At 66.8% G+C, this 56,974-nt stretch carries 50 protein-coding genes and 1 pseudogene (2 of these 51 running past the window's edge); 42 read left to right on the forward strand and 9 right to left on the reverse strand.

The annotated features are described in order from the left end of the window. The 3 genes from AC5P9P_RS15605 to AC5P9P_RS15615 all read left to right on the forward strand — a co-directional run. Positions 1–314, forward strand: the final stretch of a protein-coding gene (locus AC5P9P_RS15605) for a P-loop ATPase, Sll1717 family (protein ID WP_495232940.1). 1,252 nt of this gene lie to the left of the window's left edge; 314 of the gene's 1,566 nt are visible here — the last part of the coding sequence; the start codon falls outside the window, past its left edge; it ends in the stop codon at positions 312–314. A gap of 861 nt (positions 315–1,175) precedes the next feature. After that, the gene (locus AC5P9P_RS15610; protein ID WP_005409399.1) at positions 1,176–1,658 is read left to right on the forward strand and encodes a hypothetical protein; all 483 of its coding nucleotides are present in this window, start codon (positions 1,176–1,178) and stop codon (positions 1,656–1,658) included. A 173-nt stretch (positions 1,659–1,831) separates the two neighbouring features. Continuing rightward, positions 1,832–2,296: a GNAT family N-acetyltransferase gene (locus tag AC5P9P_RS15615; protein ID WP_231522748.1), complete on the forward strand. Its 465-nt coding sequence runs from the start codon at positions 1,832–1,834 to the stop codon at positions 2,294–2,296. 7 nt (positions 2,297–2,303) lie between these two features. On the opposite strand, the gene AC5P9P_RS15620 is transcribed toward AC5P9P_RS15615, so the two are convergent. Then, positions 2,304–2,864, reverse strand: coding sequence for a GNAT family N-acetyltransferase (locus AC5P9P_RS15620; protein WP_495232941.1), 561 nt, complete (start codon positions 2,862–2,864; stop codon positions 2,304–2,306). A 157-nt stretch (positions 2,865–3,021) separates the two neighbouring features. On the opposite strand from AC5P9P_RS15620, the gene AC5P9P_RS15625 reads away from it, so the two are divergent. Beyond that, positions 3,022–3,915: an AraC family transcriptional regulator gene (locus tag AC5P9P_RS15625; protein WP_288469604.1), complete on the forward strand. Its 894-nt coding sequence runs from the start codon at positions 3,022–3,024 to the stop codon at positions 3,913–3,915. On the opposite strand, the gene AC5P9P_RS15630 is transcribed toward AC5P9P_RS15625, so the two are convergent. Continuing rightward, the gene (locus AC5P9P_RS15630; protein WP_164227371.1) at positions 3,863–4,693 is read right to left on the reverse strand and encodes a universal stress protein; all 831 of its coding nucleotides are present in this window, start codon (positions 4,691–4,693) and stop codon (positions 3,863–3,865) included. The two genes, AC5P9P_RS15625 and AC5P9P_RS15630, sit on opposite strands and share 53 nt — an antisense overlap. 172 nt (positions 4,694–4,865) lie before the next feature. On the opposite strand from AC5P9P_RS15630, the gene AC5P9P_RS15635 reads away from it, so the two are divergent. Next, positions 4,866–5,432 carry a TetR/AcrR family transcriptional regulator gene (locus tag AC5P9P_RS15635; RefSeq protein ID WP_495232942.1) on the forward strand — a complete coding sequence of 189 codons (567 nt, stop codon included), beginning with the start codon at positions 4,866–4,868 and terminating at the stop codon, positions 5,430–5,432. A gap of 31 nt (positions 5,433–5,463) precedes the next feature. On the opposite strand, the gene AC5P9P_RS15640 is transcribed toward AC5P9P_RS15635, so the two are convergent. Together AC5P9P_RS15640 and AC5P9P_RS15645 are read right to left on the reverse strand one after the other, a co-directional pair. After that, on the reverse strand, positions 5,464–5,823 hold the full coding sequence (locus AC5P9P_RS15640) for a response regulator (RefSeq protein ID WP_005409405.1): 360 nt from the start codon (positions 5,821–5,823) through the stop codon (positions 5,464–5,466). Further along, positions 5,813–6,976, reverse strand: a complete 1,164-nt coding sequence (locus AC5P9P_RS15645; protein WP_414490927.1) for a two-component system sensor histidine kinase NtrB — start codon at positions 6,974–6,976, stop codon at positions 5,813–5,815. Before AC5P9P_RS15645 ends, AC5P9P_RS15640 begins: the two co-directional genes overlap by 11 nt. Before the next feature lie 152 nt (positions 6,977–7,128). On the opposite strand from AC5P9P_RS15645, the gene AC5P9P_RS15650 reads away from it, so the two are divergent. The 5 genes from AC5P9P_RS15650 (at position 7,129) to AC5P9P_RS15670 (ending at position 13,262) form a co-directional block, all read left to right on the forward strand. Next, positions 7,129–10,230 (forward strand): hybrid sensor histidine kinase/response regulator, encoded by a 3,102-nt coding sequence (locus AC5P9P_RS15650; RefSeq protein WP_495232943.1) that lies wholly within the window; start codon positions 7,129–7,131, stop codon positions 10,228–10,230. Beyond that, positions 10,227–11,051, forward strand: coding sequence for a CheR family methyltransferase (locus AC5P9P_RS15655; RefSeq protein WP_005409408.1), 825 nt, complete (start codon positions 10,227–10,229; stop codon positions 11,049–11,051). The genes AC5P9P_RS15650 and AC5P9P_RS15655 overlap by 4 nt, the downstream gene beginning before the upstream one ends. After that, positions 11,051–11,626, forward strand: a complete 576-nt coding sequence (locus tag AC5P9P_RS15660) for a chemotaxis protein CheB (RefSeq protein WP_005413150.1) — start codon at positions 11,051–11,053, stop codon at positions 11,624–11,626. The genes AC5P9P_RS15655 and AC5P9P_RS15660 overlap by 1 nt, the downstream gene beginning before the upstream one ends. After that, complete coding sequence (locus tag AC5P9P_RS15665; protein WP_005413151.1) at positions 11,623–12,756, forward strand: hybrid sensor histidine kinase/response regulator; 1,134 nt, start codon at positions 11,623–11,625, stop codon at positions 12,754–12,756. Before AC5P9P_RS15660 ends, AC5P9P_RS15665 begins: the two co-directional genes overlap by 4 nt. A 251-nt stretch (positions 12,757–13,007) precedes the next feature. Continuing rightward, positions 13,008–13,262 (forward strand): BLUF domain-containing protein, encoded by a 255-nt coding sequence (locus AC5P9P_RS15670; protein WP_258391736.1) that lies wholly within the window; start codon positions 13,008–13,010, stop codon positions 13,260–13,262. Between the two features lie 15 nt (positions 13,263–13,277). Here the strand turns inward: AC5P9P_RS15670 and AC5P9P_RS15675 are convergent, their stop codons facing one another. Further along, a complete protein-coding gene (locus AC5P9P_RS15675) occupies positions 13,278–13,598 on the reverse strand; it encodes an ArsR/SmtB family transcription factor (protein ID WP_012480019.1) in 321 nt (106 codons plus the stop codon). A gap of 86 nt (positions 13,599–13,684) precedes the next feature. On the opposite strand from AC5P9P_RS15675, the gene AC5P9P_RS15680 reads away from it, so the two are divergent. The 3 genes from AC5P9P_RS15680 to AC5P9P_RS15690 all read left to right on the forward strand — a co-directional run bounded on the left by AC5P9P_RS15680 (position 13,685) and on the right by AC5P9P_RS15690 (position 15,654). Beyond that, entirely contained in the window at positions 13,685–14,122 is a 438-nt protein-coding gene (locus AC5P9P_RS15680; RefSeq protein ID WP_495232944.1) for a YeeE/YedE family protein, read from the forward strand. Further along, positions 14,119–14,532, forward strand: coding sequence for a DUF6691 family protein (locus tag AC5P9P_RS15685; protein ID WP_049403200.1), 414 nt, complete (start codon positions 14,119–14,121; stop codon positions 14,530–14,532). Before AC5P9P_RS15680 ends, AC5P9P_RS15685 begins: the two co-directional genes overlap by 4 nt. 69 nt (positions 14,533–14,601) lie before the next feature. Beyond that, complete coding sequence (locus AC5P9P_RS15690) at positions 14,602–15,654, forward strand: linear amide C-N hydrolase (RefSeq protein ID WP_231522742.1); 1,053 nt, start codon at positions 14,602–14,604, stop codon at positions 15,652–15,654. Here the strand turns inward: AC5P9P_RS15690 and AC5P9P_RS15695 are convergent. Then, entirely contained in the window at positions 15,651–16,430 is a 780-nt protein-coding gene (locus AC5P9P_RS15695; protein WP_049430833.1) for a DUF6491 family protein, read from the reverse strand. The genes AC5P9P_RS15690 and AC5P9P_RS15695 overlap by 4 nt on opposite strands. 81 nt (positions 16,431–16,511) lie before the next feature. Here AC5P9P_RS15695 and AC5P9P_RS15700 point away from each other — a divergent pair, with 81 nt between their 5' ends. From AC5P9P_RS15700 to thrC, 5 genes are all read left to right on the forward strand, one after another. Further along, a complete protein-coding gene (locus tag AC5P9P_RS15700; RefSeq protein ID WP_149500985.1) occupies positions 16,512–17,210 on the forward strand; it encodes a helix-turn-helix transcriptional regulator in 699 nt (232 codons plus the stop codon). A 116-nt stretch (positions 17,211–17,326) separates the two neighbouring features. Further along, positions 17,327–18,277, forward strand: coding sequence for a DMT family transporter (locus tag AC5P9P_RS15705; RefSeq protein WP_049430828.1), 951 nt, complete (start codon positions 17,327–17,329; stop codon positions 18,275–18,277). A 357-nt stretch (positions 18,278–18,634) separates the two neighbouring features. After that, on the forward strand, positions 18,635–21,139 hold the full coding sequence (thrA, locus tag AC5P9P_RS15710; RefSeq protein ID WP_164133502.1) for a bifunctional aspartate kinase/homoserine dehydrogenase I: 2,505 nt from the start codon (positions 18,635–18,637) through the stop codon (positions 21,137–21,139). Further along, positions 21,136–22,050 carry a homoserine kinase gene (locus AC5P9P_RS15715; protein WP_049403205.1) on the forward strand — a complete coding sequence of 305 codons (915 nt, stop codon included), beginning with the start codon at positions 21,136–21,138 and terminating at the stop codon, positions 22,048–22,050. Before thrA ends, AC5P9P_RS15715 begins: the two co-directional genes overlap by 4 nt. Positions 22,051–22,079: 29 nt before the next feature. Further along, entirely contained in the window at positions 22,080–23,366 is a 1,287-nt protein-coding gene (gene thrC, locus AC5P9P_RS15720) for a threonine synthase (RefSeq protein WP_111188629.1), read from the forward strand. A 15-nt stretch (positions 23,367–23,381) separates the two neighbouring features. On the opposite strand, the pseudogene AC5P9P_RS15725 reads toward thrC, so the two are convergent. Further along, positions 23,382–24,122: pseudogene (locus AC5P9P_RS15725) on the reverse strand (Crp/Fnr family transcriptional regulator); the annotation flags it as partial. Between the two features lie 126 nt (positions 24,123–24,248). Between AC5P9P_RS15725 and hisS the strand changes: the two are divergent. The 18 genes from hisS to cueR all read left to right on the forward strand — a co-directional run bounded on the left by hisS (position 24,249) and on the right by cueR (position 44,916). Further along, positions 24,249–25,643 carry a histidine--tRNA ligase gene (gene hisS / locus AC5P9P_RS15730; RefSeq protein WP_005413164.1) on the forward strand — a complete coding sequence of 465 codons (1,395 nt, stop codon included), beginning with the start codon at positions 24,249–24,251 and terminating at the stop codon, positions 25,641–25,643. A gap of 404 nt (positions 25,644–26,047) precedes the next feature. Continuing rightward, a complete protein-coding gene (locus AC5P9P_RS15735; protein WP_088025802.1) occupies positions 26,048–26,356 on the forward strand; it encodes a YerC/YecD family TrpR-related protein in 309 nt (102 codons plus the stop codon). 34 nt (positions 26,357–26,390) lie between these two features. Further along, positions 26,391–27,302 carry an ATP phosphoribosyltransferase gene (gene hisG, locus AC5P9P_RS15740; protein ID WP_033833294.1) on the forward strand — a complete coding sequence of 304 codons (912 nt, stop codon included), beginning with the start codon at positions 26,391–26,393 and terminating at the stop codon, positions 27,300–27,302. Then, entirely contained in the window at positions 27,299–28,594 is a 1,296-nt protein-coding gene (gene hisD, locus AC5P9P_RS15745; RefSeq protein WP_033833295.1) for a histidinol dehydrogenase, read from the forward strand. The genes hisG and hisD overlap by 4 nt, the downstream gene beginning before the upstream one ends. After that, positions 28,591–29,685: a histidinol-phosphate transaminase gene (hisC, locus tag AC5P9P_RS15750; protein ID WP_049433133.1), complete on the forward strand. Its 1,095-nt coding sequence runs from the start codon at positions 28,591–28,593 to the stop codon at positions 29,683–29,685. The genes hisD and hisC overlap by 4 nt, the downstream gene beginning before the upstream one ends. After that, positions 29,682–30,755 carry a bifunctional histidinol-phosphatase/imidazoleglycerol-phosphate dehydratase HisB gene (gene hisB, locus AC5P9P_RS15755; protein WP_033833297.1) on the forward strand — a complete coding sequence of 358 codons (1,074 nt, stop codon included), beginning with the start codon at positions 29,682–29,684 and terminating at the stop codon, positions 30,753–30,755. Before hisC ends, hisB begins: the two co-directional genes overlap by 4 nt. Beyond that, on the forward strand, positions 30,752–31,354 hold the full coding sequence (gene hisH / locus AC5P9P_RS15760) for an imidazole glycerol phosphate synthase subunit HisH (protein WP_049433132.1): 603 nt from the start codon (positions 30,752–30,754) through the stop codon (positions 31,352–31,354). Before hisB ends, hisH begins: the two co-directional genes overlap by 4 nt. Continuing rightward, entirely contained in the window at positions 31,351–32,085 is a 735-nt protein-coding gene (gene hisA / locus AC5P9P_RS15765) for a 1-(5-phosphoribosyl)-5-[(5-phosphoribosylamino)methylideneamino]imidazole-4-carboxamide isomerase (protein WP_049433131.1), read from the forward strand. The genes hisH and hisA overlap by 4 nt, the downstream gene beginning before the upstream one ends. Next, positions 32,079–32,855, forward strand: coding sequence for an imidazole glycerol phosphate synthase subunit HisF (gene hisF / locus AC5P9P_RS15770; protein ID WP_049402241.1), 777 nt, complete (start codon positions 32,079–32,081; stop codon positions 32,853–32,855). Before hisA ends, hisF begins: the two co-directional genes overlap by 7 nt. Further along, entirely contained in the window at positions 32,845–33,465 is a 621-nt protein-coding gene (gene hisIE, locus AC5P9P_RS15775) for a bifunctional phosphoribosyl-AMP cyclohydrolase/phosphoribosyl-ATP diphosphatase HisIE (RefSeq protein ID WP_033833300.1), read from the forward strand. Before hisF ends, hisIE begins: the two co-directional genes overlap by 11 nt. 154 nt (positions 33,466–33,619) lie before the next feature. Then, the gene (locus AC5P9P_RS15780) at positions 33,620–35,209 is read left to right on the forward strand and encodes a calcineurin-like phosphoesterase family protein (protein WP_322534967.1); all 1,590 of its coding nucleotides are present in this window, start codon (positions 33,620–33,622) and stop codon (positions 35,207–35,209) included. 36 nt (positions 35,210–35,245) lie between these two features. Next, a complete protein-coding gene (locus AC5P9P_RS15785) occupies positions 35,246–35,530 on the forward strand; it encodes a hypothetical protein (protein ID WP_005409434.1) in 285 nt (94 codons plus the stop codon). An 84-nt stretch (positions 35,531–35,614) separates the two neighbouring features. After that, positions 35,615–36,637: a glucokinase gene (locus AC5P9P_RS15790; RefSeq protein WP_033833302.1), complete on the forward strand. Its 1,023-nt coding sequence runs from the start codon at positions 35,615–35,617 to the stop codon at positions 36,635–36,637. 51 nt (positions 36,638–36,688) lie between these two features. Further along, positions 36,689–37,687: a glycosylasparaginase gene (locus tag AC5P9P_RS15795; protein WP_049395194.1), complete on the forward strand. Its 999-nt coding sequence runs from the start codon at positions 36,689–36,691 to the stop codon at positions 37,685–37,687. Further along, positions 37,684–38,415 (forward strand): copper homeostasis protein CutC, encoded by a 732-nt coding sequence (locus AC5P9P_RS15800; RefSeq protein ID WP_495232945.1) that lies wholly within the window; start codon positions 37,684–37,686, stop codon positions 38,413–38,415. The genes AC5P9P_RS15795 and AC5P9P_RS15800 overlap by 4 nt, the downstream gene beginning before the upstream one ends. Before the next feature lie 401 nt (positions 38,416–38,816). Further along, on the forward strand, positions 38,817–41,774 hold the full coding sequence (locus AC5P9P_RS15805) for a TonB-dependent receptor plug domain-containing protein (protein ID WP_111188677.1): 2,958 nt from the start codon (positions 38,817–38,819) through the stop codon (positions 41,772–41,774). 173 nt (positions 41,775–41,947) lie between these two features. Further along, positions 41,948–44,449, forward strand: a complete 2,502-nt coding sequence (locus AC5P9P_RS15810; RefSeq protein ID WP_288418763.1) for a heavy metal translocating P-type ATPase — start codon at positions 41,948–41,950, stop codon at positions 44,447–44,449. 11 nt (positions 44,450–44,460) lie between these two features. Then, entirely contained in the window at positions 44,461–44,916 is a 456-nt protein-coding gene (cueR, locus tag AC5P9P_RS15815) for a Cu(I)-responsive transcriptional regulator (RefSeq protein WP_049433126.1), read from the forward strand. 78 nt (positions 44,917–44,994) lie between these two features. On the opposite strand, the gene AC5P9P_RS15820 is transcribed toward cueR, so the two are convergent. Next, positions 44,995–45,189, reverse strand: a complete 195-nt coding sequence (locus AC5P9P_RS15820; RefSeq protein WP_005409441.1) for a heavy-metal-associated domain-containing protein — start codon at positions 45,187–45,189, stop codon at positions 44,995–44,997. Between the two features lie 201 nt (positions 45,190–45,390). Further along, a complete protein-coding gene (locus AC5P9P_RS15825; RefSeq protein ID WP_049433125.1) occupies positions 45,391–48,468 on the reverse strand; it encodes a TonB-dependent receptor in 3,078 nt (1,025 codons plus the stop codon). Between the two features lie 1,024 nt (positions 48,469–49,492). Between AC5P9P_RS15825 and AC5P9P_RS15830 the strand changes: the two genes are divergently transcribed. The 6 genes from AC5P9P_RS15830 to AC5P9P_RS15855 all read left to right on the forward strand — a co-directional run. Further along, entirely contained in the window at positions 49,493–51,958 is a 2,466-nt protein-coding gene (locus tag AC5P9P_RS15830; protein WP_049431829.1) for a GH92 family glycosyl hydrolase, read from the forward strand. A gap of 96 nt (positions 51,959–52,054) precedes the next feature. Then, the gene (locus AC5P9P_RS15835) at positions 52,055–53,104 is read left to right on the forward strand and encodes a LacI family DNA-binding transcriptional regulator (RefSeq protein WP_005413180.1); all 1,050 of its coding nucleotides are present in this window, start codon (positions 52,055–52,057) and stop codon (positions 53,102–53,104) included. Positions 53,105–53,164: 60 nt separating this feature from the next. Continuing rightward, on the forward strand, positions 53,165–54,478 hold the full coding sequence (gene fucP, locus AC5P9P_RS15840) for an L-fucose:H+ symporter permease (RefSeq protein WP_033833310.1): 1,314 nt from the start codon (positions 53,165–53,167) through the stop codon (positions 54,476–54,478). 7 nt (positions 54,479–54,485) lie between these two features. Further along, positions 54,486–55,481, forward strand: a complete 996-nt coding sequence (locus tag AC5P9P_RS15845; RefSeq protein ID WP_049404350.1) for a carbohydrate kinase family protein — start codon at positions 54,486–54,488, stop codon at positions 55,479–55,481. Then, on the forward strand, positions 55,478–56,704 hold the full coding sequence (locus AC5P9P_RS15850) for an AGE family epimerase/isomerase (protein WP_111172538.1): 1,227 nt from the start codon (positions 55,478–55,480) through the stop codon (positions 56,702–56,704). The genes AC5P9P_RS15845 and AC5P9P_RS15850 overlap by 4 nt, the downstream gene beginning before the upstream one ends. 91 nt (positions 56,705–56,795) lie before the next feature. Further along, positions 56,796–56,974, forward strand: the 5' end (the start) of a protein-coding gene (locus tag AC5P9P_RS15855; RefSeq protein ID WP_184013841.1) for a beta-mannosidase. It continues 2,440 nt past the right edge of the window; only the first 179 of its 2,619 coding nucleotides appear in the window; the start codon lies at positions 56,796–56,798; its stop codon lies beyond the right edge, outside the window.

The raw sequence follows: 56,974 nt of genomic DNA on the forward strand, positions 1-56,974 counted from the left end.
CCTCGGGCGTGAGGCTTTATGGGAGATCTCTCCGAAACAACATCGACGCCGATGTCTTTGAGCTCTGGCGGTTCCTGTACATGGTTGGCTACCTCCATGCGCGAGTTTCTGACACCCGTGAAAAGGATGGATACCGCCACCTTGATCCGGTTAAGGAGCCCAATTTCGTGAGTGTTCCTAACTGGAATCAGATGCAGACAGTGGTTTGGGAAATTTCGCCGGTCTATCGTGACTTTCTTATCACGCAGCAGAAAAACGCTGCTGCACAGATGGGATTGCCGCCACCTGGACGGCCATTTAAAGGCAAGCGGTAACGACTATGGCGTGCGTACTTCGAAAGAAGAGCGCACGCCAGCCTTAGCCTACTCTGAGCAATACTCCGCCCAAGCGTCCTTCAGAATTCTTCGCTTGGCTAGCATTTCGCCTCGCTTATAGGCCGCCTCGGCCCTGTCACGTATCCGGTGTGCAAGCGCATCTTCCTAGAGATCGTCGGGGAGATCCGTTGTCTCGCTCGCCCAGTCTTTGAAGGTAGACCTGAACCCGAAAACGGAGATGTGGCCAAGCCCATCCCTTCAGCAGCGCGAGCATCGCGTTCTCGCTCAGAGGCTCATTGATGACGTCGTTGGGGAACAGCAGACGGAATCCCGTGTCATCTTGGTCAAAATTGCTTCAGGCTGACGCGCGAGCCACTGCCGCAGGACGAGTTGGACCGACCCATGCTGATCATCGTAGGGTCGGATCGGCGCTAACCGAGGGACGCCCACAGGCCTGGGTGGGGCAGGCTACAGCAGCGGAGGCCGGGTCTTTGAGCGAAAATGGACCCACGCCGGTCCCATGCACTTCGTAAGTCGTTGATTGATCGGGCGACGAAATCCCCCTCCTAAGGGGAAGGTCGCCCGTTCGAATCGGGCCGGGGTCACCAGAATCAGTCACTTGCGACGATTGGTGATCGTGTGGCGCTCCTTATTCCACGGCACCTTCCAGTGCTTTGGTCGCAGTGGTCACAATGGCCAGTCAACAGGCGGCCCTCGCCATGAAGCCGTCCTCCCCTTCAGGCATCAGGTGCGCAGAAGGGCCCAGACTGTCGAGCCTGTCATATTTGCCCGTATACCTGCGGGGTAGACTCGCTTGGCACGCATGAGGCGTGCACTACGCCAATACCGAGGACGATAGTCATGTTGAAGGGATTGAAACCTCTCACCGCTGCCGCCGTGTGCCTGCTCGGCCTGTCCGCCTTTGCCCAGAGCGCTGCTGCGGCACAATGGGTAGACAGCGGCCGCACCGCGTACGTAAAGACCAGTTTCTTCGGCAGTTTCGCCTACCACACCTGCGACTCCAGCGGTGCGCAGATCCAGGGGTACCCGGGTAGCTGCGGCAGCGATGCCGGCAGTGGCTGGACGTCCAATTACACGGCCTCCAGTGACCTTGCCAACAGTCAGCTCATGGCCTGCAACCACAATCCGTTCCAGCTCGGCTCGGCCTGCTACGGCCTGGCGTATGCGATCAATGGCCAAGCGTACGCTGGCGGGCTGCCTGCCGCCTGCAATCTTGGCGCGCGCGCGGTGGTCACCGCGTCCAGCATGGAAACCGTCGAGATCCAATACGAAGAGCTCGACGTGGACACCATCGAATCGGCACGCGAGTACGTCTGCCGGTAAAGCGCCGACAGGTCGCCGCCGTCGAGTGCGGCGGCTTCCTGCAGGGGACATCCGTCTTACGCACTGTTACCGTAGCCCAGTTCGCGCAAGCACGTCCGCTGCAAGCGCCTGCTCATCACCCTCCAATCCAGGCAGCGGCCGCGGCAGGTTGACGGGACCACACAGGCTTCCATATGCCCGCACAGTTGCAACCGGTTCAACCTCGGCATTACCCGCGTATCGCTGGCTGGCTCGATTCGGTTGCAGCGACGCAACGCTGGGCTGGCCCGGGCGTTGCGTTTCCTCTGCTGCCTGAGGCATTCGCACAGGCTCTTGAACTGGCCGAGCGCCCGGGTTGGGTGCTGTTGGACGGGGAGGGTGCGTGCATGGGGTTCGGCCAGTACTGGTGGACCGCGCCCGGCACTGCCCACCTGGGCCGCATCATTGTCTCGCCGCAGGCGCGTGGGCGCGGCCTGGGCCGGGTGCTGATGCAGTTGTTGTGTGCCGAGGCCCTGCGGTCGCCGGATGTGCAGCGCCTGAGCCTGCGTGTCTATCGTGACAACGTCGCGGCGGTCGCGCTCTACCGCGATTTCGGCTTCCAGCCGGTGGAAGATGCCTCGACGCCGGAACTGTTGTTCATGCAGCGCAGCGAGGGCTGAGCCGTGATCATGTGGGTAGTGGTACGGTCTGCTGCGCCTGCCATTCACTGGCGGTGATGCGGCTGATGTGTTCGGTGCGGTAGTCGCCGAGGAAGCGGTTGAACTGATTGACCTCGGTGTGGTGATGGCGGAAACCGCATTTGGCCTGCGCGCTCATCGATTGCAGGTTGTCGGCGAAGTAGCCGCACCACAACGCATCCAGCTGCAGATCCAGGAAGGCATGCCGCATCACCTCACGTACAGCTTCGGGTACCAGGCCACGCCCCCAGTACGGTACGCCGATCCAGTAGGCGATCTCTCCCTCGCGCTCGCCCAAGTTGAAGTTGCTGTCTGCACCGATCAGGATGCCGACGCAACCGATGGCACGCCCGTTCTCGCGGCTCTGCAGGGCGTAGACCTCCGGTCGGTTGAACACGGTGCGGATGATGTCGGCACTCTCCTCTACGCTGGCATGCGGTGGCCAACCGGCGACGGGCCCCACGCGCGGGTCGCGGGCGTACTCGTACAGATCGGCGGCGTCACTGTCGCGCCAGGGGCGCAGGATCAAGCGTTGGGTGGCCAGTTGCATGGCGGGTCCGTCGGTGGAAAGAGAGTGCACAGGCTAGGTTTCGACGGGCGGGGAGCACAGGACGGGACCTTGATGGTTTCGGTACTTTTCACAACTTCTTCGTTCGGGCGGATATGCTCTGCCGCGATATCCCAGTGGAATCCCAGTGGATCGGCCCATGGATCGCATTCCCCAGCTTCTGGAACAGGACGAATCCATGCGTCTGGAAGTCAGTACGCTGGCTGAAGGCTTGGGTGTTCCGCTGTCGTTCGGGCACGCCTATCTGACGGTGCTGGTGTGCGTGTCCGGGCGTGCGCGGTTCGCACTGAACTTCCGCGAAGTGGCGGTGCAGCGGCACGACGTGGTGGTGCTGGCGGAGGATACGCTGGCGCTGCTGCGGCAGCGTTCGCGCGGCTTCCTTGCGGTGGCCTGCCTGGTGCCGAAAGCGCTGGCATCGGAGGTGGCCTATGTGCTGCCCAATGCACTGTTCAAGTTCCTGCACGAGCACCCCCATTGTGTACCGTCACCGCTGGAGGTGCCGCTGCTGCAGGGGTGGCTGCAGCAGTTGATGGATGCCCAGCACAACGGTGGCCGCCATCGGCACGTGATGCTGCGCAACCTGCTGCAGACCTTTTTCCTGAAGTTCGCCACACTGCTCCCGGCATACTACGAGGCGGCGCCGCAGGTCGGCCGGCGCGAGCGCCTGGCCTGGAGCTTCTGGGAGCTGGTCGGCCAGCGCAGCACGCGCCAACGCGACGTGCAGTCCTACGCCGAGGCGCTGTGCATTACCCCGTTCTATCTCTCGCAGGTGACCCGGGAATGCTTCGGCGAAACGCCGAAGGCGTTGATCGACCGCCAGGTAGTGCTGGAGATCAAGGCGCTGCTGAGCTACAGCGAACTGCCGATCGGACGCATCGCCGAACGCCTGTGTTTCGAGGACGCGTCCTACCTGTGCCGCTATTTCCGGCGGCACACCGGTCAATCGCTGACCGGCTACCGCCGGGCGGGGCAGGGCGGTATCAGTGCGATACGAACAAGGGCGCCGGTACTTCGGCGAGCAGATCCTCGGTGACCCCGCCGAGCACGCGCTCGACCACGCGACTGCGGCTGTAGGGCCCCAGCACCAGCAGATCGGCTTCGGCATCAAGTACATGCTGGCGAATGGTGGCAGCTACACCCCCTTGGCTGGAGCTGATCGCCTGTATCTCCACTTCAACGCCGTGCCGCGCCAGATGCTGGGCCATTTCAGCGCCGGGTGCCGCTTCAGCCTTGGGCGTGTCGACCATCAGCAGGTGCACGGCCTGCGCGCGGGCCAGCAGAGGCAGGGCATCTGCCACCGCACGACGGGCCTGCTTGCTGGCATTCCAGGCCACCACGATACGCCGGCCGACCTGCTCGCCCCTCCAGTGCGGCGGCACTAGCAGCATCGGTATCCCGGTCTGGCGCAGCGTGCCCAGTGGATGCCAGCCGGAGGGCGCGCCTGGTGTGTGCGGATAGCCGGCGATGATCAGGTCGCAGTACAGCGACTGCAGCGCCAGGTCAGCGCCACCCAGGTAGTCCGAGACGATGCGCAGTTCGGTGCTGATCTGCAGCGGCTCGGACACGGCACGCAGGTTCTGCATCAGCTGTGCGGTGCAGGCGGCATCCGCGCGGGCCTCGTGGTCCAGCGCGGCGGCGATGCCGGCACCGCGCGCGAAGCCGTTGGCGATGTCGGTGGGATGCAGGGCCGTGGAGACTGCGACCAGATGCGTCTGCTGGGCCTGCGCCAGGTCGGCGGCGATGTTGAGAACGCGGTGCCCGGTGTCGCTGGCGTCGAACAGCACGGCGATATCGCGTAGTGGGTGCAGCATGGCGTTGTCTCCCTCGATGCCTGTGACGCGTTCCCTGCCGTGCACCGACCCGGGTGCACCGGACGCGCCCCCGTTGTAGCGCATCCGTGATTCGGATGAATCATATTTGATTCAGTTTATTAATTGATGATTCATGCTAGCGTGAGGGCCAGCCCACACTCCCTCGCTTTTCATGCGACCTGCCGCAGCACGTACACGACGCGACCTGCCCCATGCGCTGGCGGCCACCCTGGTTAGCCATCCACGCTGCACCCTCAGCGAACTCGCGCGCGGGGCGGGCATCAGCCGCGCGACCCTGTACCGGTTTGCGCCTACCCGGGGGGCGATCGACGAGGCCCTGTTCGCGGCCGGTTTCGAGCGCGTGGAAGCGGCGGCGGCCTGGTTCGACCAGGGCGGTGATGCACGCCGCGTGCTGGAGCAGGTCACCGCCACGCTGCTGGCGGACTGGGAGCTGGTGACGCTGCTGTTCGCACGGATGATGGAAGAACAGCAGCGCCTAGGCGACCTGCACCTGCTGCCGGAGCGCTGGGCGCCGATCGGCGAGCGCTTCGAGGCCTTCTTCCTGCGGGGTCAGGCGGCCGGAGAGTTCAACGTCGGTTTCACCGCGGTATGGCTCGCGGACTTCTACTGGAGCTGCTTCTACGGCATCACCTGGTCACTGGCACGCGGTCGGCTGGCGCCGGCAGCGGCTGCCTCTACGCTGCTGGCGTCGTTCCAGCGGGGGGCGATGATGGGTTGACCGCAGGGGTTTCCTGCGGGGGCGCCGAGGTTTACGCCTGCCTGAGCAGCTGCACCAGCTGGCGCAGGCGATAGGGCTTGGGCAGGAACTCCACCTGCTCGGGCAGCGGCGGCAGCTGCGAACGGGCATAGCCGGACGACAGGATCATCCTTGCCTGCGGCTGTTCGCGTGCCACATGCTCGCTCAGCTCGATGCCGGACATGCCGTTGGGCATGCTGACGTCGCTGAACACCACGTCGAAACGTGCTTCGCCCTTGAGCAGTTCCGCCGCCTCGTGGCCATCGGCGGTCGTGGCCACATCGATGCCGAGGTCACGCAGGGCCAGGCCGATCATTTCACGCAGATCGGTCTGGTCTTCCACCATCAGTACGCGGATCGGGTCATCGGTCATCGGCAGGGTCCTCCATTGCGGGGAGCAGCAGGCTGACCGTGGTGCCGACACCGGGCGTGGTGGACACGTCGACGAAGCCGCCGCTCTGGGTAGTGAATCCGAACACCTGGCTCAGGCCCAGGCCGCTGCCTTTGCCGATGTCCTTGGTGGTGAAGAAGGGCTCGGTGGCCCGTTCGGCGATGTCGGCCGCCATCCCGTGGCCTTCATCGCAGACGCTGAGGGTGACATAGCCACGTTGCAGCGTGGAGTCCGCGTCCGGGTCGAGGCGATGCTCCAGCGCGGTACCGATCAGGATGCGGCCGCCTTCAAGGGTAGCATCGGCGGCATTGGCGACCAGATTGGCCAGCGCCGTCTGCAGCTGCAGCGCATCGGTGTTGACCGCAGGCAGGCCGGGTGCCAGCTGGGCATCCAGGATCACCGTGGGCGGGCAGGCGCGTTGCAGGTCCGGCAGCCACTGCTGTATCAACACGTTGATATCCAGTGGTTCGCGGATCAGGGTCTGGCCAGTGCTGAACGCCAGCAGCTGGCGGGTCAGCAGCGCACCACGATCGGTCGCGCTCTGCGCGGCATCGAGCAGCTCGGCGGCGCGCGCATCGTCACCGCCAACGCGCAGGGACAGCAGGTCCAGTGCGTTGCCGATGGTGGTCAGCAGGTTGTTGAACTCGTGCGACAGGCCGCGGCTGAGTCGTCCGACGGTCTCGAACTGTTGGGTATTGCGCAGCGCTCGTTGGGCATCACGCAGCAGGCGCTGTGCCTGCCACTGCTCGGTGATGTCGCGGGTGATCTTGACGAAGCCGAGCAGCTCGCCCGCCTCGACGACCGGCTCGATGACAACACTGGCACGGAATGACGAGCCATCGCGGCGTACCCGCCAGCCCTCACTGGCAACGTGGCCATGCTGCGCTGCATGGCGGAGCAGGCGTTGCGGTTCTCCTGCCTCGCGGTCGGCAGCCAGGTAGAAGCGACCAAAGTGGGTGCCCACCACTTCATCGGCTGAATAGCCCTTGATGCGCTCCGCCCCCGGGTTCCAGCTGCAGACGATGCCATCCGGATCAAGCAGGTACAGCGCATGGTCGCGCACGCTGTCGATCAGCAGTCGCAATTGGCGGGAAGGGTCCGTCAGCACGGACGTCGTAGAGGCGACAGCGTCCACGTAAAAATAAGTGTTACCCCTGTGAGGGACGTGAAGCTAGGCATTCAAGTGTGAAGGAGGCGTGGAGGCGGGACACGTGCCATTTGTCCTGTGCGGCTGAATACGACACGGAGTACCATCACCCACCCTTTTGTGTTCTGGAACCGACCTGCATGCGTCCTGGTGCGACTACGCGTGACCGCTGGATCTGGATGACCTCCGCCGTGCTGCTGGCTGCGACCATCGCATTGGAGCTGGTGGTACCGCTCGGTTATGCGGTATGGCTGGCGTATTTCCTGGCCGTGGGAGTCACGGTGTTCCAGCGCAGTGCACGCGCGCCGTTCATCGTGGCTGTGCTCGCCTGCGTCCTGCTGGTCATCGGTTTCAACATCGCCCCGGCCAGCTCGAACTCGGCGTTCTCGCTGGTCAACCGAAGCATCGGTGGTTGTGCGTTCATGATGATCGCGCTGATCGTTTCCCGCGCGATCCAGGCACGCCGGGATGCAATGCGGGCGTTGTGGCTGCAGGAGGCCGAAAACGCGGTGGCGATGAGCCTGCGCGGCGACCTCGGTCCCGAGCAGATCGCCGAGGCGGCAGCCACCAGCCTGGGCGCGCAACTGGAGGCCGACGTCGGTGCCGTATACCGGCTGGACGGAGGGAGGTTGCAGCTGACCGGTGGCCTGGCGCTGCCGTCCGGCATGCCGGCGTCGCTGGCATTGCAGGAGGGCGTGGCCGGGCAGGTGGCGCGGGACGGGCGGATCCGTCACCTGGAGGGCAGCGACGACGCTGTACTTGAACTGCAGACCGGCCTGGGACGCCTGTCGGTGCGCGAGCGCATCCTGGCGCCGATCAGCAGTGACGGCACCGTGGTAGGCATCGTCGAGCTGGGACGCGCCCGGGCGGGTGCGCAGCGCGACCTGGATCGCGAGCTGCTGGAGCGCTGCGCCGAGACCATCGGCATGGCGCTGCGTGCATCGCTGCTGCGCGCACAACTGGTGGTGCTGCTGGAGGAATCGCAGCGCCAGGGCGAGGAGCTGCAGGCCCAGCAGGAAGAGCTGCGCGTGGCCAATGAGGAACTGGAAGAGCAGAGCCGCAGCCTGCTGCAGTCGCAGAGCCACCTGGAAGAACAGCAGGCCGAGCTGGAGCAGAGCAACGTCCAGCTGGAAGAGCGGACCCACGAGCTGGAGGCGCAGAAGCAGGCACTGCTGGTCGCGCAGAGCCAGCTGGTGCGCAACAGCAACGAACTGGCCGCGACATCGCGCTACAAGTCCGAGTTCCTGGCCAACATGTCGCACGAACTGCGCACGCCGCTGAACAGCTCGCTGATCCTGGCCAAGCTGCTGGCCGACAACAAGGACGGCACGCTCACCGAAGAACAGGTGAAGTATGCGCGTGCGATCCTGTCGTCCAACAACGATCTGCTGGCGCTGATCAACGACATCCTGGACCTGTCGCGCATCGAGGCCGGCCACGTCGAGCTGGCCGATGAAGTGGTGGTGACCGACAGCGTGCTGCAGCGCCTGCGCGAGACTTTCGAGCCGATGGCGCGGCAGAAGGGCCTGGCCCTGCAGATCGAGGCCGATGCGCTGGCGCCGAGCCAGCTGGTGGTCGACAGCCAGCGCCTGCAGCAGATCCTGAAGAACCTGCTGGCCAATGCGGTGAAGTTCACCGAGCATGGAAAGGTCAGCCTGCACGTACGCGCGGCCGGCCAGGGGCGCATCCGGTTCGAGGTCTGCGACAGCGGTATCGGCATTGCCCGCGAGCAGCTGCAGGTCATCTTCGAAGCCTTCCGCCAGGCCGATGGCAGCACCCGTCGCCGCTACGGTGGCACCGGCCTGGGGCTGTCGATCTCGCGCGATCTGGCCGAGCGCATGGGCGGCAGCATCCAGGTCGACAGCGAACCGGGCCGTGGCAGCTGCTTCATTCTGGAACTGCCGTTGCAGGGCGCGCCCGCGTCGAACGCCGCGGACATCGCCGCAGCTCCCGTGGCTTCGCCGGTCGCGGCCGCTGTGCCGGCGATGCAGGTGCCAGCAAGGGCTCCGGTGGCGCCGACGACGACGGTGCCCAGCGTGGCCGACGACCGCGGTCGTCGCCAGCACCCGGGCCGCCTGATCCTGGCCGTCGAGGACGACGCCACGTTCGCCGAAGCGCTGGTGGCCCTGGCCCATGAACTGGATTTCGACTGCGTGGTGGCCGGGACGGCCGAAGAGGCGCTGGCCCTGGCCGGCGAACTGCGACCGAACGGCATCCTGCTCGATATCGGCCTGCCGGACGTGTCCGGCCTGAGCGTGCTGGAGCGCCTGAAGCGCAACCCCGATACCCGCCATATCCCGGTGCACGTGGTCTCGGCAACGGACCGCAGCCAGGTGGCGCGCGAGCTTGGCGCGATCGGGTTTGCGATCAAGCCGACCACGCGCGAGCGCCTGGTAAGCGCCATCGAGCAGCTGGAACAGACCAGCCAGCGCGACGTGCGGCGCCTGCTGATCGTCGAGGACGACAGCGAGCTGCGCCACAACCTGGAACTGCTGCTGGGCCGTGATCAGCTGCAGATCGTCGCCGTGGGAACGCTTGCTGGCGCGCTGGAGCAGCTCAGCACGGTCACCTTTGATTGCATGGTGATGGACCTGTCACTGCCTGACGGCAGCGGCTACGACCTGCTCGAACACATGGCCGGCAACGATGACGTCGGCTTCCCGCCGGTGATCGTCTATACCGGTCGCGCGCTCGGTCGCGAGGAAGAACAGCGCCTGCGCCGCTATTCTAAGAGCATCATCATCAAGGGCGCGCGTTCGCCCGAGCGCCTGCTGGATGAAGTCACCCTGTTCCTGCACAGCGTGGAAGCCAGCCTGCCCACCGACCAGCAGCGCCTGCTGCGCGAGGCGCGCCGTCGCGACACCGTGCTCGATGGACGCACCGTACTGCTGGCCGAGGACGACGTGCGCAACATCTTTGCGCTGTCCAGCGTGCTCGAGCCGCTGGGCGTGACGCTGGAGATCGCGCGCAATGGGCAGGAGGCAGTGGACCGCCTGGCCGAGCGCGAAGTCGACCTGGTGCTGATGGACATCATGATGCCGGAGAAGGATGGCCTGGCCGCGATGCGCGAGATCCGCGCGCAGCGTCACCTGCAGGACCTGCCGATCATCGCGCTGACTGCCAAGGCCATGCCTGACGACCGTGAGCGTTGCCTGCAGGCGGGCGCCAACGATTACATCGCCAAGCCCATCGACGTCGACAAGCTGGTCTCGCTGTGCCGGGTCTGGTGCTCGCGGCAATGAACGAACAGGCGCTGTTCGACCTCGAACTGAAGGTCCTGCTGGAGGCGCTGTACCAGCGCTACCACTACGATTTCCGCAGCTATGCGGTGTCGTCGCTGCGCCGACGCATGCGCCAGGCGATGCAGCGCTATGAGTGCGAGCGGCTGGTCGACCTGCAGTACCGGCTGCTGCACGAGCCGGACCTGTTCGCCCAGGCCATGCAGTTCTTCACCGTGCAGGTCTCGGAGATGTTCCGTGACCCTGCGTATTTCCGTGAGCTGCGCGAGCAGGTGGTGCCAGTGCTGCGTACCTATCCCTCGGTGAAGCTGTGGGTGGCCGGCTGCAGCACGGGCGAGGAAGTGTGGTCGCTGGCGATCCTGCTGCATGAGGAAGGCCTGCTCGAGCGCAGCATCGTCTATGCCACCGACATCAATCCGGCCGCACTGGCCACCGCCGAGGCGGGCGCCTATGGCATCGACCGGATGGCCCAGTTCAGCCGCAACTACCTGGCCGCCGGTGGCACCGCGTCGCTGTCGGACTACTACGCTACCGCCTACGATGGTGCGGTGTTCGACCGCCAACTGCGCCGCAACGTGGTGTTCGCCGACCACAGCCTGGCCACCGATACCGTGTTCTCCGAAGTGCACCTGGTGTCGTGCCGCAACGTGCTGATCTATTTCAACCGCGACCTGCAGGATCGTGCCGTCGGCCTGTTCCGCGAAGCGCTGGTGCACCGGGGCTTCCTTGGCCTGGGCAGCAAGGAGTCGCTGCAGTTCGGGTGCCACCATGATGCCTTCGAGGTCTGTTCGCGAGAGCACCGCCTGTACCGGAAGGTGGCCTGATGACGCTGCCGGTGCGTCCGGCCGTGCTGGTGATCGGCGCGTCCGCCGGTGGCGTGGCGGCCCTGCAGGCGGTGCTCGGTGCACTGCCGGCGAAGCTGCCGGTACCGGTACTGGCCGTGCTGCACCTGCCGCGTGACCGCACCAGCCGCATCGCCGAGGTGCTGGCGCCGTACTGCGCGTTGCCGGTGCGCGAAGCCGAAGACAAGCAGCCGTTGCAACCGGGCACGGTGACGTTCGCGCCGCCGGATTACCACCTGCTGGTGGAGGACGAGGGGGCGTTGGCGCTGTCGGTGGATGCACCGGTGCTGTTTTCCCGTCCGGCCATCGATCCGCTGTTCGATTCCGCTGCTGCGGTGTTCGGCGCGCAGGTATTGGCCCTGCTGCTGACCGGTGCCAGCAGTGATGGCAGCGAGGGCGTTGCCGCCGTGCGCCGTGCCGGTGGCCATGCCTGGCTGCAATGTCCCGAGGAAGCCGAGGCGTCGATGATGCCCGCTTCCGCCCTGCAGTACGCCGGCGCCGATGCCGTGCTGCCCCTTGAACTGATGTGTCGCCGCCTGAAGGAGTTGTTTGCATGAACCTGTTGCCACCGGAACCTGCGCAGTCGCAGACCCCGGTCAACCTGCTGATCGTCGATGACGTGCCGCAGAACCTGGTAGCCATGCAGGCCCTGCTGCAGCGCGAAGGGGTCAACCTGCTGCTGGCCGGCTCGGGCGCGCAGGCGTTGGAGCTGCTGCTCGAGCACGAGGTGGCATTGGCCCTGCTTGACGTGCACATGCCGGAGATCGATGGCTTCACCCTGGCCGAACTGATGCGCGGTTCGCATCGCAGCCGCGACGTGCCGATCATCTTCCTGACCGCCTCTCCGGATGATCCCCTGCGCGTGTTCAAGGGCTACGAAAGCGGTGCGGTCGATTTCCTGCACAAGCCGGTGGCGCCGCAGGTGATCCTGAGCAAGGTCAACGTCTTCATCGAGCTGTACCAGCAGCGGCAGCTGCTGAAGGCGCGCAACGAGGCACTGGAGCGGGCGCTGAAGCTCAACGAGACGATGGCTGCCGTTTTGACCCACGACCTGCGCACGCCGTTGTCGGCGATCCTGCTGTGCACCGACAAGCTGGCGCTGGAGCTTCCGGAAGACAACGCAGGCGCGCAGCAGACCCTGCAGTACCTGGAAGCCAGCACCCTGCGGATGGCGCGGATGGTCGAGCAGCTGCTGGATTTCTCGCGGATCCGCAGCGGTGGCCTGAGGCTGGAGGCAAGTGCCTGCGATCTGGCCGACGTGACGCGCGCGGTAGTCGCCGAGGCGGGCAGCGCGCATGGGGCGGACCGGATCCACCTGGACCTGCAGGGAGACACGCGGCTGCAGGGCGATCTGGATCGCCTTGGCCAGGTCGCCGCCAACCTGGTCGGCAATGCGCTGACCCATGGCAGCGAGGCGAGGGTGGAGGTGGATGGGCGCGACCCGCGCGGCGTACTGCTGCGGGTCAGCAACGCCGGCCGGATCGATGACGCGCTGTTGCCGCGATTGTTCGAACCGTTCAAGGCCAGCTTCCACCAGAGCAAGGGCCTGGGCCTGGGCCTGTACATCGTCGATCAGTTCGTCCGCGCGCACGGCGGGCGCATTGCGGCCCGCAACGAAGCGGGCCAGGTGGTGTTCGAGGCAATGCTGCCACGGCGCTGCGACGGCACGGTCTTGGCGGCAACCTAAGCGCTTCAGCCAGCGTCCCGACGGACTGAGACGGACTGGTCCGCAACTGCCAGCGTGGGCGCCTATTCTGTCAGGGAAGTGCCATGCCATTGCGCGCCATCGCCTGCGTCAGCCGGGCGCTGCCGGACCTGTCCGCCGAGTGCCTGCATCGGCTGGTGGAGGACGCGGCACGATTCAACAAGCTGGCAGGGTGACCGGCGTGCTGCTGCGTGATGGCAAGGGTTGCCTGCAGTACATCGAGGGGCCACCGGATGGCATCGATCTACGAGCGCATCCTGCAGGCAGCAAGCCACATCGACATCACCGGACTGGGACGCGGCCGCCTGGGCCAGCGCCAGTTTCCCTATTGGCCGATGCTTTCGCTGCCGTTCGACGCGTCGATGCTGTGCCAGCTTTCCTGCAGTGACCGGTCCGGATTCTCACGGAGCCTGCAGCGCGATCGTTCGGCACCGACGCCAGTGGACCTGCTCGATCAGGTGGTGCAGCCGGCGCTGCACGCAGGCTGATGGTCTGCGCCGGATTCAGCGCGAAGCAGCACCGCAGTACGCCGCATGCAGCGCCTGCAGCACGCCCAGTGCGGGCCCTTCAAGAACCCGATAGTGGATCGCCTGCGCTTCGCGCCGGGTCGCCACGATATCCAGTCCGCGCAGCACCGCCAGATGCTGTGACAACGCCGATGCGCTCAGGCCGGTCAGTGCCTGCAGTTCCGGTACCGGCGCTTCACCTTCCACCAGGCGGCACAGCACCCGCAGCCGGGCCGGGTGGGCCAGGCTTTTGAGCAGCGTGGCTGCCTGCGACGCGTGTTCGGCCATCGCGGCGCTGTCGAGCTGGGTTCGGGCCATGGTTGACCATTTTGTTTAGAATGATCTAATTTAGAATAATCTAAACAAATGGGCAATCCCATGTACGGCAGCGAAGAGGGCAGGGCATGAACCTGCCATGGAGTGCGGCGGCAGGTGGTGCGTTGATCGGCGCCGCCGCGGTGCTGTTGCTCGCCACCATCGGACGCGTGGCGGGCATCAGCGGCATCACCGCAGGCAGCCTGCGCGCAGGCAAGGGCGAGCGTGCCTGGCGCTGGGTCTTCCTGGCCGGCCTGACCGCATCGGCGGGGCTGGTGCTGTGGTGGCAATCGGTGCCCGAGGCATCGCCGCGTGCGCTGCTGCGTGATGCGCTGCCGGCATGGCAGTTGATGGGAGCCGGCCTGCTGGTCGGCTTCGGTACGCGGCTGGGCAACGGCTGCACCAGCGGTCACGGTGTGTGCGGCATGGCCCGCGCTTCGAAGCGATCGCTGGCGGCCGTGCTGGTGTTCATGGCCTGCGCGATGCTGACCACCTTCCTGGTCCGTCATGGCGGAGGCCCAACATGAGCCGCGCAGTCTGGGCCGCCGGCGCGGCGGGCGCGTTGTTTGGCATGGGGTTGGCGCTTTCGGGAATGGCCGACGCGCGTCGTGTCCTCGGCTTCCTCGACATCACCGGTGACTTCGATCCCACGCTGCTGTGGGTGCTGGGCTCGGCGCTGCTGGTCAGCGCGATCGGGCAGCGGTGGGTGTTGCGGCGACAGCAGCCGCTGTACGCAGACCGCTTCCGTCTGCCTGTTACCCGGCGTGTGGATGCTCGCCTGCTGCTGGGTGCCGCGCTGTTCGGGATCGGCTGGGGCTGGGCGGGCTATTGCCCAGGACCGGCCATCGCCGGGGTGGCCGTGGCGTCGCGCGAAGCCCTGTGGTTCGTGCCTTCGATGCTTGCAGGATTCTGGCTGCACGACCGCTTCGTCCGTTGAGGCTTTCACCCCTGTCTCACCCTGCCTGGGGTCCTATGCCCGGATATCGGGGAAAAGGAGTGCAACGACATGGCACGGATGAAGTGGATGGGAAGGGGAATGCTGGCGGTCGCGCTGGCCGCAGCCGTGGCACCGGCACTGGCCTGCACGCGCGCGGTGTACCTGGGTGACAACGGCGATGTGATCACCGCGCGCTCGATGGACTGGAAGGTCGATGTGGCGACCAACCTCTACATACTGCCGCGCGGCATGGCGCGCACCGGCCAGGCCGGCCCCAAGTCGCTGGCGTGGACCGCGCGCTACGGCTCGGTGGTGGCCACCGGCTACGACGTGTCGACCACCGATGGCATGAACGAAAAGGGCCTGGTGGCCAACCTGCTGTGGCTGGTCGAATCGGAGTATCCGCAGCAGCGTGGCAACAAGCCGGGCCTGGCGATTTCGCTGTGGGCGCAGTATGTGCTGGACAACTTCGCTACCGTGGAAGAGGCGGTCACCGCGTTGAAACGCGAGCCGTACTCGATCGTCACCGACAAGGTGCCCGGTGAAGATCGGCAGGCGACGCTGCACCTGTCGCTGTCCGATGCCAGCGGCGACAGTGCCATCGTCGAGTACATCGGCGGCCGCCAGGTGATCCACCATGACCGGCGCTACCAGGTGATGACCAATTCGCCTATCTTCGAGCAGCAGCTTGCGCTCAACAGCTATTGGCAGCAGATCGGCGGCACGGTGATGCTGCCGGGCACCAACCGCTCTGCTGACCGTTTCGCGCGCGCCTCGTTCTACATCAACGCCATTCCCAAGGCCGAGGATCCGGTGGAGGCCCTGGCCAGCGTGTTCAGCGTGATCCGCAACGCGTCGGTGCCGTATGGCATCACCACGCCGGGTGAGCCGAACATCTCATCCACGCGCTGGCGCACCGTGGCCGACCACAAGCGGCGGCTGTACTTCTTCGAATCGGCATTGACCCCGAACACCTTCTGGGTCGATCTGAACAAGGTCGATTTCGCCGGCAAGGTGCTCAAGCTCGACCTCGGCAAGGACCAGCGCAATACCTTCGCCGGTGATGCACTGGGCCAGTTCGTGCCCAGCGCACCGTTCGCCTTCCTCGGCGTCGACGGTTAGTTCGACGCCTGGCTGGAGGCCGGGTAGACCGCCTGGATCGTGCAGCTGCCGCGGGTGTACTGCGGCAGCGGGGCGATGCCTTCACCGCGCAGATCGTCTGTCTCGAATTCGGCAGTCATGATCCGATCGCCGGGATTGCCACAGATCAGGCCGTTCTGCAGGCCCGAGTGGAAGCTCAGCTGCGGCGCGCGGTCGAGCTGGCGGCAGTGGCTGCCGAGTTCTACCCGGTAGTAGCGATGGCCGCCATTGCGGCGCGGATTGGTCTCCACCAGCATGCCCTGCGGGTCGGATGACCAGGCCCGCACGTTGCGCGTGGCAAAGCAGTAGGACGGTGAGCCGCCGAAGCTGCGACGCACCTCCTTGCGTTCGCGGATGGTCACGGCAGGCAGGGTAGCGGTGCGCAGGCGGTCGCTGTCGCGGGCGACGCTGGCATAATCGCGATTCTGCAGCGGGGTGACCGCGCTGATGGTGCATCGGCGGCCGTCGACCACGACGCGTTCGCTGGGGCGGCCGCAGGCCCAGCCGGCGGGGGCTTCCAGTTTCAGCGAGGTGGCACCGCGGACGCCGGGACAATCTTCGTTGAAGTCGATCCGAAAGGGCTGGCCGGAGGCGGCGCGCAGTGCGATCGAGCGCGGTGATGCCTGCTCCACTTCCTGTACGCCGACAGCGTCCATGCAGTGCGGAGCCGGTGGCGTACGCGCCTGTGCGGAGACCGAAGCTGCGAGCGCCAGGCCGAGGCCGGTGGCGAGCGCCAGGGACACCTGCTGATGGGTCATGTCCTGCACTCCCTGCGTTGGATGACGGATCGACTATAGCAACGGTTTGCACGGCCGTTGTTACACGCGCACACTGCCCGGATGGGCGCCATCTTCCATCTGCGGCACTACGGCCAGGCCACCGGCCTGGACCGCCATGACTACGCGCAGTGGGTGCTGCCAGTGCAGGGTGAACTGCAGTTCGAAATGGAAGGCCGCGGAGGTCGGCTGGACGTGCTGCAGGGGGCATTCGTGGCCGCCGGTGAGGCGCATGACCAGATGGCTGATGGTCCCAATGGTTTCGTGATCGTTGACTGTCCTCCGGGCGTACTTGATGACGGCACGCAGGAGCATCTGTGCCGGCAGCGCTGGCTGCATCTGCCGCTGGCATTGCGCCGACGCCTGGCTGAGGTGCAGGCAGGGCAGCCGATGCCGGCGCTGCTGCCGCAGTTGCTGCAGGTATTTGCACCTGCTGGCAGTGGCGCGCGCATGCAGGGTCTGTGTGCGGCGGTCCAGGCCGACCCCGGGCAGGCGTGGCCGGTGGCGCGCATGGCGGGGTTCGTCGGGGTCAGCGAGAGCCGTTTGCATGCGCTGTTCCGGCAGGAGTTCGGGCTCAGCCCGCAGGCCTGGCTCAGCGCAAGCCGGTTGCGTTGGGCCAAGCACCAGCTGCGCACCAGCGTGGCGCCGATCAGCGATATCGCGCTGGCCGCGGGCTATTCCGAGCAGAGCGCACTGACCCGTGCGCTGCGCCGCGAGTGCGGCCAGACTCCCGCAGCGTGGCGCCGGGGCGCCGGACTGTAGGGTCGAGCCACGCTCGGCTTTGCGCGCGCGGCCGGTCAGGGCAGTAGCCTCGGTCAAGAGTGCCCGCTGGCCAGCGCTTACACTGCGCGGCCTGTTCTATCCCCCGAAGAACCCGAATGCGCAACAACCCGATGGCCCTGGGCATCGCCAATGGCGTTGCCGCTGGCGCGCTGTGGGGCGTGGTCTTCCTTGCGCCCGCCGTGCTGCAGTCGTTCAACGCCCTGCAATTGTCGGCCGGCCGCTATCTGGTCTACGGCCTGATCGCCGTAGTACTGCTGCTCCCGCGCTGGAAGCGGCTGGCACCCCAGCTGGGTCGCACCGAATGGATCGGGCTGCTGTGGCTGAGCCTGGCCGGGAACCTGGTGTACTTCCTGCTGCTGGCCACGGCGGTGCAGTGGGCTGGCGGTGCGGCGGCGTCGCTGATTGTCGGCCTGATTCCGGTGGTGGTCACCCTGGTCGGCGTGCGCGAACAGGGTGCAGTGCCTTTGAAACAGCTGCTGCCGGCACTGGGCCTGTGCGTGCTGGGCGTGGCCCTGGTTGGTTGGGAAGCACTGATGTCCGAGCACCTGGCAACCCCGTGGCGGCAGCGCCTGATCGGCCTGCTGTGCGCGTTCGGCGCGCTGTTCTCGTGGGCGTTGTACTCGATCGGCAACAGCCGCTGGCTGGCGCGTCGACCGGACTTGTCCAGCCACGACTGGTCGCTGCTGACCGGCGTCACCACCGGCGGCCTGGCCCTGCTGCTGGTGCCGATGGCCTTCATCGGCCACACCAGCGGGCACACGGCGACGCAGTGGAGTGGCTTCTGGGCAATCAGCGCCGGTGTGGCGGTGGTGGCCTCGATCCTCGGCAATGCGTTCTGGAACCGCGCCAGCCGCCTGCTGCCGCTGACCCTGACCGGCCAGATGATCGTGTTCGAGACGCTGTTCGCGCTGGCGTATGCCTTCGCCTGGCAGCAGCGCTGGCCTTCGCTGCTGGAAGCGTTGGCGATCGTGTTCCTGGTGGCCGGCGTGATGCTGTGCGCGCATGCCCATCGTACTCCACGGGCGATCGCCGAACATGCCGGCTGAATGCGTGCGTCAAGCGTGCTGATGCTGCCTTGGTCTCAGATGCAACCAAATGCCGGCACGTTGAGCGATGATCGCGGCACTGGCTTTTTGCATCGCAGCACTTGACAGCAGGCCGGCGCACAGTGTTTTCTGTGCGTCATGGTTCCTGATGCCGCCCACGCCAGCCTGATCGCCCCCGCCACTGCGGGCCGTTCGACTGCGCCGGTCGCCACCACCACCATTACCACCACCACCGTCACCACTGCCCTGGTGCGGCCCGTCGTCTTCGTGTAACTCCCGAAAACCACGGCCCCGCACCATACAGGTGGCGGGGAAACTCGACACCTGCATGCGACGGGGCCTCCTGCCGAGGTCTGCATGTCTTCCCACGCCCCCGCTCATCCCGTTGCCCCGGCCGATCTGGCTGCACCGTCCATCGTCGTGCACAAGTTCGGCGGCACCTCGGTGGCCGATGCCGAACGCTACCGCCATGTCGCGGGCCTGCTGCTGGCCCGTCCCGAATCGCTGCAGGTCACTGTCGTTTCGGCAATGAAGGGCGTCACTGACGCGCTGATCGAGCTGGCCCAGCTGGCGGCCAAGGGCGACGAAGGCTGGCGCGAGGCCTGGCATGCGCTGCGCGCGCGTCACCGTGGCGCCGCCGTGGCCCTGCTGGGCGAGCAGGTGGGCGAGACCGTCGAATGGATCGACGCCCGCTTCGAGCAGTTGGCCGAGGTACTGGCGGCGCTGGCAGTGATCGGCGAGCTGCCGCGCGAAGTACTCGACCGCGTGCAGGGCCTGGGCGAAGTATTCTCCGCGCAGCTGCTTGGCACCCACCTGCGTGCCTTGGGCGAAGACTGTGCGGTACTCGATGCACGCGACGTGCTGGTGGTCGGGCATGGCGAACTGGGTGTGGATGTCGACTGGGAGTCCAGCGCGGACCGCCTGGCCAAGTGGCGCCTGCGGCATCCGCAGATGCGCCTGGTCGCCACCGGTTTCGTTGCCCGTGACCGCCATGACCGCATCACCACGCTCGGCCGCAATGGCAGCGACTATTCCGGCGCGATCTTCGCCGCGTTGTTCAATGCCGATGAACTGCACATCTGGACCGACGTCGACGGCGTGCTGTCGGCCGACCCGCGACTGGTGCCCGAAGCGGTGCAGCTGGAATCACTGAGCTACGACGAGGCCTGCGAGCTGGCTTATTTCGGCGCCAAGGTGGTGCACCCGCAGACGATGTCGCCGGCGATCCGCCTCGGCCTGCCGATCTTCATCCGCAATACCTTCCAGCCGGCGCATCCGGGGACGCGCATCAGCGCCGAGCGCTCGCCGCGCGGGCCGGTGAAGGGCCTGACCCTGAGCCCCGGCTTGGCCCTGTTGAACCTGGAGGGCACCGGCCTGATCGGCGTGCCCGGTACCGCCGAGCGCGTGTTCGCGGCGCTGCGCCAGGCGCAGGTGTCGGTGGTGATGATCTCGCAGGGTTCGTCAGAGCATTCGATCTGCTGCGTGGTGCGCGCCGCCGAAGCGGCGCGTGGCCGTGAGGCACTGCTGCACGCGTTCGCGCATGAACTGTCGGTAGGGCAGGTGCAGCGCGTGCAGGTCAGTGAGGGCGTCAGCGTGCTGGCGGCAGTGGGTGACGGCATGGCCGGCCAGCCCGGTGTGGCGGCGCGCCTGTTCGAGGCGCTGGGACGCGCGCAGGTGAACATCCTGGCGATCGCGCAGGGCTCGTCGGAGCGCAATATTTCTGTGGCGGTGGACAGTGCCGATGCCACCCGCGCATTGCGGGCCGCACATGCGGGCTTCTGGCTGTCGCCGCAGACGTTCGCGGTCGGCGTGATCGGGCCGGGCAACGTCGGCGCGGCACTGCTGGACCAGCTGCTGGCGGCCCGCCTGCAGCTGCTGGCCAAGGCCAATGTGGATCTTCGCCTGCGCGCGCTGGCCTCGCGTTCGCGCATGCGGCTGGAAGTGGATGGCCTGCACGCCGATTGGCGGGAGGCATTGCAGGACGCGGGCGAGCCCAGCGACCTGGATCGCTTCACCGAACACCTGCTGGCCGCGCACCTGCCGCATGCGGTGGTGATCGACTGCAGTGGCAGCGCTGACGTGGCCGAGCGCTATGAGGGCTGGCTGGCTGCCGGCATCCACGTGGTGACCCCGAACAAGCAGGCCGGTGCTGGCCCGCTGCCGCGCTACCAGCGCATCCGTGCTGCTGCGGCGGCCAGTGGTGCGCGCTTCCGCTACGAAGCCACGGTGGGTGCGGGCCTGCCGGTGATCACCACGCTGCGTGATCTGGTCGATACGGGCGACGAGGTGCTGGCGATCGAAGGCATCTTCTCCGGCACGCTGGCGTGGCTGTTCAACCGCTTCGACGGCAGTCAGCCGTTCTCGCAGCTGGTCGCGCAGGCGCGGTCGATGGGCTACACCGAGCCGGACCCGCGCGATGATCTTTCGGGCGTGGACGTGGCGCGCAAGCTGGTGATCCTCGCCCGCGAGGCCGGCCACGCGCTCAGCCTGGAACAGGTACAGGTGGAAAGCCTGGTGCCGGCGCTGCTGCGCGACGGCAGCGTGGATGACTTCATGGCGCGGCTGGGCGAGTCCGATGCCAGCCTGTTGCAGCGGTTGCAGAACGCGCGGGCGCGTGGCGCGGTGCTGCGCTACGTGGCACGGCTGGGCGCTGACGGTGCCTCGGTGGGCCTGCAGGAACTGCCCACCGACCACGCCTTCGCCAACCTTCGGTTGACCGATAACGTGGTGCAGTTCCGTACCCGTCGCTACTGCGACAACCCGTTGGTGGTGCAGGGTCCGGGGGCCGGCCCGGAAGTCACCGCCGCCGGTGTGTTTGCCGACCTGCTGCGGGTCGCGGCCGGTGAAGGAGCGCGCCTGTGATCGCACGTGCGTTCGCGCCGGCCTCGGTGGCCAACGTAGCGGTGGGCTTCGATATTCTCGGTCACGCCATTTCCGGTGTTGGCGATACCGTGAGCGTGCGCCGCATCGACGAGCCGCTGGTGCGCATCGAGGCGATTCGCGGCAGTGCCGTCGAGCTGCCGCTGGAGGCAGCCGGGAACACCGCCGGCGCTGCGCTGATGTCACTGCGCGAAGGCCTGGGCCTGGACTTCGGTTTCGCGGTGGAGATCGACAAGGGCATTCCGTTCGGTTCCGGCATGGGCGGTTCGGCAGCGTCATGCGTTGCTGCGCTGGTTGCCGCCAACGCGCTGCTGGATGTACCGCTGTCGCGCGAGGCGCTGTATCCGTTTGCGCTCGATGGCGAGGCGGTGGCCAGCGGTGGCCGCCACGGCGACAACGTGGGGCCGTTGCTGCTGGGTGGTCTTGCGCTGTGTACGGCCGACCGCCTGCTGCCAATTCCGGTGCCGGCGGCCTGGCACAGCCTGCTGGTGCATCCGCACGCGGTGCTGGAAACACGCCGTGCGCGCCAGGTGCTGCAGGGCAGCTACGCGCTGGGTGAATTCGTGGCACAGAGTGCGAACCTCGCGCTGGTACTCAGTGGTTGCCATCGTAGTGATGCGGCGCTGGTGCGGGCTGGATTGCGCGATGTGCTGGTGGAACCACGGCGGGCCGGCCTGATTGCAGGTTTCGAAGCAGCCCGCGATGCGGCGCTGTCGGCCCATGCAATGGGTGCGGGCATCTCCGGTGCCGGACCCAGCGTGTTCGCCTGGTTCGAGGACTCCGACCAGGCCCGCACCGCTGCCGCACCGGTGCAGGCGGCATTTGCCGCCGCCGGTTTCGACAGCGATGCCTGGGTGTCGCCGCTGGATGCACCGGGAGCCCGCTTGTGCTGAATCCTTCCCCATTACTGGATACCGAACCCATGCAATTTGTTTCGACCCGGGGTCAGTCCCCGGCCGTTGGCCTCAGTGCGGCGATCGCTGCAGGATTGGCGCCCGATGGAGGGCTGTATGTTCCGCAGGTGCTGCCGGCGGCACGTGAGCTGCGGGCCGGCGCAACGCTGGCCGATACCGCCGCCGATCTGCTGGCGCCGTTCTTTTCCGGCGACACGCTGGAGTCTGCGTTGCCATCGATCTGCCGCGAGGCGTTCGACTTTCAGGTGCCGCTGCGTCCACTGGGCGGCGGTGACCATGTGCTGGAGCTGTTCCATGGGCCGACGGCGGCGTTCAAGGATATCGGTGCGCGCTTCCTGGCCGGAACACTGTCGCGGCTGCAGGCCGGCAAGGACCGCGATCTGACGATTGTTGTCGCCACGTCTGGCGATACCGGCGCCGCCGTTGCTGCGGCCTTCCATCGCCAGCCCGGCGTGCGCGTGGTGGTGCTGTATCCGGATGGCCGTGTGTCACCGCGCCAGGCGCATCAGCTCGGTTGTTTCGGCGACAACATTCAGGCGCTGCGCGTGGCCGGTGCCTTCGACGATTGCCAGGCGATGGTCAAGCAGGCACTGGCTGACCGCGAACTGCAGGCGCAGGTGCCGCTGAGTTCGGCCAACAGCATCAGCCTCGGCCGCCTGCTGCCGCAGATGAGTTATTACGCGCATGCGGCGTTGTCCCATTACGCGACGCATCGTCGTCGGCTCAACCTGGTGGTGCCGACCGGCAACCTTGGCAATGCGATGGCGGCCGTGCTGGCGCGCGCGCTGGGCGTGCCGATCGGGCAGATCGTGCTGGCCACCAATGCCAATGCGGTACTGCCGGCGTACTTCAATGGTGGCGACTACCAGCCGCAGGCCAGCGTGGCGACCGTGGCCAATGCAATGGACGTAGGGGCGCCCAGCAACTTTGAACGCCTGCGCTGGCTTTACCTCGGAGATGACGCCGAGCTGCGCGCTGCGTTCCGCGCGTTCGCGGTGGATGACGTGACCATCCGCGCGACGATTGCGGCGGCGCATGCCAGCAACGGCGAACTGTTCTGCCCGCATACGGCCACAGCGGTGAAGGTGCTGCAGGACCTGCGTGCGCGCGGCGCCAAGGGCGACTGGGCGGTGGTGGCTACCGCACATCCGGCCAAGTTCGAGGCAGTGGTGGAGCCCTTGATTGGCGAAGCAGTGGCCGTGCCGCCGGCGCTGGATGCGTTGCTGCAGCGGCCCGCGCACGCGGAACCGTTGGCTGCGGAGTATGCGGTGTTGCGCGAGGTGTTGCTGCGTTGATCGAAGGCATCTGGGGTTGCCGGCCAGCGTGCGCAACCCGTCCTCGTCGAGGATCTCCACCACGTTCAGGTGGGGCAGGGCGATCAACCCCTGCTGGCGCAGCTTGGTGAAGGTACGGCTGACCGTTTCCATGGTCAGGCCCAGATGGTCGGCGATGTCGCCACGCCCCATCGGCAGCGAGACGCGCAGGCCATCGCCACCCAGCTTGGCCTCGCGCGCGGCCAGGCGCAGCAGGAAGTCGGCTACTTTCTCGGCCGGCTGCAGCCGCGCCAGTGCCAGCGCGGCATCCTGCGCGGCGTCCAGCTCCTGGCAGGCACGCTGCAGCAGCTTGCGTTCCAGGTGCGGGAAGCGGCTGCGAAGCGCCTTCATCTGCGGCAGCGCGACACGGCATACGCGGCTGTCTGCGATGGCCTCGATATCGTAGCGGTGGTGGTCACTGCCGCTCAGGCCCAGGTAGTCGCCGGGAAGCACGAAGCCACTGATCTGGCGGCGGCCATCGGCCAGGGTGCGCACCAGGCGCAGGGCGCCGCCGGTCAATGTATAGACATGGTCGCGCTCTTCGCCGGTGCGGGCCAGGGTACTGCCCATGCTGACCTGCTGGGAAACGGTGACCTGTTCCAGTGCCTGCACTTCATCGGGCGACAGCGCCGAGCACACCGCAAGGTGGCGAACCGAGCAGTGCAGGCAATCCAGCGTGTTGCAGGACGGCGAGGCGGGATCGTTGGTGGCGGGCGGAGCGCCGGAAGGCCGTGACATGTTGCGGGGGCGTATCGCGGGCGGGGAGGGCCTTATGATACTTCAAGCGGCCGTTCGACCCTGCCCGAGGCGGGGGCGCTAGAATGTCGCCCCCTCCCACGTCCCGTTCCAGCAGGAGTTCCGCCCGTGATCAAGCCCCGTACCCCGCCCGGCACCCTTGAACTGTTGCCGCGCGAGCAGATTGCGTTCCAGCGCATGCTGGACGTGATCCGTCGCAACTACGAGCGCTTCGGGTTCCTGCCGGTGGAGACGCCGGTGTTCGAGCTGTCCGACGTGCTGCTGACCAAGTCCGGTGGCGAGACCGAGCGCCAGGTGTATTTCGTGCAGTCCACCGGTGCGCTGGCCAACGCCGCCGAATCGGGTGACCGTTCGCTGCCGGAAATGGCGCTGCGCTTCGACCTGACCGTGCCGCTGGCGCGCTATGTGGCCGAGCACGAGCATGAACTGACCTTCCCGTTCCGTCGCTACCAGATGCAGCGGGTGTACCGCGGCGAGCGCGCCCAGCGCGGCCGCTTCCGTGAGTTCTACCAGTGCGACATCGACGTGATCGGCAAGGACAGCCTGAGCGTGCGATACGACGCCGAAGTGCTGGCGGTCATCCACGCGGTGTTCTCGGAACTGCGCATCGGCGACTTCAGCATCCAGCTGAACAACCGCAAGCTGATGCGTGGCTTCTTCGAGAGCCTGGGCGTGGCCGAGGGCGAGCGCCAGCTGGCGGTGCTGCGCGAAGTGGACAAGCTGGACAAGCGCGGCGCCGATTACGTGCGCGAGACGCTGGTGGGCGAGGGCTTCGAGATTCCGGCCGAGCAGGTCGAGAAGATCCTGGCGTTCGTGGCCGTGCGTTCGCAGGGCCATGCCGATGCACTGGCGCAGCTGGCCACGCTTGAAGCCGACGCCGGTTCTTCTGAGATCCTGCGTACCGGCGTCGCCGAACTGCGCGAAGTGCTGCAGCTGGTGCAGGCGCTGGGCGTGCCGGAAACCGCGTACTGCCTGAACTTCTCCATTGCGCGCGGCCTGGACTACTACACCGGCACCGTCTACGAGACCACGCTGACCGACCACCCGCAGATCGGTTCGATCTGCTCGGGCGGCCGCTACGAAGACCTGGCCAGCCACTACAGCAAGTCGAAGCTGCCGGGCGTGGGCATCTCCATCGGCCTGTCGCGCCTGTTCTGGCAGCTGCGCGAAGCCGGCCTGATCGATGGCATCGAGGGCAGCAGCGTGCAGGCGCTGGTGGCGCTGATGGACGAGCAGGGCATGCCGCAGTCGCTGGACATCGCGCGCCGCCTGCGCGCCGGTGGCATCAACACCGAAGTGCAGATGGAGCCGAAGAAGATCGGCAAGCAGTTCCAGTACGCCGCCAAGGCCGGCATCCGCTTCGTGGTGCTGGCCGGTGAGGACGAGCTGGCGCGCGGCGTGGTGGCAGTGAAGGACCTGCTGCGCGAGCAGCAGTTCGAAGTCTCCCGCGACGAGCTGGCCAGCACCCTGCAGGTCGAGCTGGAGCAGTCGAAGGTGATGTAACGGCCGGTTGGCCGCACGCCGACACGCCACGAAACGCCCACCACCCGGTGGGCGTTTTCGTTTCCGGGCCGCGTTCCGGGGTCAGAGCCGTTTTCCTTCAGAAAACGGATCCGACCCCTTGCTGTTCCAACAGCTCGCAGGAAACTGTCGACGGCGGGGTGGGTCCGGAGGCAGGGGTGTCCGCGGCATGGATGCCGCGGCCAAGCCCCCATGGACGGGTTTACGGCGTCCCCTGCCACCGGACCCACCCCGCCAACCCTCAGCCATCCAGCATTTGACGTCGCTTCGGCATCTAGCGGGTGCAGGGCGCAGCCCTGCCCACAAATCCCCCCAGATTTGACGCAGTGCGCAAGAATGCGCTAATGTACTAACGCGCTATTACATTGATGCATGGAAACGACCCCGTGAAAGCCCGCCCCGAGATTGCCGCCAAAGACCCTAAGGCCGACCTGGAAGCCCTGGCCCAAGCCTTTGCCGCCCTGCGCGAGCCGGAACAGGTCGAGGCCTTCCTGCGCGATCTGTGCACACCGGCCGAGCTGGAAGCCATGGCCGACCGCTGGAAGGTGGTGCCGCTGCTGCAGCAGGGCGTGCCGTATCGCGAGATCCACGAGCGCACCGGGGTCAGCGTGACCACCACCGGACGGGTGGCGCGAACGCTCGAGCATGGCCATCGAGGCTATGCCGCCGCCATCGACCGCCTTGCTTCGCGCTGATCCGCGCCCCGTTCCGAACTTCGAGACCTCCCCCATGAGTGCAACCCAGGCAGCGCCGGCACGAGACCGGCTGCGTATCGCCATCCAGAAGAGTGGCCGGCTGGCCGAGCCCGCCCGCAACCTGCTCAGTGCCTGTGGCCTGAGCTGGCGCGAGAGCCGCGACAAGCTGTTCTGCTACGGCGAATCGCTGCCGGTGGACCTGCTGCTGGTGCGCGACGACGACATCCCCGGCCTGATCGCCGACGGCGTCTGCGACCTCGGCATCGTCGGCCGCAACGAGCTGGACGAGCAGGCTGCGGCACGTCGCCAGATGGGCCTGCCGGATGCCTACCAGGCACTGCGCGGACTGGGCTTTGGCCAGTGCCGGCTGATGCTGGCGGTACCCGAGGAGTGGCAGTGGCAGGGACCGGCGCAGCTGGCCGGTACCCGCATTGCCACCAGCTACCCGGCCATCCTCAAGCAATGGCTGGCCGAACAGGGCGTGGACGCACAGGTGGTCGAGCTGTCCGGGTCGGTGGAAATCGCCCCGCGACTGGGTACCGCCGACCTGATCTGCGACCTCGTCTCCAGCGGCGCCACGCTGCGCGCCAACCAGCTGACCCCGGTGCACAACCTGCTCGACAGCGAAGCGGTGCTGGCCGGTGCGGTGCGCGTGCCGGATGACGCACGTGCATCGCTGCGCGCGATGCTGCTGCGCCGCCTCGACGGCGTGGTGCAGCGCCAGGATCGCAAGCTGCTGATGTTCCGCGCCAGCGAGGATCGCGTCGACGCGCTGGCGCAGCTGCTGGCCGATGCCGAGCCGCTGGTGCGGCTGCCGGCCGACGGCGGCGCACTGCGCCTGCAGACCATGTGCCCGGGCCCGTTGAGCTGGCAGCGCATGGAGGAACTCGAGCGCGCCGGCGCGCAGGGCTTGATGGTACTGAGCGTGGAGCGGTCGCTGGCATGAACCGTCTGATCTGGTCCCGACTTGATGAGGCCGCGCGCAGTGCGGCACTGACCCGCCCGGTGCAGACCGTGGCGCAGCAGACCCGCGATGCGGTGGCGACGCTGATTGCACAGGTGCGCGGGCAGGGCGATGACGCGCTACGTGCGATCACCGCACGTTTCGACGGCGTCGAGCTGCCATCGTTCGAAGTGAGCGAAGCCGAGTTCGCAGCGGCCGATGCCGCCGTCCCCGCCGAGCTGCGCCAGGCGATGGTCGAAGCTGCCGAACGCATCGCCCGTTTCCACGCCGCCGGCATGGGTACGGGGTATGCGGTGGAAACCGCCCCGGGCGTGGTCTGCGAACGCATACTGCGGCCGATCGGACGGGTAGGGCTCTACGTGCCGGCCGGCAGCGCGCCGCTGCCGTCCACCGCGCTGATGCTGGGCGTGCCGGCGCAGCTGGCCGGCTGCCCGCAGGTGGTGCTGTGCACGCCGCCGCGTGCCGATGGCACGGCCGATCCTGCGGTGCTGGTGGCCGCACGCCTGACCGGCGTGCAGCGCGTGTTCAAGCTGGGCGGCGCCCAGGCCATCGCTGCGATGGCTTACGGCACGGCCAGCATTCCGGCCTGTGACAAGCTGTTCGGGCCCGGCAACAGCTTCGTCACCGAAGCCAAGCAGCAGGTCGCACAGGATGGCGCCGCCGCCATCGACATGCCGGCCGGCCCCTCAGAAGTGCTGGTGATTGCCGATGCCGGCGCCAATCCGGCGTTCGTCGCCGCCGACCTGCTGTCGCAGGCCGAGCACGGCCCGGATTCGCAGGTGCTGCTGCTGACCGACGATGCCGCGATGCTGGCGGCGGTCGAGGCTGAAGTCGAGCGCCAGGTGGCTTTGCTGCCGCGCCAGCAGATCGCACGCCAGGCGCTGTCGGCCTCCCGGCTGATCCAGGTCGATTCGCTGGACGAAGCCTTCGCGATCAGCAACCGCTATGCACCGGAGCACCTGATCCTGGCATTGCGTGATCCGCGTGCGTGGCTGGACAAGGTGCAGGCGGCCGGCTCGGTGTTCCTGGGTGATTACACCCCCGAGGCACTGGGCGACTACTGCAGCGGCACCAACCACGTGCTGCCCACCGCGGGTGCCGCACGTGCCTACAGTGGTGTCAGTGTGGCCAGCTTCCAGAACCTGATCAGCGTGCAGAGCGCCAGCGCCGCCGGCCTGGCAGCGATTGGCGGCTGCGCGCGCATCATCGCCAGTGCCGAAGGCCTGGATGCACATGAACGTGCGGTCGCAGTGCGCATGGAGGTGGCAGCATGAACGCGGCTATCGATGATGTGCTGGCACTGGTTCGCCCGGATCTGCAGGGCTTCGCCGGCTACAGCTCGGCGCGCAGTGCGGCGGTGCAGGGCGAGGTCTGGTTGAACGCCAATGAATCGGCCTGGGCCAATCCCGCTGATGCCGCGGGCAGCAGCCGGCGCTATCCCGAACCGCAGCCGCTGGCATTGCGCGAGGGACTGGCGGCGCTGTACGGCGTGACGCCACAGCAGCTGCTGATCGGTCGCGGCAGCGACGAAGCCATTGATCTGCTGGTGCGCGCGCTGTGCGTGTCGGGCCGCGATGGCGTGCTGGTCACGCCGCCGGTGTTCGGCATGTATGCGGTCTGCGCACGCTTGCAGGGTGCCGCATTGATTGAAGTGCCGCTGGTGGACAGCGAGGATGGCCTTCGCGCCGACCTGGATGCGGTGATCGACACCGCCAGGGCACGCAATGCCAAACTGGTGTTCCTGTGCGCACCGTCGAACCCGGCCGGCAGTGATATCGCCCTGGACGAGGTCGAACGGGTGGCAGTTGCGTTGCGCGGGCAGGCACTGGTGGTGGTGGACGAGGCCTATGTCGAGTACGCGCAGCGTCCGTCGGCGACCACGTTGCTGGCCGCGCACGCCAACCTGGCGGTGCTGCGCACGCTGTCGAAGGCACACGCGCTCGCGGCCGCTCGCATTGGAACGCTGATCGCCGCCCCGGAACTGATTACCGTGCTGCGGCGTTGCCAGGCGCCGTACCCGGTGCCGACCCCGTGCGCCGAGCTGGCCGTGCAGGCTCTGCAGCCGGCCGCGCTGGCACGCACCGCCGAACGCGTGGCCACGGTCATCGCCGAACGCGAGCGCCTGCGAACGGCACTGGCCAGCCTGCCCGGTGTACGCCGGGTGTACGCCTCGTCCGGCAACTACCTGCTGGTCCGCTTCGCCGATGCGCAGGCGGCGTTCGATACGCTGCTTGCTGCAGGGGTGGTGGTGCGCGACCAGCGCGTCGCGCCCCAGCTGGGCGATGCGCTTCGCATCAGTATCGGCAGCCCGGAAGAGAATGACCGCGTGCTTGCGGCCCTGTCGGCGCGGAGGGCCGCAGCATGACCCCGATCCTGTTCATCGACCGCGACGGCACCCTCATCGAGGAGCCGGCCGACTTCCAGATCGATGCCTACGAGAAGCTGCGCTTCGTGCCGCAGGTGATCCCGGCGCTGCTGAAACTGCGGGATGCCGGCTACCAGTTCGTGATCGTCACCAACCAGGATGGCCTGGGCAGCGACAGCTACCCGCGTGCCAGCTTCGATGGCCCGAACGACCTGATGCTGCAGATCTTCGAGAGCCAGGGCATCACTTTCCGTGACGTGCTGATCGACTGCAGCTGGCCGCACGACAATGCGCCGACCCGCAAGCCGGCCATCGGACTGATGACCGCCTATCTGCAGGACCGCAGCATCGACTGGGCGCGTTCGGGCATGGTCGGCGATCGCATCACCGACCTGCAGTTTGCCGACAACCTCAACATCCGCGGTTTCCAGTTGCGCACCGAGCAGTTCGGTGGTCAGTGGGACTGGCCGGGCATTGCCCACGCGCTGGCCGACGCACCGCGCACCGCCGTGGTCCAGCGCAACACGAAAGAAACGAAGATCCGCGTGGAACTGGACCTGGACCGTGCCGCTGATGCACGCATCGCCACCGGATTGCCGTTCTTCGACCACATGCTGGAACAGATCGGCAAGCACGGCGGCTTCGCGCTGGACATCCAGGCCGAGGGTGACCTGCACATCGACGAGCACCACACCATTGAAGACACCGGGCTCGCATTGGGCCAGGCGCTGCGCGAGGCGCTGGGCGACAAGCGCGGCATCGGCCGCTACGGTTTCACGCTGCCGATGGACGAGACGCTGGCCAGCGCTGCGCTGGACTTCAGTGGCCGCCCGTACTTCGTGTTCGAGGGCGAGTTCAAGCGCGAGCGCGTGGGCGATATGCCGACCGAGCTGGTACCGCACTTCTTCCGCTCGCTGTGCGATGCCAGCGGCCTGAACCTCAACCTGCAGGTACGCGGCGACAACGATCACCACAAGGTGGAGGCGTGCTTCAAGGCCCTGGCCCGCGCGCTGCGTCCGGCGCTGGCCCGGCACGGCACGGCACTGCCGAGCACCAAGGGGGCGCTGTGAGTGACGTTGCGCTGATCGATGCCGGCGGCGCCAACCTGGGCTCGGTGCGCTACGCACTGGAGCGCCTGGGTGCGACGGTACGGCTGGTGCGCGATGCGGACGGTCTGATCGCTGCGCAGCGGGTGATCCTGCCCGGCGTCGGCGCCGCCGGTCCCGGCATGCAACGCCTGCATGCGCAGGGCCTGGTGGAACCGCTGCAGCGACTGGAGGTGCCGCTGATGGGCATCTGCCTGGGCATGCAGCTGCTGTTCGAGCGCTCCGAGGAAGCGGGTGTGGAGACACTGGGCCTGATTCCCGGCGTGGTGCGGAAGCTGGTGCCGGCCTGCGGCATCCGGGTGCCGCACATGGGCTGGAACCGCCTGCTGCCGCTGCGCGAATCGCTGCTGCTGCGCGGCGTGCCGGAGCGTGCCAGCGCCTACTTCGTGCACAGCTACGCGGCACCCCTCAACACCCACACCGTCGCTGCCTGCGACCACGGCGGCCTGTTCACTGCCGTGGTGGAGCAGGGGCGCTACTACGGTGCACAGTTCCACCCCGAGCGCTCCGGCGAGACCGGCTCGCTGATGCTGCGCAACTTCCTCGAGGGCACGGCTGCATGAGTTTCATCGTCTACCCCGCGCTGGATATCCGCGATGGCCGCGTGGTGCGGCTGCGCCAGGGCGACTACGCTCAGGAAACCTCCTATGGGGATGATCCGTTGCCGCGCGCGCAGGCCTTCGCCGCGCAGAGCGCGCAATGGATGCATCTGGTCGACCTGGACGCCGCACGCGCCGGTGGCTACACCCTGGCGCCGCTGCTGGCTGCGATCCGCGCGCACACGCCGCTGCAGGTGCAGACCGGCGGTGGCGTGCGCGGCCGCGACGATGTGGCGCGCATCCTCGATGCCGGCGCCGGTCGCGTGGTGGTCGGCTCGCTGGCGGTGCGTCGCCCCGATGAAGTGGTCGGCTGGCTGGAGGAATTCGGCGCCGAGCGCATCACGATTGCGCTGGACGCGCGCCAGGACGCACAGGGGCAGTGGCAGCTGCCGGTGCACGGCTGGACCGAGAATGCCGGGGTGACCTTGGATGACCTTGCACAGCGCTACGCGCGCGCCGGCATGCGCCACCTGCTGTGTACCGACATTGCCCGGGATGGCATGTTGGCCGGGCCCAACATCGGCCTCTACCGGCACTTGTCGGGGTTGCTGCCGGGGGTGGCGGTGCAGGCCTCCGGTGGCATCCGTGACGTAGCCGATGTGGCCGAGGCCCGTGCCGCCGGCTGTGGCGGTGCGATTCTCGGCAAGGCACTGCTGGAGCAGCGCATGGACCTGGCGGAGGCGCTGGCATGTTGAGCCGGCGCATCATTCCCTGCCTGGACGTGCGCGATGGCCGCGTGGTCAAGGGCGTGCGCTTCCGCGACCACGTCGACATGGGCGACATCGCCGAGTTGGCGCAGCGCTATCGCGACCAGGGGGCGGACGAGCTGGTGTTCTATGACATCGGCGCCAGCCCCGAGGCGCGTTCGGTCGACGTTGCCTGGATCGAGCGCATCGCGCGGCTGATCGACATTCCGTTCTGCGTGGCCGGTGGCATCGACAGCGTGGAAACCGCGCGTCGCGTGCTGTTCGCCGGTGCCGACAAGGTGTCGATCAACTCGCCGGCGTTGGGCCGTCCGGAACTGATCACTGAACTGGCCGACGAGTTCGGCGTGCAATGCGTGGTGGTCGGTGTCGACTCGGTACGCGAGACCGATGGACAGTGGCGGGTGCGCCGCTTCAGCGGGGACCCGGACAAGACCCAGGCGGTGCCACTGCGCACCCTGGACTGGATCGTCGAAGCACAACGGCGGGGTGCCGGTGAGATCGTGCTGAACTGCATGGACAGCGATGGCGTACGCCGTGGCTACGATGTCGTGCAACTGCAGCAGGCACGGTCATTGTGCCAGGTGCCGCTGATCGCCTCCGGCGGTGCGGGTGCGATGGAGCACTTCGCCGAAGCCTTTGACCAGGCCGACGTCGACGGCGCGCTGGCCGCCAGCGTGTTCCACAGCGGCGCGATCGCCATTCCGGAATTGAAGCGCTACCTGCGCGGACAGCAGATCGAGGTGCGGGATGTCTATTGAAGTCAGGCCGTCATTGGACGCATTGCAGGCGCTGGACTGGAGCAAGGGCGACGGCCTGCTGCCGGCGGTGGTGCAGGATGCCGATACCCTGCAGGTACTGATGCTGGGCTTTGTGAGTGCCGAATCGCTGGCGGCCACGCTGGCCATCGGCCACATGACCTTCTTCAGCCGCAGCAAGCAGCGGTTGTGGACCAAGGGCGAGCAGTCCGGCAACGTGCTGGTGGTGCAGTCGATCAGCGTCGACTGCGATGCAGATACTTTGCTGGTGATGGCACGGCCGGCGGGGCCAACCTGCCACACCGGTGCAGAGAGCTGCTTCGACCAGGCGCCGAAGGATTTCCTGGGCGGGCTGGGCCAGCTGGTGGCGATGCGTGAGGCGCAACGCCCGCCGGGCAGCTACACCACCAGCCTGTTCGAGGGCGGCATCCGCCGTATCGCACAGAAGGTGGGCGAGGAGGGGGTGGAGACCGCCCTGGCGGCGGTGGCGCAGGATGATGAGGCGTTGCTGGGCGAGGCCTCGGACCTGCTGTACCACCTGCTGGTGCTGCTGCGCGCGCGCGGGCTGTCGCTGGATGATGCGCGTGCGGTGCTGGAAAAACGCCATCGTTGAAGTGGGGTAGTGCCAGCCGCTGGCCGGCAAGCCCCGGATGCCCGACGTTCATGGGGCTGCCGGCCAGCGGCCGGCACTACCGGCATGCGTCATCGCGTGCGCGATGTCATCAACGGAATCTACAATAGGCGGTCTTTCTTTACCCGGACCGCCCATGAAACTGCCTGCCGCCTGGCTGTGCTGCCTGTTGCTGACCTCGCCGGCCTGGGCCGCGGACACCGTGGTCACCGGCAAGGTCTATCTGGAGCGCGACGGCAAACCCGGCCGCGGTGCGACCGATCCGGGCCTGGCCGGCGTGCAGGTCTCCAACGGCGAGGCCATCGTCAAGACGGCTGCAGACGGCAGCTACAGCCTGCAGGTGCGTGATGGCCAGACCGTGTTCGTGATCAAGCCCGATGCGTATTCCTTCCCGAAAGCGGCCGACGGCCTGCCTTCGTTCTGGCGGCACTATCGCCCGAACGGTTCGCCGGCGTTGAAGTACGGCGGCATCGCCGCCACCAGCGATGTCACCCGCAACTGGGATTTCGCGCTGCAGTCGGATCGCCATGACAGCCGCCGCGGTTTCCAGATGCTGGTGTTCACCGATTCGCAGACCGCCAGCCTGAAGGACATCGGCTACTACCAGCAGTCGATCGTGGCGCCGCTGGTCGGTCAGACGAGGGCGCGCATGGGCACCACCCTGGGTGACATCGTCAACGACGACCTGACCTTGTATCCGGCGATCAACAAGGTCACCACCGAACTTGGCGTGCCGTGGTTCCATGTGCCGGGCAACCACGACCTCGATTTCGATGCCGCCAGCGATGAGCACTCGCTGGACAGCTGGCGCAACATCTACGGCCCGGACACCTACGCGGTGGAAGAAGGCGGCGCCAGCTTCGTGTTCCTGGACGACGTGGTGTACGACCCCAAGGCCAAGCCGAAGTATGTCGGTGGACTGCGCGAAGACCAGTTCGCCTTCCTTGCCAGCTACCTGAAGGGCCTGCACAGGGACCGCCTGCTGGTGCTGGGCATGCACATCCCGCTGTTCGACGCGGCGCCGGGACGCGAGACCTTCCGCCATGCTGACCGTCAGCGCCTGTTCGACCTGTTGAAGGACTTCCGCAACGTGCTGGTGCTCAGCGGCCACAGCCACACCCAGCAGCACGTCTACCACGGCAAGGCCGACGGCTGGAACGGCGACAAGCCGCTGCACGAATACAACGTGGGTGCCAACTGCGGTGCGTTCTGGTCGGGGGTGAAGAATGCCGCCGGCGTGCCGGACAGCACCATGAGCGATGGCACGCCGAAGGGCTATGCGCTGCTCGACGTGGCCGGTAATGGCAGCTACAGACTGCAGTACCGCGTGGCCGGCAAGCCGGCCAGCGAGCAGATCGGCCTGCATGCCCCCAAGGTGCTGCGCCAGGGGGCCTATCCGGCATGGGGCATCTATGCCAACGTCTACATGGGTGAGGATGCCAGCGTGGTCGAGTACCGCGTCGATGGCGGCGCCTGGCAGCCGATGAAGCAGGTCAGCCAGCCCGATCCGCGCCTGATGGTGGAGAACGTGGCCGACGATCTGGCTGACAGCCTGCGTGGCTACGACCGCTCGCCGGAGGCCACCGCATCGCCGCACCTGTGGCGTGGCGCGCTGCCGACCGATCTGGCCGTGGGCAGCCACAAGGTCGAGGTGCGTTCCACCCAGCCCGACGGCGCGGTGTTCACCGCCAGCACCAGCTACAGCCTGCAGACTGCCCAGCCCTGACCCCCGCGCACCAGCGCTCCAGCGAAAGGACCCCGCATGGATATCCGCTTCATGGCCGGCACCACACCGGTGACCCTCAGCCGCCACTGGTTCACCGGCGCGATGCTGCTGCAGAGCGCCACCGAGAAGGTCTGGGTGCAGCACCCGCTGCATCCGGGCACCCACTTCTCGTTCTCGCTGGTACAGTCGTGGCTGCGCCACATCGCCGGCCATGAAGTGCTGGTCGAGCGCACCCGGCCGCTGCTGTTCGCCGGCTTCCGCCCGCAGCGGCTGCGGGTGCTGGTGGATGGCGTGCAGGTGGCCGAACAGGAAGGCATGTAGGCCAACCTGAACCGTCGGCGCGCTAGGCAAAGCCGCCCCGATGCCTGAGAATCGGGGCGATTCAATCGATCCAAGCAGGCCAGCGTGACCATCGCAGCAGCGTCCCCGGTTTCCTCCGACTCCGCCCGCGGCGGTCTTCCACGCCGTCTGGTCGTTGCCGATGTCGGCGGCACCTTCGCCCGCCTCGCGCTGGCTGAAACCCAACCCGGCCAGGCGCCGCTGCTGAGCAGCCATCGCACCTATGCCTGCGCCGAGCATCCCAGCCTGGCGGCGATCCTGGCCGATTTCACCGCAGGCCTTGGCCAGCCGGTGCAGACCGCGGTGGTGGCCATTGCCGGCCTGCTCGATGGCGATGTGCTGATCAATTCCAACCTGCCATGGACGGTCTCGCTGTCGGCCACCCGCGCGCAGTCCGGGCTGCACGAGTTGCAGCTGATCAACGATTTCGAGGCGGTGGCGCTGGCCATTCCTTATCTGCGGCCGGACACGCTGGTGCCGCTGAACGGCGATGCTGATCCGGCGCAGGCATTCCCGGCGCTGGTGCTGGGTGCCGGTACCGGCCTGGGCGCCGCACTGCGCTTTGCCGACGGCGAGCGCCCGGTGCTGGCCAGCGAGATCGGCCATGCCGCGCTCGGCGCCGGCAACACGCTGGAATTGCAGGTGCTGGGCAAGCTGCTGCAGCGCTGGCCGCACGTGGACAACGAACGCGTGCTGTCCGGCAGTGGCCTGATGAACCTGTACCCGTGCCTGTGCGAGCTGCGCGGTGCCACCGCGGTGTGGACCAGTACCGAGGCGCTGATCGGTGCCGCCCGCAGCGGCGAGGATGCACTGGCGGTGGAAACGCTGCAGGTGTTCTGTGCCTGGCTGGGCAGCCTGGCCGGCGACGCGGCGATCGCTGTCGGTGCGCGCTCGGTATACCTCGCCGGAGGTATTTCCGCGCATGTGCAGGATTTCCTGGCCGATGGCCGCTTCCGTGAGCGCTTCCTCAACAAGGGCGTACTGACCGAGGTGCTGCGCCAAGTGCCGGTATGGCGGGTGGAGCACGGCCAGTTGGGCGTGCTCGGCGCAGCGGTCTGGCACGCCGCACGGCAGCCCACGCACGACTGATCGGCAGGGTCGGCATCGGGCCGGCCGTGCATTGCAGACTGGGAGGGGAAGATGGTGGATCGCAGGCAGTTCCTGCAGGCCGGTGCACTGGCTGCAGGCATGGCGGCTTTGCCGGGCGTGCAGGCGCGCACGCAGGGTGGGGCCAAGGTGGTTTCGACCTGGGACTTCGGCGTACCGGCCAACCAGGCCGCGTGGAAGGTACTGGCGCAGGGCGGCAGCGCGCTGGATGCGGTGGAAGCAGGCGCGCGCTGGGCCGAGAGCGAGCTGTGCAACCCCACCGTCGGCCATTGTGGCAACCCGGATCGCGACGGCGTGCTGAGCCTGGACGCGAGCATCATGGATGGCGATGGCCGTTGTGGCGCAGTGGCCGCGCTGGTCGACATCCTGCATCCGGTGTCGGTGGCCCGCAAAGTGATGGAGAACAGCCCACACGTGCTGCTGGTGGGCGAGGGCGCGCAGCAGTTCGCGATGCAGCAGGGTTTCGAGCGCAAGCACCTGCTGACGCCGCAGGCCGAAGCGGCCTGGCGCGAGTGGCTGAAGACGGAGAAGTATCAGCCGCAGATCAACGCCGAGCGGCGAGGTATTCCCGGCAACAGCGACAACCACGACACCATCGGCATGCTGGCGCTGGATGCCAAGGGCCACCTTGCCGGTGCCTGTACCACCAGCGGCATGGCCTGGAAGCTGCACGGCCGGGTCGGCGACAGCCCGATCATCGGTGCTGGCCTGTATGTCGACAACGAAGTGGGCGCGGCCACTGCCTCGGGCGTGGGCGAGGAGATGATCCGCAACGCCGCGTCGTTCCTGGTGGTCGAGCTGATGCGCCAGGGGCGCTCGCCGGCGCAGGCTTGCCGCGAAGCCATCGACCGCGTGGTGCGCAAGCGCCCGGAAGCTAGCAGAACGCTGCAGGTGTGCTTCCTGGCCATGAACAAGCAGGGCGAGGTAGGCGCCTACGCGCTGCATCGCGGCTTCGTCTACGCCGTGTGCGATGCGCAGCGCCAGGATGACCTGCGCGACTCGCCGTCGATCTACACGAGCACCCAGGCGTGAGCACGCGGCTGACCCTGGAGATCGCCAGCAACTCGCTGGCTTCGGCGCTGGCCGCCCAGGCCGGCGGCGCCGACCGCATCGAGCTGTTCGACAACCTGGCCGAGGGAGGCACCACGCCGTCGTTCGCCACCATCGCGCTTGCGCGCGAACGCCTGTCGATTCCGCTGTTCGTGCTGGTGCGACCCCGCCCGGGCGACTTCCACTACGACGCGCTGGAAATCGAACTGATGCTGCGTGACATCGCGCAGTGCCGCGCGCTCGGCTGCGATGGCGTGGTGATCGGTGCACTGGATGTGCAGGGCGGTATCGACGTGGCGTTGTGCCGTGAACTGGTGCAGGCTGCCGGGCCGCTGCAGGTGACCTTCCACCGCGCCTTCGATGCCGCCCGCGATCTGCCGGCGGCACTGGAACAGGTGATCGAACTGGGTTGCCAGCGCGTGCTGACCTCGGGCGGCCAGGTCAGTGCCGAGGCCGGTGCCGATGTGCTGGCGGGCCTGGTCACCCAGGCGGCAGGACGTATCACGGTGATGGCCGGCGCCGGGCTGGGCCCGGCCAACATCGCCGCCGTCGCACGACGCAGCGGCTGCACCGAACTGCACGCCTCGGCCAAAGGCCTGAGGCGCTCGGCCATGCAGTTCCAGAACCCGGCGCTGCGCGGGCTGGACCCGGACTGGAGCCAGACCGCCACCGCGACCGTGGCCGCACTGCGTCAGGCCCTCGACGGCTGATCGCAGGGCCGGGGTCGGATCCCTTCGCAGAAGGGCTCCGACCCCACCCGACGCAATCGGGTCATAGCCCTTCTGCGAAGGGATCCGATCCCGGCGCTGTCCTGCGACGGACAAATCCGTTCCGCGCGCGATTGTCGCGATCGCGTCATTGACGTGTGCGCTGTTCTCTCAGCGATGTTTTGCAACCCTTTGATTGTTCTGGATGCCGGCAGCCGATAGCGGCATTCCCTCGGGCATTGCTGCATCGCCGCATGCCCGGCGTGGTTCAGCTGTGCTTTAGTTTGGATCGATCCACAGGGGAGGGTGTCGGGATGGTCTTGAACCGATCCAGGTGCCCGGATCAGCCGTAGCGCCGCGCCACCACCCGTCCGTGCGTCCACACTTTCGAAGAGCAACCACCCATGGCTCAGAACGTCCGCAAGCGTCGTCACCTGCTGTCCCAGGCCCTGGTCCTGGCCCTGTTGCCCCTGGCTGCCAGTGCACAGGAAGCTGCCAGTTCGTCCACCAAGGATCTCGACGCGGTCACCGTCACCGGCTCGCGCATCAAGCGCGCCAGCGTCGAAGGCCCGGCACCGGTCAACGTGATCACCGCCGCGCAGATCCAGAAGGAAGGCTTCGTCAGCGTGTACGACGCGCTGAAGACCCTCACCGAAGCGACCGGCACTGTTGAAGCCGCCTCGCAGTGGGGTTCGCATACGCCCAATGCCAGCGGCCTGAACCTGCGCGGGATGGGCCCGAACCGCTCGCTGCTGCTGGTCAACGGACGTCGCGTGGCCGACTACCCGCTGCCCTATGGCGGTGAAACCAACTTCTCCAACTACGGCAACATTCCGGCCGCGGCGGTGGAGCGCATCGAAGTGCTGACCGGTGGCGCCTCGGCCATCTATGGCTCGGATGCGATCGCCGGCGTGGTCAATGTCATCCTGAAGACCAACTACGACGGCGACGAAGTGCGCGTGCGTGGCGGCACCTCCACCGAGGGTGGGCGCGACACCTGGGACCTGTCCTGGGCCGGCGGCAAGACCGGTGACAACTGGAGCGTGACCTACGCGCTGCAGTACACCAAGCGCGATCCGTTGTTCGGCCGTGACCGCCCGCAGATGGACGATGCCGATGATGCGCCGTACCCGTCCTGGAACATGGAACAACGCAAGGTCGGCTTCCGTCCTACCGCCGGACTGGCGTTGATCGATCCGACCACGGGCCAGCGCCTGGCGCCGCCCACCGGCACCTGCGAGAAGTTCGGCAGTGAGTACTACACCGCCGATCGACTGGTCTACAACTACGCCGCCAACACCATCACCAACACCGGCCGCCTGTGCGGCATGAGCGCCGACTACGCCAACTGGCTGCTCACCGGCGGTGCCGAGAACGTGTCCGGCAACCTGTATGCCACCTTTGATTTCAGCAATGACCTGCAGGCCTGGACCAATCTGGCGGTCTACCGTTCCGAAGCGATCTGGGGCACCAATCCGCCCGGCGTGTCGCTGATCGACGATGACAACGGCTACTACTGGGACGCCAACCGCAACCGTCCGATTCTTGGCGTGCGCCAGTTCACCCCGAATGAGGTTGGCGGGCTGGATACGTTGCGCAACACCAACCGCGAACTGTCCTGGGACTGGAGCGCTGGCCTGCGTGGCCGCCTGGCCGATCGCTTCGACTGGAGCGCCACGGTGGGGCGTTCCTATTACCGCGTGGAAGAACGGCAGAACGTGGTCGACAAGCAGAAGTCGTACGACTACTTCCTCGGCCCGAAGCTTGGCACCACGGCCGATGGCGAGGCGATCTACGCCTTGAACGAATCGCGCTGGTGGAATCCGCTGACGCCGGACCAGTACTGGCAGATGGGTACGGTGGCGAAGAACCGTGCGGCGTCCTGGGTCAACCAGGCGTCGGCGGATATCACCGGCGAACTGTTCCAGGGCTGGGCCGGCCCGATCTCGTTCGCCGCGGTGGCTGAAATCGCGCAGCAGGGTTATCACCTCAGCCCCGACCCACGCGCCGGCATCGACTTCGACCTGCAGAACGTCGATCGCGGTGGCGGCGAGCGCACCCGCTATTCGGCCGGCGTCGAGTTCAAGATTCCGCTGCTGGACAGCGTGACCGCCACTGCGGCCGCGCGCTATGACCGCTATGGCAACTACAAGGCCGACGACAGCAGCGAAGCACTGAACATCGGCAGCCAGAAGGAAACCACCTGGAACGTCGGCCTGGAATGGCGCCCGGTTGAATCGCTGCTGGTGCGTGGCTCCTATGCCACCAGCTTCCATGCGCCGGACATGCATTACCTGCTGGGCCAGCCGAGCAGCTCCGAAGTGCAGACCTATGACCGCCTGCGCTGCATCCAGAGCGGTGCCTACCTGGTCAACAACTGCGGCGTGGGCAACACCGATGTCTGGTACACCTTCGACGTGAACCGCCGTGGCACGCCGCTGCTGCGCTCGGAAACCGGTGATTCGTGGACGGTCGGTTTCGTCTGGGACGTGATGCCGAACCTGTCGGTCAGTGCCGACTACTGGGCGATCAAGCTGGAAGACATGATCGTCGACGTCGGCGCCGATGAGGTGCTGGCCAGCGAGGCCGGCTGCCTGACCGGCAAGAACATCGATGGCACGCCATGGGCCAATCCGGCCGGTGGCGACTACTGCGCCGGCATCCTGGCCCGCGTGAACCGTGACGGCAGCGGCCGCCTGGTGTCGATCGAGCGCGGCCCGTTCAACCTGGCCAGCCGCGAAGTGCGTGGTGTCGACCTGACCGCACGCTATCGCCTGGAAACCGCGCAGTGGGGCAGTTTCCAGCTGGGTCTGAACTACACCAACCAGATCTCGACCAAGGAACAGCGCTACGCCAACGACCCGAACCCGGAACGCCGCGACCGCGACCTGCGCAGCAAGCTGCGCGCGAGCCTGGCCTGGCAGCGCGGCAACTGGAATGCCAATGTCTATGCCGACCGCGTGGGCTCGGTGCCGGGCGTGCGCTACCACTGGGGCACCGACCGCCTGGACAACCCCGGCGGCTGCCTGCCGTTCGCCGACGGCTACGTGCCCAGCGACAGCCCGTCGCTGAACTGCCTGGAGCCGGCGACACGTCCGGACGGCTCGCCGAACCCGAACCCCAATGCCGGGCAGCAGACGGCGCGCTACTACGGTCGAGTGGGGCCGTTCATCACCTGGAACTTCAACGTGGGCTACCAGGTGACCGTACACGCGAAGGTAAACGTGTACGTCAACAACGCCTTCAACTCCGCCAGCTGGAACCACAAGGACCCATACAAGCTGGATTACGACTTCGCCCCGACCCGCCTGCTGGGCGCGGTCGGCCGCGAGTTCGCGTTGGAGTACGTGTTCACCTTCTGAGCACACCCGCAGGGGGCGCCGGGCTTGATCCGCCTGGCGCCTCCGTCCGCTCGGTAGTTCCACGCCATGGGTGGATGAACCCCATCATGAACCCCGGGGTGGCTGGATTTGACCTTCCCACGATGGCAAGGTTTAGGCTGTCCGCATCCAGAAGGAACCCCGGGAATCCGATCATGAGCACGCCCCGCGCCATTGCAGCCCCCGCAAGCCCCGCCACCATCAGCCTGCCCATCGAAGGCATGACCTGCGCCAGCTGTGTCGGCCGGGTCGAGGCTGCGCTGTCCAGGGTCGAAGGCGTGGGCAGTGTTTCGGTCAATCTGGCCACCGAGCGCGCGGATATCCGCCCGTCGGGCCCGGTCGATCGGGCCGCGCTGATCCAGGCGGTGGAGCGGGTGGGCTATGACGTGCCCGCCGCTACCGTTGAACTGGCCGTGGAAGGCATGACCTGCGCGTCCTGCGTGGGCCGCGTGGAGCGCGCGTTGCTGGCGGTGCCAGGCGTGAGCCAGGCCAGCGTGAACCTGGCCACGGAGCGTGCGACCGTGCGCGGCGTGGCTGATACGGCCGCCTTGGTTGCGGCCATCGACAAGGTCGGCTACGCCGCCCGCCCGATCGAGGCCGGTGTGCAGTCCGATGATGAAGCCGCTGAAAAGAAGGATGCCGAGCGCGCCGAACTGAAGCGCGACCTGACCGTGGCGACCGCGCTGGCGCTGCCGGTGTTCGTGCTGGAGATGGGCTCGCACCTGATTCCCGGCATGCACGAATGGGTGATGGCCACCATCGGCATGCAGGCCAGCTGGTACCTGCAGTTCGTACTGACCCTGCTGGTGCTGGCCATTCCCGGCCGCCGTTTCTACCAGAAGGGGTTCCCGGCACTGCTGCGGCTGGCGCCGGACATGAATTCGCTGGTGGCGGTGGGCACCGCCGCAGCGTTCGGTTATTCGGTGGTGGCGACCTTTGCACCGCGGCTGCTGCCGCCGGGCACGGTGAACGTCTACTACGAAGCGGCCGCGGTCATCGTCGCGCTGATCCTGCTCGGCCGCTTCCTCGAGGCCCGCGCCAAGGGCCGTACCTCCGAAGCGATCAAGCGTCTGGTCAACCTGCAGGCCAAGGTCGCCCACGTGATCCGTGACGGCCGCACCGTCGATATCCCGGTCAATGAAGTGCAGAGCGGCGACGTGGTGGAAGTGCGGCCAGGCGAGCGTGTGCCGGTCGATGGCGAGGTGGTTGAAGGCCGCAGCTACATCGACGAATCGATGATCAGCGGCGAGCCGATCCCGGTTGAGAAGCAGCCGGGCAGCAACGTGGTGGGCGGTACGGTCAACCAGAAGGGCGCACTGACGGTACGTGCGACGGCGGTGGGCGCGCAGACCATGCTGGCGCAGATCATCCGCATGGTCGAACAGGCGCAGGGCTCGAAGCTGCCGATCCAGGCGGTGGTTGACAAGGTCACGCTGTGGTTCGTGCCGACGGTGATGCTGGCCGCGCTGGCGACCTTCCTGGTCTGGTTGATCTTCGGTCCGTCACCGGCGCTGAGCTTCGCGCTGGTCAATGCGGTGGCGGTGCTGATCATTGCCTGCCCGTGCGCGATGGGGTTGGCGACCCCGACCTCGATCATGGTCGGGACCGGCCGTGGCGCTGAAATGGGCGTGCTGTTCCGCAAGGGCGAGGCGCTGCAGCTGCTGAAGGACGCGCAGGTGGTGGCGGTGGACAAGACCGGTACGCTGACCGAGGGCCGCCCGCGCTTGACCGATCTGGAGATCGCCAGCGGTTTTGATCACGGCACGGTGCTGGCGGCGGTGGCGGCGGTGGAGTCGCGCTCGGAGCATCCGATTGCCCGCGCCATCGTCGATGCAGCCACCGAGCAGGGCATCGCGCTGCCGTCGATGGTCGATTTCGAATCGGTCACCGGCATGGGCGTGCGTGCCAACGTTGATGGTGCGCGGGTGGAGGTCGGTGCCGATCGCTTCATGCGCGACCTGGGCGTGGACATCACTTTGTTTGCGACGCTGGCGGCAGAGCTGGGCACCCAGGGCAAGTCGCCGCTGTATGCCGCCATCGACGGCCGCCTGGCCGCAATCATCGCGGTATCCGATCCGATCAAGCCGAGCACGCCGGCCGCAATCGCGGCACTGCATCAGCTTGGCCTGAAGGTGGCGATGATCACCGGTGACAACGCTGGTACCGCGCAGGCGATCGCGCGCCAGCTCGGCATCGACGAAGTGGTGGCCGAGGTGCTGCCGGAAGGCAAGGTCGACGCGGTGCGCCGCTTGAAGGCCACGCATGGCCATGTCGCCTTCGTCGGCGACGGCATCAACGATGCGCCGGCACTGGCTGAAGCCGATGTCGGCCTGGCCATCGGGACCGGCACGGATATCGCAGTTGAATCGGCCGATGTGGTGCTGATGTCGGGCAACCTGCAGGGGGTGCCGAATGCCATCGCGCTGTCGAAGGCGACGCTGGGCAACATCCGGCAGAACCTGTTCTGGGCCTTCGCCTACAACACCGCGTTGATTCCGGTGGCCGCCGGCGTGCTGTACCCGGTCTGGGGCGTGCTGCTGTCACCGGTGTTCGCGGCCGGTGCGATGGCCCTGTCCAGCGTGTTCGTGCTGGGCAACGCGCTGCGCCTGCGCCGCTTCCAGCCGCCGATGGCGGATGCCGCCGCCGTCACTCATTGAGGGGGATGCCCATGAACATCGGTGAAGCCGCCAAGGCCTCCAGCGTGTCGGCGAAGATGATCCGCTACTACGAACAGATCGGCCTGATTCCCGCCGCTGATAGAACCGAGTCGGGCTACCGGGCGTATTCGCAGGCGGACATCCACCGTCTGCGCTTCATTCGCCGCGCGCGCGATCTCGGCTTCCAGGTGGCCGAGATCGCTGATCTTCTGGGCCTCTGGAATGACACCTCGCGGCACAGTGCCGACGTGAAGCACCTGGCCGAACAGCACATTGCCGATCTGGAACAGCGCATCGAGCACATGCGGCAGATGGCCGACACGCTGAAATCGCTGATCAGTTGTTGTGCGGGCGACGAGCGGCCGGAGTGCCCGATCCTGCAGCGGCTGGGTGAGGACGATCAGACGCCGGTGCCGGTCGATACCGCGAAGACCGGTGCGGTGCGGCGGCGTACGCACAAGCATTGACTCGATATCGCATGCATGAAAAAGCCCGCGGGTGCGACAGCACCGGGCGGGCTTCTCTGTGTGAGACGGGGTAGGGGATCAGGCAGTACGCGGCGGGAAGCCTGCGTCGTTCACTGCGGCGAAGACGTCTTCCTGCGATGCGGTGGTCTGCACCTTGACCAGGCCGGTCGGCGGGTCGGCGACCACGCTGGCGTTGGGATCGATCTGCTGGATCGCACGGGTCACGCTGCGCGCGCAGCCGCCGCAGGTCATGCCATCGACATGGAATTCCATTTTTAGCTCCTTCAGTGCTCTTGGGGTGGAGTCAGTGTGCACCTTCCAACGATGGCAGGGTCAAGCGCCGGGCTGAACGACAGGCAAGGCGCCGACAAAAAACGGCAGCCACCTGTACCAGCGCGGCTGCCGTGGAGGAACGTCCCCGCCAGGGCGGGGCGTGGGTTGCACCGGGGCGCGCCCGGGCAACCCGGTGTTGCCTTAGAACTTCCAGGTAGCGCCGAAGTACAGCTGGCGGCCTGCATAGGTATTGGAGATCAGGCGTGCCTTGGTGTCGCTTCCCAGGTGCACGCGCTGCTCGGACTTGGTGGCATTGATCACCGACGCGGTCAGGGTCCAGTCCGGGGTCAGGTTGTAGGCCACGTTCAGGTCCAGCTGGTCATACGGCTCGGTGTAGACGGTGAGGCCATTGTTGAGCCCACCGACCACCTGGCCGCGACGGTTGAACGAGGCGCGCGCGAGGAACTTCTCGTTCTCGTAGAAGACCGTCACGTTGGCCTGGTTCTTGGCGCTGCCGACCAGCGGCGAGGAGCCGATTTCCTGCCCGTCCAGAACAATGGAAGCCAGGTTGGTGTCGTTGTAGGTGTAGTTGGCCTGCACGCCGAAGCCAAAATCGAAGGTGTACTGGCCATACAGCTCGACGCCCTGCGACACACCATCGCGGCCATTGGCCTGGGTCTCGTAGCGCTGCACGTTCACCGCTTCACCGTTGATGACCATGGGCGTGTCGCGCACCACCGGCAGGGTGAAGTTGTCCACGTTCTTGCGGAACAGGCTGACGCCGGCGACCGCGCCCGGCTGGAAGTACCATTCCAGGCCCAGGTCGAACTGGGTGGCCTTGAACGGCTCCAGCTGCTTGTTGCTGCCCTGGCCGACCCAGCCTGCGGTCGATGCGCCACCGGCAACGCGGCGATCATTGACGTACTCCTCGCTGTAGTAGCTCAGTGCGCCCGGTGCTGCGATATCGGTGTAGCCAGGGCGGGCGATCACCTTCGATGCGGCACCACGCAGCACCAGCGTGTCGGTGATGTCCCATGCAATGTTGAAACTCGGCAGCACGTCGGTGTAGGTGCGGTCCACGCCGATCAGGCTGTAGGTCTTGCTCTGCGCCAGGTCATGCGGCAGGCGCACGAAGCCGCTCTCGCAGCTGTAGGTCGGGTAGGCCGCAGCGGCGGGATCGGTGCACGCCATCGGCGCGCCGGACGCGTTGTCCAGGAAGTAGTCGTTGAACTTCTCGATCGAGTCGGAAGACTGCGCGAACTGCTTGGTGCGCACCACACGCACGCCGACATTGCCGCGCAGGCGCTCGGTGCGGAAGTTGGCCTGGAAGTAGCCGGAGTAGATCTTCTCGTTGACGTTGTAGACGAAGTCTTCCTCGGTACGGTTGTGCGAACCACCGTAGGTCTTGTTCAGATAGTCGATGTAAGCCGGGTAGTTGATGCCCGGGAACACGTTGGCATTGAAGCCACCGGCAATGTTGCTGATCGGGTTCGACAGGAAGAAGCCGGGCTGCGCATCGCCGGCAGTCGGATCGCAGCCACTCTGGTAGCGGCTGTTGTCATAGTCGGCCGGGTCACGGCCCGGGCATACCCAGTAGGTGTTGCCGGTGTTGCGATGGACCTTGCCATCACGGTACTTGGCACCGAACTGGATCGAATCCAGCCAACCGGACTCGAACAGCTTGGTCACGTCGGCCTGGAAGTAGTTCTGCTTGACCTCGGTGCGCTTCCACGACGAATCGGTCGAGCCGGTGTCGACTTCGGCGATGCCGTTCATCAGCTGCTGCTGCAGGTCGGGCGAGAAGGTGGCAGACGGCGTGCCGGTCAGGTCCCATGCGCTGTACTGGTTACCGGACAGGTAGTCGTTGCCGACCTTGCGGCGCGGCTTGGCCGACATGCGGAAGTTCATCGAAGGACCACCTTCAGACCAGGTGCGGCCACCGGTGAACGAGGCCTTCCACAGCGGGCTGATGTCCCAGTCGATGGTCAGGTCGGCGGTCTGCGACAGCGCCTTTTCCTTGCTGTAGCCACCGGTCAGCTGCGGTGTCGGCATCGTGCAGTCGTCCGGGCCCCAGCCGCCGGGCTTGAGGCCGGCGGCCTTGGCCTGGTCTTCGCTGCAGTAGTAGGTCTTTCCGGCCAGCTTTTCGAACTGGGCACCGGTGACGGTGTTGCCGCTGGGGTCGAAATCCAGGCCGTTGAGCAGGCGGCCGCCAGCCCAGTTTCCATCGCCGTTGAAGCGGGCCATGCTCCATTCCGGAATCTTCAGCATGTTCTGGGTGTAGTCACCCTGCAGCTCGAAGCGGAAGTAGTTGGCGGTCATCGTGACGTTGTCGACCGGCTTGAACTGGAAGGTCAGCTGGCCGCCCTTGCGCTCGCGCTTTTCTTCCTTCACGGCGAAGTTGACCGAGGTCGGCATGAAGAAGTCGCTGTAGTTGCCGCCGGTCTGGTTGTTGAAGCCGGACTTGCCCCACCAGTAGTGGATGCCATCCTGCTGCTGCACGTTGCCATAGGCGTCGCGTGCCTTGCCGGCGCCGTACCACTGGTAGTCCTCGGTGCTGGCTTCCATGGTACGGGTCGTGCGCTTCTGCTGCGTCACGCCGACCAGCACGCCGAAACGCTCATCCTTGCTGTGCCACGAATACAGGGCCGAGGCCTGCGGGTCGATATCGTGGTGGGTATCGGAGGAGGTGCCCTCGAGCGTGACGAAGCCCGAGTTGGACTCCATGTCCAGCGGACGGCGGGTGTGCAGGATGACCGTGCCGCCGATGCCGCCTTCGTCGATGCGTGCTTCCGGCGACTTGAACAGCTCGGCGCTGGACAGCATGTTCGACGGCAGCAGGGTGTAGTTGAACGAACGGGTGGCTTCGTCGTTGGTTTCCGACGTGGCCACGTAGTTGCCATTCAACTGGGTCAGGGTCAGGTCCGAGGCCAGGCCGCGCACGCTGACACTCTTGCCTTCACCGCCGCTGCGGGTGATGACCACGCCGGGCACGCGCTGCAGTGCGTCGGCCACGTTCTTGTCGGGGAACTTGCCGACGTCCTCGGCGGTGATCACTTCGACAACGGCGTTGGCGTCGCGCTTCTGCTCAAGGCTCTTTTCGATGGCGTAGCGGTAGCCGGTGACCTGGACGCTGTCCAGGTTGGTGGCTTCCTGCGAGCCGCTGGTGGTTGCCTGCTGCGCGGCGGCGCCGGCCGGAACGACGGCGGCGGCCAAGGCCAGCGCGACGGCCAGCGACAATGCGTCCTGGCCATGCGTACGTGGTGAATGCTTCATTCCCATCTCTCCCTCTCTCCTGGATTGATCCGGTGACGTGGCACGGACAACTTGAATCGATCTAATTTGAAGTGACATTGTCGCTATCGCCATGCAGTGGCAGTTGCACCGTGCGCGTGGCCTGGTACGTCCTGTTGCCGCTCCCCCAACTCCCGGCCATCGCAATGTCGTCTTGGATCGATCTAAGCGATGGGCGGGCGTTTTTTAGCATGGGTCGCCCGTGGGCGCATGCTGCTCCGCAATATGGTACTGGCGTGGCGAAGGGATGACGGTTTGCTGAAAACAGTGAAATCGTTTTCGTGCGCAGGGGAGGGTGGGTCGGCAGGGCTGCGCCCTGCACCTGCTCGACGCCAAGGCCAAAGCCAAAGCCAGAACGGCTCTGGTTTTCTGTGGGTTGGGCGGGGCGGTGTCGGATTGCGGGGACGCCGTAAACCCGTCCATGGGGGCTTGGCCGCGGCATCCATGCCGCGGACACCCCGCAATCCGACACCGCCCCACCTTCGACAGTTTCCCGGTGACGGTTGGATTGATCCTGGAACGACATGGGGTCGTGGCGTCAGATCCGTTTTCCTTTGGAAAACGGATCTGACGCCCGATTGATTTCGATATCCGACAGAGATTCATCCACGCATGGCGTGGATCCACAGATCGCGGAAATCTGTCGAAGGCGGGGTGGGTCCGGTTGCGGGGGTGTCCGCGGCATGGATGCCGCGGCCAAGCCCCCAGGGACGGGTCTACGGCGTCCCCCGCAACCGGACCCATCCCGCCATCCCACGGATAGTCGGCTTTTGCTGTTGCTTCGGCTTCGGCAGGTGCAGGGCGCAGCCCTGCCGAACACCCCTCTCATGCTGCGCCGCAGAATGCATTCGGCTGAACCTGCATGCTCTACTTGAATCGATCTAAATTCACGGTCTGGTGGGTCGGGCGTCATTCCAGGGGGAGCTCTCTGCCGGTCACGGCGGGACTCAGCGGAACGGTGCCGAACGATCCCGGCCGTCTGCCTCCGCGTCATCGACTACAGGAACCCGACATGCGTCCAGTGCCGTCCGCTCCCGCCGTCCCATTGTCCTCCCGCCCGCTGGCGCGCCTGGCCTGTCTGCTGGCGCTTTCGACCATGCCGATGCTGCTGCAGGCCGCACCGGCGGCGCTGGAGCGCGAGGTCAACACCTTCATCGGCAGCAAGGACGACGGCAATACCTTCCCCGGCGCATCGGCACCGTTCGGCCTGATCCAGGTCAGCCCGATCGGCAGCCACTATTCGGGCTGGCGCTACGACGACGAGAAGATCCGCGGTTTCGGTCACTCCTTCATCTCCGGCGCCGGTTGCTGGGAGCAGGGCGGGCAGGTGTCGATCCTGCCGGTCACCGGCAGCATCGGTCCGGGCGGCGATTTCGATACTGCTGACGCCAAGAACTTCAACCACAAGACCTATGCCGCTTCGTACACGCATGACGGCGAGATCGGCCAGGCCGGCTATTACAAGGTGCGCCTGACCAGCTACGGCGGCATCGACGCCGAGGCCACCGCGCGTACACGTGCCGCGGCCGAGCGCTACACCTTCAGCCAGCGCCAGGGCGAGGGCCACGTGCTGGTCAATGTCGGCCAGGCCAATGAGCGCCATTCGGTGATCGGCAGCGTGGTCGATGTGGTCGGGGACCGCGTGGTCGAGGGCAAGCTGGTGACCAAGAGTTTCTGCGGCGGCCATCAGTACACCACCTGGTTCCGCATCGAGTTCGACCGCCCGTTCAAGGCGCATGGCACCTGGGGCGAGGGCGGCGGCCTGCCGGGCGCGCGCCACAGCATGGAGGGCGAACAGAAGCCGAACGGTGCCTGGCTCAGCTTCGACCTGGCCAAGGGCCAGTCGGTAACGGCGGTCAGCGCGATCTCACATGTGGATGCCGAAGGCGCGCGCATCAATCTGCGCGCGGAGGGCATGCAGGGCGGGGCGCTGCTCGGTTTCGACCGGATGCGCGCGCTGTCCCAGCAGTCGTGGCGCGAGCAGCTGGGCCGGGTGCGCGTGCGGGGCGGCACCGCCGATGACCGCGCTGTGTTCTACAGCGCGGTCTACCACGCGCTGCTGCAGCCGATGACCGGCAACGACGCCGACGGCCGCTACCGCGGCTATGACGATGGCATCCACCGTGCCGATGGCTGGACCTACTACGAGTACTTCTCGCTGTGGGATACCTACCGCGCGCAGAACCAGTGGTTGGCGCTGACCCGCCCGGACGTGGCGCGCGACATCGGCCGTACCCTGCTGGCGATCGACGAGCAGGGCGGCTGGCTGCCGCGCTGGGGCTATGCCAACTTCGAGACCAACATCATGACCGGCGATCCGGTCACCCCGTTCATGGTCGACCTGTGGCGCTTCGGTGCGCTCAAGGGCCGTGAATCGCAGGCCTGGGATGCGCTGCGCCGCAATGCCTTCGGCACGCCGCCGCTGAACTCGCGCATGGCTGGCCGCTCCGGCAACCCGACGTACCTGGACAAGGGCTACGTGGTCTACGACCGCGCGTTCCCGTCCAAGGGCATGGACGTCGATCCGCACCACGGCGGTTCGGCTACCTTGGAATACGCACTGGCCGACTGTGCGCTTTCGCAGATGGCCGATGGCCTCGGCCATGCGCAGGACGCGGCGACGCTCCGTGAGCGCGGCCGCAACTGGCGCAAGGTGTGGGACCCGCAGGTGCGCGACGCCGAGACCGGCTTCACCGGTTTCCCGCGCCCGCGCACCGAGGATGGCCAGTGGTACACCCCGGCCGATGGCCACTACAGCCCGCGTTCGCACCACGGTTTCCATGAAGGCACGGCGTGGCAGTACCAGTGGCTGGCGCAGCAGGACGTGCCGGGGCTGATCGAAGCGATGCAGGGCCGCGAACAGGCCGGCCGCCGCCTCGATGCCTTCTTCGCGATGGACGCGCTGCAGGCGGACCCGCTCAACGCCGCCCGCAAGGAGTGGGTGGTCGGACCGTACAGCTACTACAACCAGTTCCGCTACAACCCCAACAACGAGCCGGACCTGCACTCGCCGTGGCTGTACACGCTGATCGGCCAGCCGTGGAAGACCGCGGCCGTGGTGCGCGCCGCGCAGCAGTTGTTCACCAATGCGCCCAACGGCGTGACCGGCAACGATGACCTCGGCACGATGTCGGCCTGGTACCTGTTCAGCGCCATCGGCGTGTACCCGGCGGTGCCGGGCAGCGGCCAGTTCCTGCTGCACACCCCGCGCTTCAGCAAGGTGGAACTGGACATGGGCAATGGCCGGACGCTGCGCATCGACGCGCCGGGTGCCGATGGTCGCCGCCTGCAGTACGTTCAGGGCGTGCAGGTCGATGGCCAGGCGCATGCGCCGGTCTGGCTGGACTGGAACCAGCTGCAGCAGGGCCCGCGCCTGCAGTTCGCGCTTGACGCGAAGGCGCCGGAGCAGGGCTGGGGTACGGCGGTGAAGGACCTGCCGGTGTCCTGGTGCGCGGCACCGGGCAGCCAGCTGCGCTGAGCCGGACTGTGCCGTTCGCGGTGACCCAGCGAACGGCACGGCACGACACGGCCCTGATCCATTAGGCTTGAGCCTCCAGCGGAGTCCGGGAAGACGATGAACGACAACGGCAGCAGTCCCAGCAAGCGCGCCGGCAAGGCAGTGACGGTGACCGACATTGCGCGTGCCATCGGCGTGTCACGCGCGACCGTGTCGCTGGTGTTGCGCGGCAGCCCGCTGGTCAACGTCGATACCCGTGCCAAGGTCGAGGCCGAGCTGCGCCGGCAGCGCTATGTCTACAACCGCGCTGCCGCCAACCTGCGCCGACGTACCTCGTCGAGCATCGCGCTGGTGATCAACGATCTTTCCAACCCGTTCTTCGCCGAATTCGCGTCCGGCGTGGACGAGGCGCTGGGCGGACGCGGCTACGTGACCCTGCTCGGCAGTACTGGCGAATCGCCGGAGCGCCAGCAGGCGGTGCTGTCCACGTTGATGGAGCACACCCCGGCCGGCCTGATCCTGTCGCCGGCCGAGGGCAGCGATACCGTGCAGTTGCGACAGGCACTGGGTGCCAATGCCAACGTGCTGCTGTTCAACCGCGAACTGGAAGGGGCCGACTGGGACTTCCTGACCCTGGACAACCAGCACGGCGCCTATCTGGCCACGCGCCACCTGATCGAGCGCGGCCATCGCCAGATCGCCTTCTTCGGCGGCCACGCTGCATCGAGCTCGTGCCACCAGCGCCGTGCCGGTTTCCAGCAGGCGCTGGCCGAGGCCGGTCTGTCGCTGCCGCCGGGCTGGATGATCGAGTCGGCGCCGAACCGTCTGGAAGCCGCTGCGCGCACCGATGAGCTGTTTGCCGATGGCCATCGGCCGAGTGCGGCGGTCTGCTACAACGACACCGTCGCGCTGGGCCTGATGCTGGGCTTGAATTCACGGGGCATCCGTCCGGGAGGTGACTTTGCCGTTACCGGCTTCGACGATATTTCCGAGGCCGCGGTGGCGGTGCCGCCGTTGACCACGCTCACCGCCGATCCGCGCGAGCGGGGCCGGCAAGCTGCGGCGCTGCTGCTGCAACGACTGGACGAACCGGACGCGCCGCCACGGCGCACGGTCGCGCCGGTGCAGTTGCGCATCCGCGAAAGCAGTGCCGCACGACCGAACTGACTTCTTCCGTACACCCCTTCCACGCAACAACGACCTTCCGCGCATCGAGGCGCGTACCGCATGCCGATCTCCGCAACGCCCCGTCCAACGGGATCTTCGGGCAACGCACCTGCCGTCACCAACGGCAAGGCGCTGGCCGTGGTCACCACGATCTTCTTCATGTGGGGCTTCCTGACCTGCCTCAATGACATCCTGATCCCGCACCTGAAGGCGGTGTTCGAGCTGAACTACGCCAAGGCGATGCTGGTGCAGTTCACGTTCTTCGGTACCTATTTCCTGATGTCGCTGCCGGCAGGTCGGCTGGTGGCGGCGCTGGGCTACAAGAAGGGCATCGTGGCCGGCCTGGTGATCGCCGGTATCGGCGCACTGGGCTTCTGGCCGGCGGCCGAGCTGCGCGTGTATGGCGCCTTCCTCGGTGCGTTGTTCGTTCTGGCCACCGGCATCACCGTGCTGCAGGTTGCTGCGAACCCCTACGTCGCGCTGCTGGGCCCGGAGCAGACCAGCTCCAGTCGCCTGACCCTGGCGCAGGCACTGAACTCGCTGGGCACGGCCATCGCCCCGATCTTCGGCGGCATGCTGATCCTGTCCAACACGGTGAAGAGTGCCGATGACATCGCGGCACTGCCGGCCGCCGAACAGCTGGCCTACCGTGCCGCCGAGGCGCAGGCCGTGCAGGGCCCGTACGTGGGGCTGGCCGTTGCGCTGGTGCTGCTGGCGCTGTTCGTATACCTGTTCCGCCTGCCGGCACTGAGCGACGCCACCGAGCAGGCCGACCAGGGCCACCACCACAGCTACCTGGATGCGCTGCGCAAGCGCCACCTGCTGCTGGGTGTGCTGGGCATCTTCTTCTACGTCGGCGCCGAAGTTTCGATCGGCAGCTTCCTGGTCAACTACCTGTCGATGCCCAACATCGGCGGCTTCAGCGAGCAGGAGGCCACGCATTACGTGTCGGCCTACTGGACGATGGCGATGTTCGGCCGCTTCGCCGGCTCGGCGCTGCTGGCGCGCTTCTCGCCCAGCCGCCTGCTGGCGATCTTCGCGCTGGTCAACGTGGGGCTGCTGGTCACGACCATGCTGACCTCCGGCAACATCGCGCTGTACTCGGTGGTGGCGATCGGCCTGTTCAACTCGATCATGTTCCCGACCATCTTCGCGCTGAGCATCGAGCGCCTGGGCCCGCTGACCAACAAGGGTTCCAGCCTGCTGATCATGGCCATCGTCGGCGGTGCGGTGGTGCCGTACCTGCAGGGCGTGCTGGCCGACCACATCGGTGTGCAAGCCAGCTTCATCCTGCCGCTGCTGTGCTACGGCTACATCATTTTCTACGGACTGGTCGGCGCACGCACGCCGGCTTCCGCAACGCAGGGAGGCTGAGTCCGGAATGGGTTCCATCGTTTGCTTCGGCGAAATTTTGATCGATCTACTAGCGCAGCCGCCGGCCTCGGCCGATACGCCGCGGGCGTTCCTGCAGTACGCCGGCGGGGCGCCGGCCAACGTTGCCGTGGCCGCTGCGCGGCTGGGCGCGAAGACCCAGTTCGTCGGCATGCTCGGCCGTGACATGTTCGGTGACTTCCTGGCCGACAGCCTGGTCGAGCACGGCGTGGGCACGGATTACATCGTGCGTACCGATGCGGCGAAGACCGCGCTGGCCTTCGTCGCCCTCGACGCCAGTGGCGAGCGCAGCTTCAGCTTCTACCGCCCGCCGGCGGCAGACCTGCTGTTCCGTGACAGCGATTTCCAGGCCGCCTGCCTCGATAGCGCGCAGTGCTTCCACGTCTGCTCCAACAGCCTGACCGAGCCGGCCATCGCCGGGGCGACCTTCGCAGGCATGGACCGTGCACGTGCGGCCGGCGCGGTGGTCAGCCTCGATCTGAACCTGCGTCCCGCGCTGTGGCCGGCGAACGAGGACCCGACGCCGCGCCTGTGGCAGGCGCTGGAACGCGCCGACCTGGTGAAGCTGTCGCGCGAGGAGCTGGACTACCTGGCCGCGCCGCTGGGCGCCGATGGTGAGGCAATGGTGCTGAGGCGCCTGCTGGCCGCGCAGGCGCGCTGGGTGATCGTCACCGACGGTGCGGCCACGCTGCACTGGTACACGCGCGACAACCACGGCACGGTCACCAGCTTCCGCGTGGCCACCGTCGACACCACGGCGGCTGGCGATGCTTTCGTCGGTGGCGTGCTGGTTGGGCTGCTGGAGCGCGGCGGCGCCGGTACCGGTTTTGCCGCCTTCTGCCAGGACCCGGAGGCGATCACCGCCACGCTGCGCTTCGGCGCCGCGGTCGGCGCGCTGGCTGTTACCCGCAAGGGCGCGTTCGCCGCGATGCCCTCGCTCGATGAAGTGCAGCAGCTGCTGCAGGCCCAGGACATTACCGCATGAGCACCTCCCCCGACTTCCGTTCACCCGCGTTCCTGCGCGCGCACATCGCCGATACGATGGCGTTCTACCATCCGCGCTGCATCGATCCGAACGGTGGCTTCTTCCACTACTTCCGTGACGACGGCAGCATCTACGACGCCAACCATCGCCATCTGGTGAGCAGCACGCGTTTCGTCTTCAACTACGCGATGGCCTACCGCGAATTCGGCAACGCCGAGTACCGTGAGGCGGTCGAGCACGGCGTGCGCTACCTGCGCGAGGTGCACCGCAACCCGGCCACCGGCGGTTACGCCTGGACCCTGCGCGACGGCAAGGTCGAGGACGACATGAACCACTGCTACGGCGTGGCGTTCGTGCTGTTGGCCTACAGCTGCGCACTGAAGGCCGGTCTCGAACAGGCCCGCGCATGGATGGACGAGACCTGGCAGCTGCTGGAAGCGCGCTTCTGGGAGCCCCAGCACGGCCTCTACAAGGACGAAGCCGATGGGCAGTGGAACTTCACCGGCTACCGTGGCCAGAACGCCAACATGCACATGTGCGAGGCGATGCTGGCGGCGTTCGAGGCCAGTGGTGAGCAGCGCTATGTCCAGCGTGCGCTGCAGCTGGCCGACAACATGACCCGCCGCCAGGCGGCCAAGGCCGGCGGGCTGGTCTGGGAGCACTACGATGAGAACTGGGAGATCGACTGGGACTACAACCTGGACGACCCCAAGCACCTGTTCCGCCCATGGGGCTTCCAGCCCGGCCACCAGACCGAATGGGCCAAGCTGTTGCTGATCCTCGATCGCCACGTGCAGGCCGACTGGCTGGTGCCGACCGCGCAGCACCTGTTCGATGTGGCCGTGGCGCGCAGCTGGGACGAAGCGCGCGGTGGCTTGTACTACGGTTTCGCACCGGAAACGCGCCGACAGCCGGGCATGGACGGTGCGCCGATCGGTGGCGACAGCTTCGTCTGCGACGACGACAAGTATTTCTGGGTGCAGGCCGAAACGCTGGCCACCGCCGCACTGATGGCCAAGCGCACCGGTGATGACCGCTACTGGCAGTGGTACGAACGCATCTGGGCCTACTCGTGGGAGTACTTCGTCGACCACCAGTACGGTGCCTGGTTCCGCATCCTTGATGCCGACAACCGCAAGTACAGCGACGAGAAGAGCCCGGCCGGCAAGGTGGATTACCACACCATGGGCGCGTGCTACGAAGTATTGAACGTGGTGCGCTGAAGATCGTTCGAAGGCAGTAGTGCCAGGCCATGCCTGGCAATCCGGAATCGGTAGCGCCGGGCCACGCCCGGCGGAAGAACAGGAGCTCCGCGTGCATCGTCTTTCCCTCGTTGTCCGTCTGCTCCTGCTGCTGATCGCAGCCTCCGCCTTCCCGGCAACTGCAGCCCCGCTGCAGGCACAGTGGGAATTCCGCATGCTGCCCGGTGATGCGCAGGGTGCAGCCCACCCGGGCCTGCAGCAATGGCGTGCGGCGAAGGTGCCGGGCAGCGT

It is taken from the genome of Stenotrophomonas sp. YJH_SMC_14-1 (assembly GCF_059372275.1).

Excerpts from the sequence above, each read along its gene's own strand:
- AC5P9P_RS15610 (WP_005409399.1), top strand. The coding sequence starts at position 1,176 with ATGTTGAAGGGATTGAAACCTCTCACCGCTGCCGCCGTGTGCCTGCTC.
- AC5P9P_RS15615 (WP_231522748.1), top strand. The coding sequence starts at position 1,832 with ATGCCCGCACAGTTGCAACCGGTTCAACCTCGGCATTACCCGCGTATC.
- AC5P9P_RS15620 (WP_495232941.1), bottom strand. The coding sequence starts at position 2,864 with ATGCAACTGGCCACCCAACGCTTGATCCTGCGCCCCTGGCGCGACAGT.
- AC5P9P_RS15625 (WP_288469604.1), top strand. The coding sequence starts at position 3,022 with ATGGATCGCATTCCCCAGCTTCTGGAACAGGACGAATCCATGCGTCTG.
- AC5P9P_RS15630 (WP_164227371.1), bottom strand. The coding sequence starts at position 4,693 with ATGCTGCACCCACTACGCGATATCGCCGTGCTGTTCGACGCCAGCGAC.
- AC5P9P_RS15635 (WP_495232942.1), top strand. The coding sequence starts at position 4,866 with ATGCGACCTGCCGCAGCACGTACACGACGCGACCTGCCCCATGCGCTG.
- AC5P9P_RS15640 (WP_005409405.1), bottom strand. The coding sequence starts at position 5,823 with ATGACCGATGACCCGATCCGCGTACTGATGGTGGAAGACCAGACCGAT.
- AC5P9P_RS15650 (WP_495232943.1), top strand. The coding sequence starts at position 7,129 with ATGCGTCCTGGTGCGACTACGCGTGACCGCTGGATCTGGATGACCTCC.
- AC5P9P_RS15655 (WP_005409408.1), top strand. The coding sequence starts at position 10,227 with ATGAACGAACAGGCGCTGTTCGACCTCGAACTGAAGGTCCTGCTGGAG.
- AC5P9P_RS15660 (WP_005413150.1), top strand. The coding sequence starts at position 11,051 with ATGACGCTGCCGGTGCGTCCGGCCGTGCTGGTGATCGGCGCGTCCGCC.
- AC5P9P_RS15665 (WP_005413151.1), top strand. The coding sequence starts at position 11,623 with ATGAACCTGTTGCCACCGGAACCTGCGCAGTCGCAGACCCCGGTCAAC.
- AC5P9P_RS15670 (WP_258391736.1), top strand. The coding sequence starts at position 13,008 with ATGGCATCGATCTACGAGCGCATCCTGCAGGCAGCAAGCCACATCGAC.
- AC5P9P_RS15675 (WP_012480019.1), bottom strand. The coding sequence starts at position 13,598 with ATGGCCCGAACCCAGCTCGACAGCGCCGCGATGGCCGAACACGCGTCG.
- AC5P9P_RS15680 (WP_495232944.1), top strand. The coding sequence starts at position 13,685 with ATGAACCTGCCATGGAGTGCGGCGGCAGGTGGTGCGTTGATCGGCGCC.
- AC5P9P_RS15685 (WP_049403200.1), top strand. The coding sequence starts at position 14,119 with ATGAGCCGCGCAGTCTGGGCCGCCGGCGCGGCGGGCGCGTTGTTTGGC.
- AC5P9P_RS15690 (WP_231522742.1), top strand. The coding sequence starts at position 14,602 with ATGGCACGGATGAAGTGGATGGGAAGGGGAATGCTGGCGGTCGCGCTG.
- AC5P9P_RS15695 (WP_049430833.1), bottom strand. The coding sequence starts at position 16,430 with ATGACCCATCAGCAGGTGTCCCTGGCGCTCGCCACCGGCCTCGGCCTG.
- AC5P9P_RS15700 (WP_149500985.1), top strand. The coding sequence starts at position 16,512 with ATGGGCGCCATCTTCCATCTGCGGCACTACGGCCAGGCCACCGGCCTG.
- AC5P9P_RS15705 (WP_049430828.1), top strand. The coding sequence starts at position 17,327 with ATGCGCAACAACCCGATGGCCCTGGGCATCGCCAATGGCGTTGCCGCT.
- thrA (WP_164133502.1), top strand. The coding sequence starts at position 18,635 with ATGTCTTCCCACGCCCCCGCTCATCCCGTTGCCCCGGCCGATCTGGCT.
- thrC (WP_111188629.1), top strand. The coding sequence starts at position 22,080 with ATGCAATTTGTTTCGACCCGGGGTCAGTCCCCGGCCGTTGGCCTCAGT.
- hisG (WP_033833294.1), top strand. The coding sequence starts at position 26,391 with ATGAGTGCAACCCAGGCAGCGCCGGCACGAGACCGGCTGCGTATCGCC.
- hisD (WP_033833295.1), top strand. The coding sequence starts at position 27,299 with ATGAACCGTCTGATCTGGTCCCGACTTGATGAGGCCGCGCGCAGTGCG.
- hisC (WP_049433133.1), top strand. The coding sequence starts at position 28,591 with ATGAACGCGGCTATCGATGATGTGCTGGCACTGGTTCGCCCGGATCTG.
- hisB (WP_033833297.1), top strand. The coding sequence starts at position 29,682 with ATGACCCCGATCCTGTTCATCGACCGCGACGGCACCCTCATCGAGGAG.
- hisA (WP_049433131.1), top strand. The coding sequence starts at position 31,351 with ATGAGTTTCATCGTCTACCCCGCGCTGGATATCCGCGATGGCCGCGTG.
- hisF (WP_049402241.1), top strand. The coding sequence starts at position 32,079 with ATGTTGAGCCGGCGCATCATTCCCTGCCTGGACGTGCGCGATGGCCGC.
- hisIE (WP_033833300.1), top strand. The coding sequence starts at position 32,845 with ATGTCTATTGAAGTCAGGCCGTCATTGGACGCATTGCAGGCGCTGGAC.
- AC5P9P_RS15780 (WP_322534967.1), top strand. The coding sequence starts at position 33,620 with ATGAAACTGCCTGCCGCCTGGCTGTGCTGCCTGTTGCTGACCTCGCCG.
- AC5P9P_RS15785 (WP_005409434.1), top strand. The coding sequence starts at position 35,246 with ATGGATATCCGCTTCATGGCCGGCACCACACCGGTGACCCTCAGCCGC.
- AC5P9P_RS15795 (WP_049395194.1), top strand. The coding sequence starts at position 36,689 with ATGGTGGATCGCAGGCAGTTCCTGCAGGCCGGTGCACTGGCTGCAGGC.
- AC5P9P_RS15805 (WP_111188677.1), top strand. The coding sequence starts at position 38,817 with ATGGCTCAGAACGTCCGCAAGCGTCGTCACCTGCTGTCCCAGGCCCTG.
- AC5P9P_RS15810 (WP_288418763.1), top strand. The coding sequence starts at position 41,948 with ATGAGCACGCCCCGCGCCATTGCAGCCCCCGCAAGCCCCGCCACCATC.
- cueR (WP_049433126.1), top strand. The coding sequence starts at position 44,461 with ATGAACATCGGTGAAGCCGCCAAGGCCTCCAGCGTGTCGGCGAAGATG.
- AC5P9P_RS15820 (WP_005409441.1), bottom strand. The coding sequence starts at position 45,189 with ATGGAATTCCATGTCGATGGCATGACCTGCGGCGGCTGCGCGCGCAGC.
- AC5P9P_RS15825 (WP_049433125.1), bottom strand. The coding sequence starts at position 48,468 with ATGGGAATGAAGCATTCACCACGTACGCATGGCCAGGACGCATTGTCG.
- AC5P9P_RS15830 (WP_049431829.1), top strand. The coding sequence starts at position 49,493 with ATGCGTCCAGTGCCGTCCGCTCCCGCCGTCCCATTGTCCTCCCGCCCG.
- AC5P9P_RS15835 (WP_005413180.1), top strand. The coding sequence starts at position 52,055 with ATGAACGACAACGGCAGCAGTCCCAGCAAGCGCGCCGGCAAGGCAGTG.
- fucP (WP_033833310.1), top strand. The coding sequence starts at position 53,165 with ATGCCGATCTCCGCAACGCCCCGTCCAACGGGATCTTCGGGCAACGCA.
- AC5P9P_RS15845 (WP_049404350.1), top strand. The coding sequence starts at position 54,486 with ATGGGTTCCATCGTTTGCTTCGGCGAAATTTTGATCGATCTACTAGCG.
- AC5P9P_RS15850 (WP_111172538.1), top strand. The coding sequence starts at position 55,478 with ATGAGCACCTCCCCCGACTTCCGTTCACCCGCGTTCCTGCGCGCGCAC.